Genomic DNA, 40,885 nt, shown 5'->3' with positions numbered 1-40,885 from the left:
GTGGTGGGGGTGCCGAGGACGGCCCAGGGATCGTGCTGGTCGGTGGGGCGGGCGGCACGCCACCCGGGCGCGGTGAAGGCGTCGCCGATGCCGGTGACCCCGCCGGGCAGGGACAACACCTGGGTGGTGTTGGCACCGGCGAGGGTCGGCACGGGCGCTGCGGTGTCCCACCACAACTGTGCGCCGTCCACGGTGGCGAGTTCACCGAGCGCGTCGACGTGGAGCCGATGCCTGGACACCTCTCCCCCGTCCCGGTCCCGCCCGATGACGCCGGTGAGGTAGCCGGTGGGGCCCCAGGCGTATTCGGTCCAGGACCCGCCCGGGTTGATCACCCGCACCCGCCGACCCAACCCGTCATACACGTACTCAGTCCGGGCCCCGTCAGGTTCCGTGACAGTGTCAGGTTCCGTGACAGTTAGGAGCTGCCCTGCGGCGTCGTACTCAAAGGTGCGGGCCCCGGTGGGGGTGGTTTCGCGGAGCAGCCGCCCACCGGCGTCGTACTCCCACCCCACCACCGAACCGGACGCCTCCGAGTCAGTCACGGTGGTGGTGGCGGCGGAGATCATTTGCCCGGCGGTGTCGTACCCGTACCGGGTCACGGCCCCGTTCCGGGCCAGACCGGTAATCCGGCCGCCGTCCTCACGGCCGATCAGGGTCACATCAGCAGCACCCGCAGGGTTGGTGCCGTTGTCGGCGGTGGTGCGGGTGTGCTCTGCAAGGTTCCCGTCCCGATACACCCACTCCTGGGCGTAGTTCCCGGCCGTCGCGGAGGTGATCCGCCCGGAGGGGTCGTGGGTGAAGGCCGCGTCCCCGAGCAACGGGTTGGAGACCTTCACGACCCGGCCCGCGGCGTCGCGGGTATAGCGGGTGGTGGTGCCGGTGGGGTCGGTGAAGCCGGTCCGGCTCCCGTCGGCGTCGTACTCCCATGACAGCGTCCCGTTCCCGGTCCCGTTGGACTTTCGGGTGAGGAGGCCGCGGCGGTCAAAGCACAGTTCGTGCTCCACCGCGTACCCCGCCCCACCGGTGTGGTCCGTGATGACCACCCTGCGGCCGGGAAGGTCACGTTCGATGGCGGCGATCAGGGCACCGTCCACCGACGTGGACGCTTCCCGGCCCGCGGCGTCGTAGCTCCAGGTGGTGGTGTGCCCGTCCGGGTCCGTCTGCGAGAGTTGCCGGCCGGCCGGGTCATACGTGGCGGTGGTGACACGGCCGAGCGGGTCCGTGACACTAGCGACTTGGTCCGTGGCCGTGTAGGTGCGGGTCGTGACCCCACCGGTGGGGTCGGTGATGCGGGTGAGGCGGCCGCGGGTGTCGTACTCGAACCGGGTCCTGCCCCCTACCCCGTTGATGGTCCCGGTCAGTTCCCCGGCGGTGTTGTATTCGAAGCGGCGGGTCCCGTACCAGGAATCCTGGGCGAAGCTCAGCCGCCCGACCTTGTCGTACCCGTACCGGGCCGTCCCCTCCCCCGGGGTATGCCTCGCGGTCAACCGGCCACACGCGTCGTAGGCGAAGGTTTCGATCTCCCCGGTGGGCAGTCTCCTCGCGGTGAGGCGCTGGTCCGGGTCGTAGGACAGTTCCGTGACCGCCCCGACCGGGTCAAAACTGCGGAACGGGCGGCCGCAGTGGTCGTATTCGAACCGGGTCACCGCCCCCGTCGGGGAGGTGATCGAGGTGATCTTCCCCGCAGCGTCGCGGCCCAGGACCGTCAACCCGCCCTCACCATCGACCAACTCGACCGGGTTCCCCGCCGCGTCATAAGAGACCAGCTCCGCGGACCCGTCCGCGGCTTCCGTCTTGGTGGGGCGGCCGTACTCATCAAAACTGTAGGTATTCGTGGCGAACGCGTCGGTCAGGGACGCGGTGCCGCTGGTCCGGTCGGTGACGGCTCCGGTGCGGACACCGGTCGGATCCACGACGGCGGTGAGGGCGCCGACTGTGTCGTACTCCCGCACCCAGTCATGCCCGCCCGGGTCCGTGATCCCCACGAGCCGGGAGAGGTTGTCGTGGGTGAACCCCCACGACGCCCCGTCCGGCAACACCGCCGCGGTGAGGTTCCCGAGCTCATCAACCACCCGCTCGATACTGCGCCCGAGCGGGTCGGTGGTGCGGAACAGTTCCCCGTTGGGGGCGTACTCGAACACCGTCCTTCCCCCGTCAGGGGCAACCATTGCGGTGGTCCGGCCCGCGGTGTCGTGCTCAAAAGCCCACACCGCCCCATCCGGGTCCACCCGACGTGTCAGCACCCCGGCAGCGTCGTAACTGAACCGGGTCTCAGCCCCCGACGGGCTCAACGCCGTGACCGGACGGCCCGCCCGGTCCCGCACAATCCTCGCGGTGTCACCTGCGGCGTTGGACGTTCCGGTCAGGTCCCCGAACTCGTCGTACTCAAAACCGATAGTGACCCCGACCGGGTCCGTGACCTGGGTCAGGAGCCCGTCCCGCCATACCAGCTCGGTCCGGCCACCCAACGGGTCCACCACCACGGACGGGTCCCGGGAGACCTCATCGGCGTACTCATACGTCACGGTCGCACCGGACGCGGTGACCAGGGTGGTGATGCGGTCCTGCTCGTCCCACCCATACGTCAGGTCTGCGCCTTCCGGGGTCACGGTCCGGATCTTCCGGCCGCGGGCGTCGTAACCGTGGACCGTGACAGCACCGTCACGCTCGGTCAAAGACACCAGATTCGAATGCCCGTCATAAGACATGGACTGGCGCCGGTCCTCCGCATCCAACACCCCCACCAGGCGGCCCTTGCCATCGGCGACCCAGGAGTTGGACCGGGACCCGTCCTCATCGGAGACCACAGTGACCCGGCCCGGTAAGTACGCGAACCTCGTCCGCCGCCCATGCTGCGTGACCTGCATGATGACACGGCCGGCCTCGTCATACGTGTTTTCGGCTTCCACCACACCCGCGGCCGAGACCACCGAACCGATCAGGCCCTGCTCGTTCCACCGATACACCCTCGTACCGGTCTCCGTGCCCACACTGGTCAGCCGGCCCTCGGCGTCGTAACCGTACTCAACCCGGCGCCCATCCGATGAACGGACCACCCCGACAACACCGTCAACGTAATCGATCTCCACGAACCGGCCCCGCACATGCACCAACCGGTCAACCACACCCGGCCCACCGCCGTCGACCGCTGCCTCCGCATCCGGCGAAGCCGCTGCTTCGCGGTGGGCGGAGATGGTCCGGCCGGGCCCTGCCCCGGTCCCGAGCCACACCCCGGCAGTGGTGTAAGCCCACCAACCGCCCTGGTTATCGGTCACGACCAACACCTCAGTAACACCTGTAGGGACCGAGGTCAGCTCCGCCAGGAACGGTGTGCCGGCATCTTCGCGGGTGAGCCAGTAGTTCTCCCCGACGGCGCGGGCCCAGCCGGCCCCTTCGCGGGGGAAGTCCACCGCCCGGCCGTCGGCCATCACCCAACGGCAGCCCTCATCGGACATAACCAGGTGCTGGTCCAGGACCGAGGCCCAGCCCGGACCAAACACCCCAACAGTGTCCAGGCCCGAGCCGAGGGAGTTATACATCCTTGTGACCGCCAGGTCCGCGGCCGCCCCGGCGAACCCGAGATCGGTTTCGGGTTCAATGAAGTTCCCCGTGGCCGTGTTCACCGGATCGTTCGCGTACCCGGACGAGGGCATCGCCCCGGCCGCGGTGGGCGGGTCAATGACCAACCCGGTCCGGGTCCCCGAAACCCCGGCCGCGGCCAGTGCCTCGTTCACCGCCGCGTCCGAGAGGGTCGAAACCGCGCCCTCGCTGCCGGCGGCAGCGAACGCGTCCGCGACCACCACAGCCCACGCCGCGTCCGCCTCGTTAGCCGCCAGATACTGCCGGAACGCGGTCACCACACCCGCGGCGTCGATCCGGCCCCACCCGCACCGGTCCGCGAACGAAGACAACTCCGACTCCAAAGACCCCGGCACCGACGCAACACCCTCATCCAGGCCACGCGAACCAGCCGCGAAAGTCCGCAACGACTCCGGACGGGCCGAGGAGACCCCGCCCCCAAACCCGCCACCCGGGCCAGGGGTCTCCCGCGACCCCGACACCGGAGACTCCGAAGGGAACGACGGCGCACTGCCGGGCTCCATATTCGGACGGGCCTCCTCACCCCAAAGGTTGTCACCAAACTGCTCGAGCCAGTTGCGGTTGTTATGCCGCCGCACCCACTCGTTGTTCTCCCGGCGCCGGTCATCCTCTTCCCGCGCCTCGGAAATCATGGTCCCCACATACCCGGCCACCGTCCGTAACGCCGCGGCCAGGGACTCCGCATCCCGGGACGCCGTAGCCGCGTTCGCCGCGAACACCTCCGAGAAATGCCCCCGGAAATCCTCCCCCGCCCCGGTCACCAACGGCGTCCGCGACCCCGAATGCTCCTGGACCCGCGACGCTGCGGACTCAAAAGCACCCTTCACCGACTCGGCAACCCCATACACAAACCGGCCATCATCGGAATCCGGCAACAACGGCATCTCAACGAACTCGGTCACAACCACAGCCCCCCACAGCACAAGAACGCGAACAAAACCAACAACCCACACAAACCCGGCACCACAAGACCACCAGCACCACAACCACAAGAGCCGGTGCAACAACAACACAGCGCAACGGCCGGGCAACCACACCACGCATCAGCGCGGCACGATCACCCGGCCCCCACACTCACACCAAAAAAAGAATCAGGCCCCGCCACCAGCAGAGAAAATATCCTGCGAAATCTTCTGCAACTGACCCCGCAACTGCTCCAACTCCTCCCGCGCCTTATCCAACGCAGCCTTTGTCTCCGGCCACGTCGAACCACGGAACTCAGCAGCCAACGGACCATCCCACACATTCGGATCCGACAACACACGACCCTGCGCATCCAACGCCGAAATCTGATCCGTAAACCCACCAGTAATAATCGACTGCACCTGACCAATTGCAGCCTTGGCTTGCTCAGTAGACAACACACGCGACATAGAACTTTCCTCCCAATAAGAACAATCGCAACACCCAAGCCAAACAAACCCAGGCGACCAGACGCCCCCTAAACTACCAACACCACCCAATAAATCCAACAAACAGAGAAATAACTATTGCTTCGTATTTCCGGCTGTGACCTGCGGGATCCTTGCGAGGCAGGATTAGTCCATTCGTGAGCGCAACCCCGTATGATACTCAAGGCACCGTGAACGAATGAGGGGACGATCCATGCCCAGGCAGGCTAGTTTTAACCAGCACCACCCGGGGCGTCGCATCCCCCCGGGCCGCGCTCTCGGCATCGCCTTGGTCGCCCTGGGATTGATCGCGACGACGTCCTGCACCCAGACTCCCGAGCCGGAGCCAGTAACCAACCCCGTCAAGCTCCTTCAGAGCGTGCGCGTGGGCTTGTCCCCTGCCGCCGGAGTCCAGACGATCGAAGGCACCACCATTTCCGTATCCGCTGCGGGTGACTCGTCCGCGGAAAACACCACGTACGACACCGCCAAGGTAGTGGGCGAACTCCCGGTGCGCGTGAGCCTGCAGTACCGCGCCGGGGAAAAGTCGGGCTCCGACCTCGCTGACCTTAAGGGCCACACCGGGCCGGTGGAGATCAACCTGACTCTCGAGAACCTCACGGTCAAACCCCAGAACATCCAGTACGACGCCGCCGGCCAGGCCCGCTCCGACACCGCTTTGGTAGGCGCCCCGCTGACAATCGCCGCGTCGACCAAACTACCCGGCATCCGGGCGGACGACGTAACACCTGGCTCAGCCGACGGCGTCACAGGTACCAACGGAGTCCTGAGCAGTACCGAAGACGGCGCCACAGTTGTCCAATGGGCCACGGTCCTGGCTCCCCCACGTTCCGGAGCGAGCACGACGCTGCGTCTCGCCGCAGACGTGAAGGACTTCCAGGTTCCCGAATTCGACGTCGCTGTTCAGCCTGGCCTCAATACGGACCTCAGTGCCAACGGAGTGCTCTCCAGCGCCTTCTCGTCCGGGACAGGTTCGGAAATGGAGCTGCAGCGCCGCACAATCTCGCTGGTATCGGACGTCAACACGGTCCTGGCCAAGGCCGGGTCCACCATCACCGAGGTTCGCCGGAACCTGCAGGCAACGTCACAGACCCTCGGCGCCAAGACAGCCGGTGAACTGCGCGATAACTCCCAGGCACTGGCTGCGACCATGTCGGACCTGAAGCAGCAACTGAAGGTTCTGGGCACTGATCTGGAGTCTTCAACCACCGCCACCCAATCCACCACCATGTCCCAGTTGAAGCTGACGGTCTCCGCCGTGGACTCGATGCTGGGCGACACTTCCGCCACACCCCCGGTCGCTCCCATCACTGGTGACGGTTGCACCGCGGAGGTTGCCAAAGCGGCGCCGGCGGCCACCGTGTACTCCAGCGTCCTCACGATGTCCTCACAGCTGGATGCCTACGCGAAAGTCAGCGCAAGCTGCCGGGACACCGTTGCCGGCGCCCTCGAAGCCACAATGGGACCCGAAAACCCGTCCGCTGCCGAATGCGCTGAGCAGGGTTCCATGACCTGCTCTCTTTATGGTTCGGCCGTAACGGTTACCGGAGCGCTTCTGGGTCTGGTGCAAAAGGGCGACGAACTCGTCTCCGGTCTCCAGCCGCAGGTCGTCGAAGGCGCGATCAAAGACCAGTCGACTTCCGCCGTCGCACTTGAAAAAGTGCGCACCGACCTCGGTGCGATGCTTGACGGCTCTGGAACGTCCGAGGATTACAGCAAGGCACTGGCTGCACTGGACACGGCCATCAAGTCCGCCGCCGACTCTGCAGCCGCGACGCGGAAAGCAGCCACTGCAGCTCAGACCAGCGTTGACGCCCTCCGGCAGAAACTGCTCGCAATCGCCACCAATGCCAAGGCAGCCAAGGGCGAACTCGGTCAGGGAACCTGGCTGAACGGCTCCATGCTGCAGCAGAACCAGAAGGTGGCGGACGAGCTGTGCAAGCTCTCCGATGACAGCCTCATCCCCGGCAAGGGCAAGCTGTCCGCGAAGGACGTTGAGCGGCTGCGTTCCTATTTGACGTCAGTGCCGTGCGAACCGACTGATGAGGACGGCAACCCCTCACCTGCGCTGAATCCGCCGCCTGGCTTCAAGGAGCCTTTGGACGTACGGCTTGAAGGCCAGTCAACTGCCTGGGACGAGGTCCTTGCAGCCACCGACACCACCGCTGCCGACCAGGCAATCGGCCAGGCGTTCTCGGCACTGGAGACCACCTTCGACGACGCCGATACCAAACTGGAAGCCATCAAGGCGGCCGCCAAGACGCTCGACGGCGCCGCAACAGGAAACGTCAATGGCACCAAACGGGGACTTGAGGCGCTGGATGCTGCACTCGCTGGCGCGATTGACTCATCCGGCACCGTGACGACCGCACTCGCGAAGTTGAAGGAGCAGCAGGACGGACTTGGCGAAAAGATCAAGGAATCCCTCCGCGACGTTTCCGCCGAAACCGCTGCCGAGGTCTACAAAACCGTAGGCGAACAAGTGCGTCAGGTTGCCGACATCGGCGATGCCAGCTCTGAAGCCGTGACAACAGCCTTCAACCGGTCCATTTCCGGCCTGAAGTCCACCTCGGACGACGTTGTGAAGGACGCCGAGGGTACGGTCAACAAACAGCGCGACGAACTCCTGGGTCAGAGCGGTGACCTCACAGCCGCCCTGTCCAAGAGCACACAGTCCTCGCTGGAGAACATTGCGTCCAGCACGTCCGGCTCCACCCGCGACGTCGAAGGCGCCAGCGCCCTTCTCGCCTCCAGCCTTAACAAAGTGATGCTGGACCTTGGTGACCGCGCGGTCAACGGCTCGGGCTTGCTTGGCTCCATGGCCACCAGCGCGGCTAAAGCGGACACAGCGGACTTCCAACTGGCGTTGGCCACGCAGAACGCTGAAGGCTACGCCAACATCCGATCCCGCGATGTTGCAGGACTTCTCCTGCGCCAGGCCCAGTTCAAGGCCTCGCTCACCGCGGTGGATGAATTGCCGCCGTTCAAACTCGAGGTACCTGCAGGTGCGACGTCACAGACGCTCTACACACTGAAGATCGGCGGCACCGCGTGAACCCCCGCAACCGTCTCTTCGTCCTGATCGCTGCGGGAGCCGCCGTAGTGATTGCTGCTGCTGTGGTCCTGACCATGACCCTGAACCGCCCCACGGGAGCTCCCCGGCCCGATCCTGTGGCCGCAACAGTTCCTGTCGCCCTGAAGGCTGACGGCCTCCCGGCGGACTTTTCGATCGGCGTCGTCATGACGTTCGGCCAGTCCGGGGAGCCCGGTACCGAATACAACCGTGCAGCACAGGGTGCTGTAGTGGCGGCACAGCGTTTCGCCCAAGGCGGGGCGTCAGTCGCCCTCCCAACCCAGAATGACCAAGGCACCGAAGACGGGGCCCGTTCTGCCGTCGGTGCTCTTTCCGAGCAAGGTGTGTCCGGCATCGTCGTGGCAAGCACCGGACCTCAGGCCCTGGCGGCTGCGAAGGCCGCTGAGGAGCGGGGTCTCCCCGTCATCCTGCCCTACGTGGAAGCTTCGGAACCAGCTCAAACCACATGGTCCACGGGGCATACGGCAGCCTCTGTCCAGGCCGCCCTGGGCACCGCTCTTGCCGGCAAGAGCCGCGTGCTGCTGGTCAACGACGGCGGCCAGGTCCCGGCATCCGTCACCCCCGCTGACACACTGACGCTGGATGGCTTCTCCGACGTGTCCGGATTGGCCCAGGAAGCCGCCATCCGTACTGGCGACCAGCTTCGTCCGCCGTCCAAGGATGCGCCGGCTGACGCTGAAGGCACCCGGATTGCCAACCCCGCAGACGCTGTTGTGGTGTCGGCGGCAACCCCGCAGCGCCTGGCGCGGCTGGTCCAAGCCCTCCAGTCACGCGACGTGTCCGTTCCGCTGGTACTTCCCGACGGCGCCACCACGCCCGCGTTCGCGTCCTCGCTTTCGGAGTTGGACGGCACTGCTTCAGGACAGCTGGTCAGCATTGCGCCGGCAAGCGGCGACGCTGTCGCGCTCCAGCAGGACGCCCAAGGTCGGGGAATGTCCGCATTCCTCGCCGGCATTAGGTTGGCCGGCGGAAACCCGGAGATCAAGAACCTGACCGACGATATCCCGTTCTCGGCGGACGCCTGGGCCGCGGACGCACGCAGCCATGACGCCGTGGTGGCCTTGGTCCGGGCAGCTGCCCTCGCCGGGAGCAACGATCCAGCGAAGGTCGGAGCATCGCTTCGCACCATGTCCTTCGGACCCGGGGAGGGCCTCGCGGGACCATCGCTGGACTTCTCGCAATCCCAGGCACTGACCGCTGATGCGATCCCCGTCTTCGCGTCACCTCAGGACCTCGGTCTTCGTCCGGCAGACGAGAACGCGCCACGGCTTGTCTGGGTACCGGCGCCAGCCAGCCCCTAATCAATCTTTCTGTCCCCACGCCTGAGGGGAACAGTTCCACTACAGGAGGAGCGCCCGGTGCGTGTGCTGATCGACCTGGACGATCGTCGTTTCGAATGCGAGGTTGCCCATGCTGCGCCCGCCACCACGTTGTCCGACTTAGTGGAGGCCGCCGGTGGACCCCGTGTTGCCCCTGAAGAACCTGTGTTCGTCAACGAAACAGAGGTTCGTGGCGCCACGCCATTGTCTGAGTTGATCTTGCTGGAAGGCAGCCGCATTTCACGCGCGCCGTGGCCCGCCCCGCACCGCGTCCGTGGTTGGAGCCTCACACTGGCCGGCGGTCAGCGAACGGGTGGTGTGGTGGACGTTCCGCAAGGCCGCGACATGCTCATCGGCAGGTCCCCCCACGCCGATCTAAGCCTCCCGACTGAAAGCGCGTCTTGGGATCACTTCCGCCTTCGCCGCGAAGAGGAGGGTCTCCGCGTGGTGGATGGCGGTTCCACCAACGGCACCTTGGTCAACGGGGAACCTGTGGGCGAGGACGGGGTTTTGGTCACTCAAACGGCCACCATCACGGCGGGTGGCACGGTCCTTCTCCTCCGCCCTGCCTTGGACGAGACCCCCGCTCCCGCGCCAGGCAGCCTGCACAACCTGACCCCGGCAGCCACTGCTCCCTTTAACAGGCCGCCGCGTCCCGGCCGTGCACCGGCCGGAGATCCGCTGGTCCCGCCGAGCCGCAAGGACGTCCCGCCGGCCAACAAGTTCAGTTACATCACAGTGCTGGCGCCGCTGGTCATGGCCGTTGCGATGGTGATGATCCTGAGGGACATGCGCTTCGCGATGTTCGCCATGCTCAGTCCGGTGATGGCGGTGGGCATGTGGTTCGAGCAAAAGCGCCGTCATGCCCGCGGCCTTAAGGAAGAGGCAGAGCGCTTCGATGGAGCGCTCAAGGAGTTTGAGCAACAGATCCGCACGGCGGCCGAGGTGGAGACCGCCCGCCGACACAAGATGGTCCCGGATCCCGCTACGGTTGTCCGCCGTCCGGCGCTTCCGGCGACATCACTGTGGCAGCGCCGTGCGGACTCTGATGACTTCCTGGCCCTGCACGCGGGCACGGGTGACGTGCCCTGGAAACCTGAAGTTGACCGTGCTGCGGGCTCGCGCCCGGACGAGAAAGTCAAGGAAACCCTCACGGCAGCCCGTCTCCTGGCAGCTCCCGTACTGGTGGACCTGACCGACGCCGGGGTGGTAGGCATTGTGGGCTCACGGGAGGGGGCCTTGGCGCTGGCCCGGTCCTTGGTAGCCCAGGCTGCGGTGCATGTTGGTCCAGCAGATCTGACGATCGGCGTTTTCTGCGACGCCGGCCGGGCCGATGAATGGGAATGGGCCTCCTGGCTCCCCCACACACGCCAAACCGGCAGCAGCACGGGCGACCGCTGGATGTCCGCGCATCGTGAGACCAGCCTGGCCATGCTGCGCATGCTGAAGGACTCCGTGGAGGAATTGCCCACCCCAGCGCTCATGGTGGTCCTCGATTCCGACGTACTGACAGAGGGCAGGGACGCCCCTGCACGCGCCTTGCTGGGTATGGGGCGTTCCGTTCCCGGTGGCCACGTCAACCCGCAGCAGCGCCCACCACGCGTGGCGGGCATCGTCATAGCGACGTCAGAGGAACAACTGCCTGCGTCCTGCACCACCATCATCAGGGTTGGGACGGATGCTGCAGCCACCGTTGACCAGCCTGAGGACCTGACCCGTGTGGAGGACGTCATCCTGGCAGGCCTCGACCAGGAAGAGGCCCTGCGCTGCGCCACACGGTTGGCACACTTCGACGATCCTGAGCTCAGCGTTCCCGGGGCCTCCTTGCCCGCTTTGGTGCGGATGCCCGGCCTGCTTGGCTACGAGCGCCCCGACGCGGCCACGATCCGCCGGATGTGGCAGGCCCCCACCGGCGTTTCCACACCTATAGGTACCGGCGAAAACGGGCCACTCACCCTGGACTTGGTCAAGGACGGTCCGCACGGGCTGGTGGGCGGCACCACCGGCTCCGGAAAGTCTGAATTCCTGCGCTCCCTCGTAGCCGGCCTCGCTGCCCGCAACGATCCGACCCGTTTGAACTTCATTCTGGTGGACTTCAAGGGGGGTGCTGCCTTCAAGGCCTGTGAACGCCTGCCGCACACCATCGGAACCATCTCCAACCTGGACGAACAGTTGGCAGACCGCGCCCTGATCGCTTTGGAAGCAGAGATGGAGCGACGCCAGCGGATTTTCGCCGAGGCAGGCGAGGGCATCGACAACCTCAACGCCTATTTGGCAACGAACCCGGCCGAGCCGATGCCACGCTTGCTCCTGGTGGTGGATGAGTTCGCCATGCTGGCCAAGGATTTCCCGGACGTGCTCACAGCCCTCGTCAGCATTGGCGCCGTGGGCCGCACCTTGGGAGTGCACATGATCCTGGCGACGCAGCGCCCGGCAGGTGTGGTGAGCGACGACATTCTCGCCAACACCAACCTGCGCGTGGCGCTGCGCGTCCAGAGCCGCGACGACTCCAACAACGTTATTGGCGTCCCAGCTGCCTCGGCCATCGGCAGGGCCCAGATGGGCCGCGCCTTTGTGAAGCTCGGCCAGGACGACATCACGCCCGTCCAGACCGCGCTGGTCACCGGACAGGCACAGCTCGACGGCGGTCCCGCCGTCGATGTTCGCGACATCCGGCAGTTCGGTGTCCCCGTCCCCGCGCCTGTACTTCCACGGTCCGCGGCAGTGGACGAGAACGATCTGGATCTCCTGATTGACGCCGTCGTCGATGCCAATGCTGAGGCCGGCTACGCCCCTCCGCGGCAGGTCTGGCCGGAGGCGTTGGGCGAGCGGGTGGAGCTGGACGGTTTCTTGGCAGAGGGATCTCCGATGGGTGCGTCCACCCCAGGGCTACCGACAGTGGGCCGCGTCCATGGGTCCACCGTCCTGGTGACCCTGCTGGACGAGCCTGACTTGCAGCGTCAGTCTGCCGCCGGATGGGACATGACCGTGGGCAACTTGATGCTGATGGGCGTGGCGGGCTCAGGTACGAGCACAACCCTGGCATCCATCGCGCTGACGCTTGCGAAGAATTCAGATCCGGCCGACCTGGATCTGATGATTCTGGATATGGGTTCCGGTGACCTTGAGATGCTCAAACGCCTGCCACACACTGTGGCATATGTAGGAACCGGGGCCGGTGCCAAGGAGCAACAAGCACGTTTCCTGCGGCACCTGAATACCGAACTGGAAAGTCGCAGGGCAGCACCGGGCACGCATCGGCGCACTGTGGTCCTGATTGACGGCCTGGCATCACTGCGCGATGAATTCCAGGACTTCGAAGGGCAGCAACTCCTGGGACTGCTGTACCGCGCATACGCCGACGGCCCGGCGCTTGGCCTGTCCTTCGCCGTGACCACCACCCGCGCCAAAGCGGTTCCGTCTGTGATGAATGAAGTAACGCTCCAGAAGTGGCTTTTCCGGCTCGCCGATAACTACGACTACTCCTCGCTGGGCGTGCGGGCCAAGAATGTCCCCGCGGCCCTCCCCGGGCGCTGCGTGGACCCTCGGACCTCCCTGCAAATGCACGTTGCCACACCCGGAATCGGGTTGGAGGCCGCTGTGGATCGCGTCCGGCAGAGCTGGGCAGATGCACCGGCGAAGACTACGGCGATCCGGAGCCTGCCCACCAACGTCACCATGGCGGATCTGGGCGTGAAGCCACAACTGGAGACCGAGCCATGGCATATCCCCGTGGGAATCCGCGAAACAGACCTCTCACCGGCCTTCCTGGAAATCTATGAGGGCGAGCACGCCCTGATTGCCGGGCCGGCCCGTTCCGGTAAGTCCACCGTGCTGTTGGCCCTGGCCGAGGCTGTCCGGGGCGTAGCCACTTCCCGCGGTCCGGCCCAGGTCTGGGGCATCTGCGACCGCCGCTCACCGTTGGCCACCGCTGATCTGGACCGGATAGCGGTAGGGACGGACGAGGTGCCTGCATTGTTGGCCTCGCTGCGGATCGAGCGCGGCCCGGTGTTTCTCTTGATCGATGACGCCGAACGCTTCGAGGATACCGATCAGTCCATTGCGGGGATCGTGGCCTCCGGGCCGCCGGGACTCTGCATTATTGCCTCCGGCCGGGCCGCTGACCTCCGTGGACTGTACAGTCACTGGACCAAGTCCATCCGAAAGTCCCGTCTGGGCGTGGTGCTCCAGCCCGACGTCAATTACGACGGCGAACTGCTGGGTGCCACGCTTCCGCGGAAAGCGCCCGTGGCGCTGACCGCCGGACGCGGATACCTCGGTGTGGGCGGACAGATGTCACTGATCCAGTCCCTGAGCCCCGGGAGCTGAACCGAAGGCAGGCGCATCGCAGTGGTCCGCTGGGGGCCTTGGGGGAAAACAGATCGATAGCTTTGGAGAGTACGGACATGCAATTGGCACAGACGGGGCAGGCGCTCGGAGCGTCTTACCGCTTCGGTGAACGGGTGGGCTCTGGCGCTGTTGGCGAAGTCTGGACCGTCACGTCCACCGATGGCCGCACCCTGGCGGCCAAAGTGCTGCGCCCGGAGCATGCCGATGATCCCTCCTTGGTAGAGCGGTTCGTCCGCGAGCGGTCCGTGCTGCTGGGTCTGCAGGATTCCCACATCGTCACGGTGCGCGACATGGTGGTGGAGGGTGCACGGCTGGCCATCGTCATGGACTACATCGCGGGCGGCTCGCTGCGCGACGTCGTCAAGGTTGAAGGCCCGTTGCCGTCCGAAGACGCCGTGAAAGTTGCCGCCGAAATCTTCGATGCCCTCGCGTTTGCCCACTCACGGGGCGTGACGCACCGCGACATCAAGCCGGACAATGTGCTCCTCGCCCGCCCCTGGTCCGAGTGTGAAAGCGGCGACGTACGCGTGTCCGACTTCGGCATTTCCGACGTCGTGGGCGAGAAAATCCGCCAGACGACAGGCCTGATCGGCACTCCTCAGTACATGCCACCCGAACTCATCAGCCAGGGGCGGTCAGGCCCCGCCGGAGATGTCTATTCCACAGGCGTCCTGCTGTACGAACTCCTTGCCGGGCGCACTCCCTTCGCCGGTCCGGGCACGGACTTCAGCGTGGCTTACCGCCATGTCTCTTCGCGCCCGCCCCGTATTCCGGTGGACGATGCCTTGTGGGGCGTCCTGGATCGGCTGTTGTCCAAAGACCCCGACCAGCGACCCACGGCCGGTGAGGCTGCGTCGACGCTCCGACGCCTGGCGCCCGGGTTTGCGGGCAAGGCCGCTCTTCTCCGGGGGACAGCGCCTGAAGAGTTCGACGACGTCGAACGTCCCGCTACCGTCGTCCGCGGCGCCTTTACCGATGACGAACTTGCAGCCTTCGCAGCGGCCCCACCTGCCGGCGTCGATGCTGTGGCTCCGGACCTGGGGCAGGCCGGCAGCGCTACGATTGCCCGCCCCATGCCGCGCCGTGAAGTCCGCCCACAGGCGGAGGAACGGGCAAAGGAAAAAGACGCGCCCCCGTTCTGGCGGACCCGCAAAGCGCTTCTCCTTGCCGGTGGCGCGGTCTTACTGATCGTGGCCATGGTGGTGGGCTTCGTTCTCCTGTCCCCCGCCGGCCCGCAGGCAGCTCCCACTCCGCCTGGACAACAGTTGTCGGCGCAGTTGCAGGACCCTGCCCTGCCGACCGGGCTCACCATTTCACGAAGCGCCACGTATGAACCTTCCTCCGGTCGGGTCCGTTTAACGGTGTCCTACTCGGCGCAGAAAGCGCCGTTGTCCGGTGAATTCCTTGAGGTCATCCCCGGACTTGCCGATGGCGATGCCTGCCCGGCTGTGACGTGGGATGGTGGCACAGTGAGCCGTAACCAGGCTTCCATCACCGGTTTGGACGTTGCCTGCGGCTGGAAGATGTCCGGTGTGGAGATCCCCGCCGGAGGATCCGTGCAGCTGACCGCCAAGGTGCCGGTGGCGCCCGCGGACCAGGAGGCAATGGATGCCTGGCTCCGCAGGGGGTCGGCCGCGACCACGGCCGCCACGCAGAACCCCGCCGTCAAAGGCACGGCCTACCCGGTACAACGGCTCAAGGGTGTGGAGGTCCGCACGCCTGCCCGCGTTGTCACGCCCAGCCCCCTGAAAATAACGCTGGTTCCGGTGTGGGCGGGCGGTGCCGATGAACTCAATCCGCTCTACGTGAGCCCGGCTTCAGGTAAGCCATCGCAAATGCTCGCGGCGGTGACCGGTGGTGAAAAGGGAGTGCGGTTCGCCGACGGTTGTGGCGGTGCTTTGGCAGTGGACAGCTCAGGACTCACCGTCACCGCTCTGCAGATCACGCCGCAGTGCACGGTCCGGGCCAGCGTGGGAAACTTCACCGAACTCCAGTCCGTTCCCTTCGGCATCACGTCCCGGGAGAACTCGGGCGAGTAGCCCTCCCACCGCCGAGGAGTTAGATCTCAGCACTTCCCAAGGCATGGGATCTAACCCTTCGGCGCAGCCAAGAGTAGATTAATCGCGGAGGCAATCATGGCCGGGACCACTAACACAAGCAAAAGCACCGACTACGCGTTCGTCACCGTGTGGCGCGTGGCCGGCGCACGCGAGGAAGTGGTGAGCGTCCTTGGCAACGCAGCGACGCTCAAGCAATGGTGGCCCTCCGTTTATCTCACGGTCACTAATGTCGCCGACGGCGGACCTGACGGCGTTGGCGCCAGCTTCGACCTCCACACCAAGGGCTGGCTCCCATACACCCTGCGCTGGCGGCTCACCGTTACCGAACCTGTGACCCTCGACGGCTTTGCCCTCACGGCAACAGGGGACCTTAACGGAACGGGCCGCTGGCGGTTCGAGACGGATGGACCTGAAGTCGTCATCACCTACGATTGGCGGGTCAGCGCAGCCAAACCACTGCTCCGTCGGCTGAGCTGGCTTCTCAAACCCGCCTTCTCTGCCAATCACCACTGGGCCATGGCGCGCGGCGAGGAAAGCCTCAAACTGGAGCTCCGCCGTCGACGTTCCATGCCAGGAGCCAGGGTGCCTGAACCGCCGAAACCCACGTTCGTCCGGCGCGCGAGGGGTTAGCTCCCGCCCCTTTGGCTCTTCCAAAGCCCCGAGATCCCGCCCCTCGGCGCAGGTATCCACATAGCCACCCATCCGAGGCCTGTTCGGCGCCGAACTCCCGATAGAATCAAGACGCCGACAATCAAGCAGCCAAAGAGATCAGGGAGGACCACGTGCGCTCATCGCGGACCAGGGCTCCCTTCCATGCGTTGCGGTCGGGCGTCATCTCGCTTGTGGTGGTTCTTCTCGCTGCAGGGGCGCACGTTGCGGGCGGCGGAACGCTGCCCACAGCTCCGGTCCTGCTGGCGCTCGTAGCGCTGACAGCCCTGGTTGCCACGCTGGCTACCCGTTTCAAGTTGAACCTCGTTACCATGGCAGGCCTCCTGGGCGCGGGACAATTGGCACTTCACGAGGCCTTCACCGCGTTGAGCCCCATCACGGCCATCGGTCCGGGGGCAAACCACCACCTCGGCGGCGAAGCCTTGAGCCCCGGGGTGGACATCGCAGCGACGCACACCCATGAGCTCGGGACAGCTTTTGGCGCCATAATGCTGGTGGGCCATGTCCTGGCTACCTTTGCTTCTGCCGTCATTCTGACCAAGGGCGAGGACGCCCTCTGGCAGCTCGCAGCCTGGCTCCGGCCCTTGCTGGCGCTGCCCACCTTGGTGTTCAGGCCCGACGCCGGCGCCTCGCCTGTCGCACCGGGCACGCCCGATGTCTTCATCCCCCGCCCTTGGCGGAACCTCAGGCAAGACAGCCGACGCGGCCCGCCCGCCGTCGTCGTACTTCCTTAGTTCCGCCCGGCACCACGGCGTCGCAACAGCGCGCCGCAAACGCAAAGCCTTTGCATGGTGACAGGCCCCAAACCCGTACCCCCGCGCCGCTTCCGCCGGCGCCCCCGAAAGGCAATCCCATGAACAAGTCCGCCCTCCGTCGCACCCTTTCCGCCACCGCTGTCGCCGGTGGAACTGCCGCCCTGATGATGGCCGGCCTGGCCGGAGCCTCAGCGCATGTTGGGGCAGATCCCAACAAGACTGCTGCAAACTCCTACGCGCTGGTCACCTTCGGCATACCCCACGGTTGCGACACCTTCGGCACCACCAAAGTCGCCATCTCACTGCCCGAGGAATTGAACGACGCCCAGCCGACTGTCAACCCGAACTGGACCGTTGAGAAGGTGACAGAGACCCTCGCCGAACCCAAGAAGCTGGATGACGGCACCACCATCACCAAGAGGACCAGCCAGATCGTGTACACGGCCAAGGCACCGCTGGATCCGCACCTGCGCGATGCACTGGTCCTGTCAGTCAAGCTGCCGGATGCAGCGGGCAAGACCATTTACTTCCCCACTTTGCAGACCTGCGAGCAGGGGCAGACTGACTGGTCCGAGATCGCCAAGGAGGGGCAGGATGAGCACGAGCTCAAGGCCCCGGCACCGTCGGTCACCATCACCGCCGCTGCCGCGGAAGGCGACCACCACGCTGCCACAGCAGTCTCCACCGAGCAGGCCTCCGCGGTCACCGACGACGGCTCGCAGGCACGCAGCTGGGCCGGCCTGATCGCCGGCATCGCTGGCCTGGGTCTGGGCGGTGCGGCCTTCTTCCGCAGCCGCGCGGCCAAGCCCGCAGTGGCCAAGGCTGATTCCTCGAAGTAATTGACGCTGGATTGGCGTCCGGAAGATCACGATCCGGGCGCCAATCCATGCACTTGGCCGTGGCTCAATTGACTCGTGTCACGGCCAACGCAAGGCTGGTGCCCATGTGGACTCAGCGCATTAAAACAGGACTTGTGACGACGACGGCGGCCGCTTCGCTGCTGCTCCTGGCCGGCTGTGGGCCCAGCCCCAGCCCGGCGGGAACAAGTAGTGCCCCGCCCACCACTTCGACTCCGTCGGCCTCGGCGACGCCCAGTTCACCTTCTGCAACGGCTACAACGACGCCATCGTCGTCGGCCACTGCCACGTCAGCAGACTCCACCCTGTGCAAAGCTGCGTCATTGACTGCGGCCACTGACTCCACCGGCGGCGGAGCGGCGGGCAGCATCTACGAAAAGTTGATCTTGACGAACTCCGGGAGCACAAGCTGCATCCTGGAAGGCTTCGCGGGTGTCTCCCTGACCCCCGATGCCAGTGGTGAACCGATCGGCGAACCGGCAACCCGTGAAACCACCACCCCGGTCACCAAGATCGAACTGGCGCCGGGCAAGTCGGCGTGGGCTGAAATCCGTTACACGCAGGCCGGTAACTACGGCGATTGCACCAAGGTCCCAGCGGCCGGCTTCCGTATCTACCCGCCGAACGACACCGCATCGCTGTTCGTCGCCGAGCCGCACGATGCGTGCAGCAACGCCGGCATCAAGCTCCTGACCATCACCGCGTTCCAGGCAGTCTGACCTTGTCCCTACGGCTCCGGCTTATTCTGTCGGGGCCGTGGGGCATGATGGAGGAATGCAGCAGCCGCAGGCGTCGGATGGCGCCATCAGCCGTTTCAGCCAGGCAACCAGGGAATGGTTCCTCGGCGCTTTTTCCGAGCCCACGCCCGCGCAGGACGGGGCCTGGAACGCGATTTCGTCAGGCTCGCATGCACTGGTAGTAGCCCCCACCGGTTCCGGTAAAACCCTCGCGGCTTTCCTGTGGGCCCTGGACCGGCTGCATTCCACGCCGTCAGATGCACTACCGGGGTTGGAATCCGTCCCAGCGAACGGCAAGGGTCGCGCCAGGCGCCCCAAAACGAAAACACGCGTCCTCTATATTTCACCGCTCAAGGCGCTGGGCGTAGACGTCGAACGCAACCTGCGCGCACCTCTGATCGGCATCACGCAGACCGCCAAGCGTTTGGGGCTGCCCGCTCCGCTGGTCACCGTCGGCGTCCGTTCAGGAGATACGACGGCGGCGGATCGCCGCACGCTGTTGACCAACCCTCCGGACATCCTCATCACCACACCGGAGTCCCTGTTCCTGATGCTGACCTCCCGTGCCCGGGAGACGCTCAGCGAAGTGGACACCATCATCATCGACGAAGTGCACGCTGTGGCCGGCACCAAGCGCGGGGCACATCTGGCCGTTTCCTTGGAGCGCCTCGATGCCCTGCTGCCTAAACCTGCTCAGCGCATCGGACTCTCAGCTACCGTCCAACCGCGCGAATTGGTGGCCCAGTTCCTGGCGGGCCAAGCACCAGTGGAGATCGTGGCACCCCCGTCCAAGAAGAACTGGAACCTTACTGTCACAGTTCCTGTAGAGGACATGTCGGACCTGCAGGGGGCGGCCGGAGCGTTCGATTCCGGCCCCGCGTCCGGCCTGCAGCCCCAGGCCTCCATCTGGCCCCACGTGGAGGAACAGATCGTTGACCTGGTCCTGTCCAAGCAATCCACCATTGTCTTCGCCAACTCCCGGCGCCTTTCCGAGCGCCTGACGGCACGGCTCAATGAAATCTACGCCGAACGCCAGTTGATGGCGGTGGGCGGTGGAGATTGGGCTGGCCCCGGGACGAACCCCGGCGTTCCGGCGTCCACCGCCACCCCGGCCCATATGATGGCGCAGGCGGGGAGCACTACCGGCGCAGATCCCGTGCTGGCGCGCGCACACCACGGCTCCGTTTCCAAGGACCAGCGCGCCATGATCGAGGACGACCTCAAATCCGGCAGACTGCGCTGCGTCGTGGCAACCTCGTCACTGGAACTCGGCATCGATATGGGTGCCGTGGACCTGGTCATCCAAGTGGAGTCTCCGCCGTCGGTGGCCAGTGGCCTCCAACGCGTGGGGCGTGCCGGCCACCAGGTGGGCGAGATTTCCGAGGGCGTATTGTTCCCCAAGCACAGGGCTGATCTCCTGCACACCAGTGTCACAGTGGAACGCATGCTGAGCGGGCAGATTGAACGCTTGAGCATCCCCACCAATCCCTTGGACATCCTTGCCCAGCAGACAGTCGCGGCAACCGCGTTGGGAAGTATCGACGTCGAGGACTGGTTCAGCACGGTTCGGCGATCAGCGCCGTTCGCGAGCCTGCCCCGCTCCGCGTTTGAGGCCACGCTGGACCTGTTGGCGGGCAGGTATCCTTCCGACGAATTCGCTGAGCTACGGCCCCGGATCATTTGGGATCGACACGCAGGGACCATCGAGGGCAGGCCCGGCGCCCAACGCTTGGCTGTTACGTCGGGTGGAACCATCCCGGACCGCGGGCTGTTCGGCGTGTACATCATCGGTACGGAAGTTGAGGGATCGTCCTCCCCCGGCGGCACAGACGGAAGTGAACCCACAGCTTCGGCTCGCGCAGCCAAGGGCGGACGCCGCGTTGGCGAGCTCGATGAAGAGATGGTGTACGAGTCCAGGGTGGGCGATGTCTTCGCCCTTGGAGCCACCAGTTGGAAGATCGAGGACATCACCCACGACCGCGTACTGGTCTCCCCTGCCTTTGGCCAGCCCGGCAAACTCCCCTTCTGGAAGGGCGATTCCCTCGGCCGCCCGGTCGACCTCGGACGGGCGCTCGGTGCCTTCATCCGCGAACTCTCCACGGCCGATGAGGCGCCTGCCATGGAGCGCTGCCAGGCCAGCGGATTGGATGCCTTCGCTGCCAGCAACCTCCTCCAGTACCTCAGGGAACAAAAGGACGCTACGGAGATAGTGCCCAGCGACAGAACGCTGGTGGTGGAACGGTTCCACGACGAACTCGGCGACTGGCGCGTAGTCCTGCACAGCCCCTTCGGCATGCCCGTCCACGCACCGTGGGCACTCGCCGTGGGCCAACGGCTCCAGCAGCGGTACGGTCTGGACGGCTCTGCGATGGCAGCTGACGATGGCATCGTCCTGCGCGTGCCCATGATGGAAGACGAGCCTCCCGGCGCGGAGCTGTTCCTGTTCGACCCTGAGGAACTGGAACAGATCGTCACCGCAGAAGTCGGCGGCAGCGCACTGTTCGCCTCACGGTTCCGTGAGTGCGCTGCCCGGGCCTTGCTGTTGCCCCGCCAGAATCCCGCCAAGCGCCAACCGCTGTGGCAACAACGGCAACGCTCAGCCCAATTGCTGGACGTCGCCCGAAAATACCCTTCATTCCCCATCGTGCTGGAAACGGTGCGTGAATGCCTGCAGGATGTTTACGACCTCCCCGCGCTGAAGGACATTGCGGCTTCCGTGGAGCGCCGTGAACTCAGGATCGTGGAGACCACAACACAGCAACCCTCCCCCTTCGCGAAATCGCTGCTCTTCGGCTACGTGGCCCAGTTCCTCTACGAGGGCGACTCCCCTTTGGCGGAACGTCGGGCTGCTGCCCTTGCCTTGGACTCCACGCTCCTCAACGAGCTCCTTGGCCGCGTGGAATTGCGCGAGCTCCTGGACGCGGCAGTCATCGATTCCACGGAAATGGAGTTGCAGCGGCTGGCTCCTGACCGGCGAGTGCGTGGGATGGAGGGCGTCGCAGATCTCCTACGGTTGCTTGGTCCGCTCAGCGTTGAAGAAGTGGCGGAACGGCTTGAAGGAGTGGAACCAGCTGAAGTTGAGGGCGTAGAAGAACTCGAGGAAACGCCGCCGGCCGCGCCACCAGGCACGGTCACCGATGCCGGATCCCACCTCGCTGCCCTGCAGAAAGCCAACCGTGCACTCAAGGTGACCATTGGCGGCGTCGAACGCTTCTCTGCAGTGGAGGATGCCGCGAGACTTCGCGACGCAATCGGCGTTCCCTTGCCTATGGGTGTGCCGCTGGCCTTTATCGAGCCGGTCCATGATCCTTTGGGTGACCTCGTTTCGCGGTATGCCCGCACGCACGGGCCCTTCACTGCATCGGAAGCTGCAGCCCGGCTTGGCCTTGGCGTCGCTGTCGTTAATACTGCGCTGAAACGCCTTGCCGGGGATGGTCGCGTGGTGGAAGGTGAGTTCCGTCCGCACGTTGTCGCCCCCAAGGCCACAGCGGAGGGAGCAGATCCCGAGCTCATGACGTTGGATGCCCCGCCGTCCAGCGAGTGGTGCGATGCCGAGGTCTTGAGGAAGCTCCGGCGTCGTTCCCTTGCTGCACTCCGGGCCGAAGTGGAGCCTGTGGACACAGCCGCCTACGGCCGGTTCCTGCCGGCCTGGCAAAACGTCACCGCGCCCGGCAAGTCCAGAAGCCAGGCGTTGCGTGGATTGGACGGCATCATCACGGCCGTGGACCAACTGTCCGGCGTGCCAATCCCCGCATCAGCCTGGGAGCCCTTGGTACTGGCGAGCCGGGTGGCGGACTACAAACCGGCCATGCTCGACGAACTGATGGCCGCAGGCGAGCTTCTCTGGTCCGGCGCCGGGTCGTTGCCCGGGAACGACGGCTGGATCAGCCTTCATGTGGCCGATTCCGCTGAGCTGACCCTCAACCCGTCCCCGGAGTTCGAACCCGGCGATGCCCAACAGCGGCTTCTGGAACACTTCAGCGCGGGCGGTGGCTATTTCTTCCGGCAACTCACGGAAGTGGCAGGCGGCATGGATTCGGTGTTGAGCGACGACGCCGTGGTTTCTGCCCTGTGGGACCTTGTGTGGGCCGGCCGGGTTACGGGAGACACTTTTGCTCCCGTGCGTGCCATGATCGCCGGCGGCAAGACCGCACATCGGCAGGTGGCCAAGGCACCGAGGGCGCGGGCTCCGCGCCTGAGCAGGTTGGGCCGCTCCCATGGAACAGGCCTCCTGGGCTCTCCCGGACTCACCGGAGGCCGCTACGGTTCGGTCTCAAGTGGTATCGCGCCGGCGCCGCCTTCGGCTGTAGGCCGCTGGTCCGCTTTGCCCGCGCCGGAACTGGACCCCACCATCCATGCCCGCGGCACGGCTGAGCTGCTGCTGGACAGGTACGGCGTGGTGACCCGGGGCTCGGTCATGGCCGAGAACATCATCGGCGGCTTCGGGCTCATGTACAAAGTGCTTGCCCGGTTGGAGGAGGCTGGCCGGTGCCGCCGCGGCTACTTCATCGAGCATTTGGGGGCTGCCCAATTCGCTGTCCCCGCGACGGTGGACAGGCTGAGATCGTTCACGGAGGATGCCCGTATTTCCAAGGCAGAGCCTTCGGCCTTGGCGCTGGCCGCAACAGATCCGGCCAACCCCTACGGCGCCGCCCTGCCTTGGCCTGCCTTGTCAGTTGACGCCGGGTCCGGGCACCGCCCGGGGCGGAAGGCCGGAGCGCTGGTGGTGATGGTCGACGGCGTGTTGGTCCTTTACGTCGAACGCGGCGGCAAGACGCTGCTCACCTTCAGCCAGGACGATGCCGTACTGACACTTGCGGCCCAAGCCTTGGTGGATGTGGTGCGCCGCGGTGCCGTGGACAAGCTCTTCATGGAGAAGGTCAACGGACACGACCTCCTCGAAACCCCTATTGCCGTTGCCCTCGCGGCCGCCGGCGCCTACTCCACTCCGAAGGGACTCCGGATCCGTGCCTGAAGGCGATTCCATTTGGCGCGCCGCCTCGCGTCTGAACGAGGCCTTGGCCGGGCAAACCATTACTGCCTCCGACTTCCGTGTGCCCCGTTTCGCCACCCTGAACCTGGCGGGGTGGACCATGACCGAAGTGGTCCCGCGGGGCAAGCACCTGCTGATGCGCCTCACCGGCCCGGTTGACGGGGAACCCGGCGCCAGCAGGAAACCCCGGGCCCTGACCATCCACTCCCATCTGAAGATGGAGGGCAACTGGATGATCTATCCGCCGGGTGGTCGCTGGACCAAACCGGGCCACACGGCGCGGTGCGTGCTCCGCACGGCCTCGGCGGACGCCGTCGGATTCTCGCTGGGTATCCTGGAAGTGGTCCCCACAGCTGAGGAAGAAAAGATCGTCGGTCACCTGGGTCCGGACCTGCTCGGCCCGGACTGGGACGAAGTGGAAGCACTGCGCAGGCTCCGGGCCGAACCGGACATCACCGTAGGGTTCGCCTTATTGGACCAGCGGAAGCTTGCCGGGATCGGCAACATCTACCGCTGCGAAGCGTGCTTCCTCTCCGGCATCCATCCCGCCTTGCCCCTCGGAGAAGTTCCCGATCTGGCCAAGACGGTCAACGATGCCAAACGCCTCCTCGGCGAAAACCTGGGTCCAGGACGACGGACCACTCTTGGACCGCGCGCGATGAGGCCCGGGTACTGGGTTTACGGCAGGGAACGCCAACCCTGCAGGCGCTGCGGGACCACCGTCCGGCGCGGTCTCTTGGCTGGCCCGGACGGAACTGAGGAACGGGATATCTACTTCTGCCCGCGCTGCCAGCCGGCCCCGTAATCACCCAGCCGCCCAAAGTTTTCCAACGGTCCGCGAACAGTTGCTGGCCGCCGTCGGTCCCTTTACGCCATCCGGCGGTCAAGCGGCGGGAGCGGCCTCCACGGCTTCCGTGGGGGCCGTTGCCTCGGTCTTTTCCGGCACCATGAATTTCGGCAGCAATACCTGCACGATCGGGCCAATGGCGAGGGCATACACAACGGTTCCAACACCAACCGAGCCTCCCAGCAGGAAGCCCACAGCCAGGACCACCACTTCGATGCCGGTGCGGACCAGCCTGACGGACCATCCCGTGCGGCGGACCAGGCCGGTCATCAGGCCATCGCGGGCACCGGGGCCGAGCCTGGCGCCGATGTAGCAGGCCGATGCGATGCCATTGAGGATCACTGCTCCGGCGAGCATGGCGATCTGTCCGCCGAGATGGGAGAACGCCGGGATGAGCCACAGCCCAAGGTCGGCAAAGAGCCCCACCAGGACAGCATTGGCGATGGTTCCGATTCCGGGCATTTGCCGCAACGGAATCCAGAGCAGCAGGACGAGGAAGCTGACCGCGATAACCACGACACCGATGCTGAAGCCGGTCTTCTGGGACACGCCTTGGTGGAACACGTCCCAGGGGTCCAAGCCAAGGCCCGCCCGGATGAACATGGCCAGGGAGATGCCATACATCGCGAGGCCGATCAGGAGTTGTGTGATTCTTCGGGTCATCATGGAGTACATCTTCCAAGAAAACTGGCCTTGTATTCCATAGCCAGTTTGGAATACTGGTCTTATGTCCGGCTCATTGAATCCCACTGCCCTCGCCCGCCTCATGGGCAAATGGAACTCCGGCGCCCTGCCCGCCTACCGCGAGCTGGCCGACGTCGCACGTTTGCTGGTGATGGACGGGCGCATCCCGCTGGACGTCGCACTGCCCAGCGAACGCGCGCTGGCGCAGACACTTGGCCTCAGCCGCACCACCGTTACGGCCGCGTATGCGAGCCTGCGCGAGCAGGGATTCCTCACCGCCGGGCAAGGCAGCCGCGGCCGGACCTGCATCCCGCACCGGACGGTACCAGTCAGCGCGCCCGGGCTCGCGGTTCCGGACGGACTGTTGGACCTTGCCTACGCCTCACTGCCAGCAGCAGGCGAGGTGGTGCATCGGGCGTTCGCTGACGCGCTGACCGAACTTCCCGCACTTCTCCCGGATTTTGGGTACGACGCCGTCGGAGTGCCAGCCCTGCGTGAAGCCATCGCGGAAAAGTACACAGCCGAGGGCGTGCCCACTTCCGCCGGCCAGATCCTGGTCACTTCCGGTGCGCAGCACGCCCTCAACATCGTGCTGCGGACCTTGGCTGCGAAGCAGGACCGCGTCCTGGTGGAGCACCCCACCTACCCCAACGCACTGGACGCCATCCGCTCCGCCGGATGCAAGCCGGTTCCGGTCGCTTTGCCAGCCGGCACCTCACCCGCCTGGGACATCGATGCGATGGTGGCCACCATGAACCAGCAGAGGCCCGCGATGGCCTACCTCGTCCCCGACTTCCACAACCCCACGGGTCGCATCATGTCCGATCTGCAGCGGCGGCGACTCGTGCGCGCGGCCACGTCGTCCGGGACTGTGCTGGTGGTGGATGAGACGCTTCGCGGGTTGAACCTCGACGACGTCCGCACCGCGCCGATGTCGGCCTTCAGTCCCGCCGTGGTGTCTATTGGCTCGCTCAGCAAATCCCACTGGGCAGGTTTGCGGACCGGATGGATCCGCGCTGATGAAGCCCTGATTGCCCGCTTTGTGGCGACGAGGACCGTCATGGACCTCGGCGGGCCTGTGGTTGAGCAGTTGGCCGCCGCCCGGCTGGTCAGATCGTTCGCCGAGCCGTTGGACGCCCGCCTTGAGGAGCTCCGCCACAACCGGGATTCGTTGCTGGGACTGCTTGCGGAGCACCTGCCGGAATGGGAGGCCGAGCGCCCCCGGGGCGGGCTGACCGTCTGGTGCCGCCTCCCCTCTCCATGCAGCACGGCGCTGACCGTTCTGGCACCGGACTTCGGGCTCCGCTTGGCAGCCGGGCCCCGCTTCGGGGCGGGTGGCGCCTTTGAACAGTACCTGCGCGTTCCCTATACCTTGCCGCCGGAGCAGTTGGAGTCCGCCGTCCGCGCGCTTCGCGCCGCCCAGGACAAGCTCGACGCCTCGCCCCACCTCCGCCGGACCCTCAAGTCCGAGCGGACCGACGCCGTCGCGGTCGCTTAATGGGCCGGCCGGCCTGCTGTGCCCATGCGCTGCTTCGCCGTGTTGCTGCCGGGACCGACGGGTACGTGCGAGGTTGCTTTGGCTAATCCGAACAGTGGCATGCCGTTGTACACCACCTCAATGCCAGATGCCGGCACCTGGTAGGTCTCGTGCCACACGCCGACGTCCCCGCTGCCGGCGATCTCCTTCATGAATTTCCGCCATGGACCCAGATGAGGCGAATCGCGGTCCGCAGCAAAGCGCCTCAGATGCTCGGGGCTTTCCCAGTAGCTAAGCAGGATGGTGGTCCGCCCAAACCACTGCTCGCTTCCCAGCAGGCCAGCCTCCGGGTTGGCAGCCAGGTGCCGCATCATGGTGGGCATGGCGGACGCGACCTTCGCTACGCGGCCCGTCTTCCACCACTTGTTGGCCCGCATCCCAATGAGGAAGACGGTCACGGTCCCGCGCCCAATGTCCGCAGTGAAGCGGCCGGGGAAAATCTCCTGTGCCATGTGAATCCTTCAGTCGGGGAACCGCGAAGTTCCTGAAGCCGGGTTTCGTAACATCGTTATGAAACAATGTTATGAAACACTTGAAGGCATGGCAAGACCCATCGTTCATGATCAGCACGTCCAGCAGAGGCTTCTGGCGGTTACCGCCGAACTCGTGGACCGTGAGGGGCCCGCCCGCGTGACCCTCAGGGATGTGGCCGCCGCGGCAGACACGTCCACATCCGCGATCTACTCGCTCTTCGGCGGTAAGGCGCAACTGTTGACGGCCGCCGTCGACGACGGTTTCCGATCCTTCGGCGAATCCCAACGTCACGCCGCCAAGGACGGGCTGCTGGGGCTTGGCCGGGCCTACCGCGCGTGGGCGCTGGAGCACCCGGCCCTCTACCGCCTCATGTTCGGCGGCGCGATGGCCGCCTACGTCGAATGCAGTCCGACGCCGGAGGTCGCCTCCGACTCGATGCTCCCCCTGGTGGACGCAGTCATCGCGGCGCAGTCAGGAGGGAAGGTCCGGGCCCAGAACCCCGCCGTGGTGGCGATGGCCATCTGGGGACAAGTCCACGGACTGGTCAGCCTCGAGCTGGCACAAATGAACGATCCCGCGACGGACTGGGCCGGAATCTACGAGGCGGCATTGGAATCCGTAGCCCGGGCCTGGGCGCCGTAGGCCCCGACGAACCTACCCGTACACCCTCTCCAGGAATCCGCCCCAGGCCTTGGCCGTGAGTTCGGAATCGCCCGAGCCACTGAACTCGTGCACCGTCATGCCCACCGGGGCGCCGAAGGCATTGCGCCCAAAGAACCGGTAGAGAGTATCCCCGGTCCGCAGCCCAAGGAAGTTCTCGTTGGAGAAGTCGACCTCCCCGCTGAGCTGCCCCACGCCGTCGACGTCCGCCTCGAAAGTAGAACCAGCAGCGACACCCTCCACGCCCAAGGCCCGCTTCAGCTGCACGAAACCCTCAGGCGTCTGCGAGGAGCCGGGAGCCTGGATGTCCGTGAACACCACCGGTTTGCCGTCGAAGTGTTGCAAGTACTGGCCCAGGGTGTGCAGGTAGAACTCGGTGTGCTTGCTTGCGCCGTCATACTGTTCATCCCAGTTGTCAGCGAAGATCCCGCTGTGGACGTAATGCAGCTTGGCGCGGCCGCCCTCCAAAGGCTCGAGGACGTGTTCCAGCTGGTTGAACCACCCGTCCGGACCGTCCATGCGGGACACCAGGTGGCGCGGGTATTCCTCGACCGTTTTCACGTCCGGCCACTGATCCGTGGGGAACATCCACGCCGGAGTGTCCTTGGTGACCGCCTGCCACACCCGCTCGGGAGTGCCTGGCAGTTCGACGTCCGCTTCGATTTCGAATTTCCGGTTATCAGTCATTGCTTTGGTCCTTTTCTGCTGCTTGCTCCGAGGAGTCTTGGTCCGTTGAAGGGGTCTTAAGTGCGGGGTGAAGTACGACGACGAGCCGGTGCTTGCGCGCCCCGCCCGCCACCGCGGCAGCACCGCCGCCGTGGTACTTATCCACGAGTTGGGTCACCGCCACGCCGAGCTCTTCCGCGAACGCTGCGCGTTCCGCGGCAGAGCGGAAGGTGATCTCCCCGTCGATCGCGAAACTGGCCAGCTTCTTCTTAGCCACGGCAGCACCGGCGATGAGCTTGCCCATCTCCTGCACGGTTCGCGAGGCAAGGGAGAGAAGCCAGAAAGCGGAGAAGCGATCGGCGAAACGACGAGGATCCGGCGCCACAGATGCCAGGGCGGCCGGGGAGATCAGGTACGACGCCGCCGTCGCACGCAGTACGCGCTCGGTAACGTTGCCTTTCCTGCGCTCTTCCACCAGCTCCACCAAGCCATGACGTTCCAGGGCCTTGAGGTGGTAGTTCACCTTCTGCCGCGGCAACCCGACCCTGGCGGCCAACTGCGTGGCGGACGCCGGCTCGGACAGCTCCCGCAGGAAGCGCGTGCGGATCGGGTCCAGCGACGCTTCCGCCGCGGCCGGGTCCTCGATCACTTCGATGTCCAACATGCCTCCAGTATGCTTACCGACAACTTTTATTGTCAAGAACTTTTTTCTCGTCGGTACTGTCGTTGCGACGCCCCGTTGCGAGGCCCCGCAACGAGGCCCCGGTAGAATTGTCCGGTGATGCAATCCCCCCTCCCCGTGCGCGACGGCGTGAACGCGACCCGCCTCCGCCTGCCGGACGAGGGCCCGTGGACCACCGCAATGGACTACATGATGCACCGCTGGGGACACATCGACCCCCAAGGCATCGAGGATCGTTTCGACGCCGGCGAGATCGTGGGCGAGGGCGGAGTACCCCTTGATCGCAGCACCAAACTGGAGGACCACACCTTCATTTGGTACTACCGGACCCTCCCACCGGAGACGCGCCTGCCCGTCGAGATCAACATCCTGCACCAGGACGAGCACATCCTGGTGGTGGACAAGCCGCACTTCCTCCCCACCACCCCCGGCGGCACGTACATCCAGGAATCCGCGCTGGTCCGGCTGCGGAACCTGCTGGACCTCCCGGACCTCATCCCCATGCACCGCCTGGACCGCATGACCGCCGGACTGCTGCTGCTCTCCACCAACCCGGAGACGCGCGGCAAATACCAGGTTCTCTTCGAGAAACGCCAGGTCCACAAGGAATACGAGTGTGTGTCCGCCGCGACGCCCGCCGCAGGCTATCCCGCCGTCGAGTTCCCGGCCGTGGTCCGCAACCGCATGACCAAGTCCCGCAGTTACCTGCTGGCCGAAGTGATCGACGGCGAACCCAACGCGGAAACGCGCATCGAACAAACAACAACGTTCGACGCCGGCACTCACCAGCGCGCGCTGTACCGGCTGGAACCCCACACTGGAAAAACCCATCAACTTCGCGTGCATATGGCCTCGTTGGGGCTGGGAATCATCAACGATGCCTTCTACCCGGACCTGCTGGACAAGGCGCCGGATGACTACAGCAAACCGCTCCAACTCCTGGCCCGCGGCATCCGGTTTGTGGATCCCATCAGCAAGCAACCGGTGGAATACCGCAGCCGGTTGAAGCTCAGCGAAGCCTGCACCTAAAAATCTTTGGGAGCCGCGACCCGCCCATTTCGCGCGTCCCAGGGCAGGACTACCATGAAGATCCTGGGGTAGTTTCCGGGAGCGTGTGATGGACAATTCGGTGGAGTTTCCGGGCGACGGGACCGCTTCGGTCTTCGCCTACTCTGCTGCCGCGGTGGGCATAACCGGCGTCGCGACCCTCGCTGCCATGTACGCCGTGGAAGTGCCCAGGGGTGGCCCGTTCGTTTTCGGCACCATCAACGATGCTGCTGGCGCCGTCTTCAACGTGCTGGTCATTCCCGTGATCCTCCAGGTCCACAAACGCCTTCCTAAAACATCATGGACTGAACCCCTGAAATGGGTCACCGTGGCAGCCTGCGGAGCCGGCGCCACGAGTTCGGCATTGTTGGTGCTCAAGGTCCTGGCATTCGAGCCATCCACTGCAGTGTCCGTTGCTGCGATCACGATGCAGGCCGTGTGGTTCCTCGCAGCAAACAACAAGCTGCGCACTGTGGAGGGCTACCCGCTCGGGCTGGCCCAGCTAGGCCGGTTCATTGGCGGTGCGCTGGTCATCGGGCTGCCCGTTGCGGGCCTCGGTTTCGTGATTCCCGGGCCCGAGTGGGTGCGATTTGCCGTGATGGGCCTTGGCATCATCGGAGGGGCATCCGCTTGGATCGCCTGGCCCTATTGGTACTTCAAGGCAGGCAAATTCCTGGGTCACCGGCGCACGGTCAACGTGCCCGGCAGCACGACTGCGGCAGCCTGAGCGGCCAGCCCCTGGGTCACTGAGGCCTTCATTGTGGTGGGGAACCAAAAGCAGACCGGAAGACCGCCGTCGTATCCTCCGAGAACAAAACGAACTCCACCAACGTCAGAGAACTGCCGGACGCGCCACCGGCCGAAGACGACGACGAAAACGACCTCACGGCGTCGAAGGCTACGTCGGCCACCTGACGGGCGTCCCATCCATAGACTCCGGCGCTGATCGCGGGGAAGGCGACGGTCCGGGCTCCCAACCTGGCCGCCACCTTCAGGCTTTCGTGGAAGCACGAGGCGAGCAGCGCAGGATCCGTCTGCCCGGCGTGCCGGTTGGGACCTACCGTATGCACCACCCACCGAGCGGGGAGCTGGAAGCCCGGGGTCGCGACGGCGGCGCCCACCGGCAATCCATCCGGCACTTCGGTGCGCCTCAGCTCGCGGCATGCCTCAAGGAGTTCCGGGCCAGCGGCCCTGTGGATGGCACCGTCCACTCCCCCTCCACCGAGCAATGACGAGTTGGCGGCGTTGACGATCGCCTCCACCGTGCGCGTGGTGATGTCACCGTGCAGAATTTCGATTCGCATGGCGCCAGTCTCGCGCCGGAGCGGCAGGAGCGGCAAGTGCGGTACCTTGTGCCCATGGACATCACCGCCCCGGAGACGTGGGGATCCGCAATCTACCTGTGGATCGTTCCCATTGTGCTGGGCGACGCCATCTTCCCACCCATCCCCTCCGAAATGGTGGTGATCACCGGCGGTGCCCTCGCCGCCGACGGCCACGCCAACTTCTGGCTGATCTTCTTCCTCGCGGCTTTCGCTTCCTGGCTGGGCGACGTACTGGTTTTTCTCTTGTTCAAGCGGCGCATCAGCCATGTCCTGGACCGCTGGTCATGGGGCCGCCGGGTTCACCGAGGCATTCACGAGGCAATTGCCAAAGCCGGCCGTTCCTCAACATACGGCGCGATCATCGGCGCACGCTTCATCCCCGGCGGCAGGCTGGCAACATCTTCTGCGGCGGGCATCGCCAACGTATCCGCACGCGGGTTCAGCCTTTGTGCGGGTCTGGGCGCGATTCTATGGGCGGTCTGGCAAGTCGGCTTGGGCTATTTCACCGGCTCCGCCACCAAGCTCCCCTTTTGGGCCAGCTCACTGATCGGCGTGGGTGTCGGCCTGGTGATCGGTGTGGTGGTTGGCTTGATCGTCACGCGGCGGCGTGGCAGCCGCTCACCCGTGGATGAACCGTACGACGCCGACAAGCCCGGCGACGTGCCACAGCCCGAGTAGCTTCCCTGGTTTAGACCGGAGCCCAGCGCCCGCGGTTGCGACGCAACACGTACAAGCTCCCTGTGATGGCTACACGTTCGACGGCGTCCCGCATCATGGCTGCCGACATCCGGGCTTCGTCGTTCTCACCTGAATAGTCGCGGTCGCCCACCGTGAACCGGAGGCTGATCTGGGGGACGCCGCCCACGATGTCCAGCTGGTTGGATTCGACGTGGTGGCGGGTTTCCAACGCCTCCACGGCTGCAGCCATCACCGATTCGGGTGCGTTGCCCGGTTTGAGGCCAGTGATCTTTAACTTGGTCTGGAACGACGGCATCCCACCACCCTAGCGCCCGTTCTGCGCAGCCCTAAAGCCAATCCCTCTCTCGCCTCCTGCACCCGTGGCCGGATCCCTCTCTCACCACCTGCACCCGTGGCCGGATCCCTCTCTCACCACCTGCACCCGTGGCCGGATCCCTCTCTCACCGGATGAGAGAGGGATCCGTAAAACCCTGCGTGACGTGAGAGAGCGTTCGCTAGCCGGTGTTGCGGAGGCCAGCGGCTACACCGTTGACCGTGATGAGCATGGCCCGCTGGAGCCGCTCGTCGATCTCGGCCCCGGATACGGATTCTTCCCGCACGCGGCGGAGAAGCTCGACCTGAAGGTAGCTGATCGGGTCCAGGTATTGGTCGCGGATTTCCAAGGAACGCTTCAGCGTGGGCTGGGCGTCGAGGAGTTCGATCTCTCCCGTGAGCCGTTCAATTTCGGCTACGGTGAGCTCGTACTCGTCGCGGATCATGTGGAACAGCCGGTGCAATTCCTGCGGAACAAGCGAGGAAACGTAGTGTCCGGCAATCTCCATGTCAGTCTTTGCCAGCGTCATTTCCACGTTGGAGATGACTGAGCGGAAGAAGTGCCAGCGGTCCATCATTTCAAGGAGCTGATCCGTGTTGCCTGCCTCGCGGGCAGCCTTTAGTCCGGAGCCCACGCCGAACCAGCCCGGAACGATCTGCCGGGACTGCGTCCAGCCGAAGACCCACGGGATAGCGCGGAGACCCCCAAGGCCCGCACCGGAATCGGGACGCTTGGACGGGCGAGAGCCGATGTTCAACGACCCCAGCTGCTCCACCGGCGTGGAGGCAAGGAAGTAGGCCGGCAGTTCGGGGTCATCGATCAGTGCGCGGTAGCGGTCGAACGCGGCGTCGGAGATGGTCTCCATGACGTTGGCGTAGCGCTCGCGCTCATCATCGGACGTGCGCGGAGTCCGGTGCAATGCCGAGCCCTGCATGACCGCGGCCAAGGACAGCTCGAGGTTTTCGCGCGCAAGCTCGGGCAGGGAGTACTTGTCCGAGATAACCTCGCCCTGTTCGGTGAACTTGATTTCGCCCTCGAGCACACCATTCGGCTGCGCCATGATGGCGTCGTACGTCGGTCCGCCACCGCGGCCCACAGAGCCACCACGGCCGTGGAAGAGGCGGACGCGGACCCCGTGCTTGGCGGCTACGTCGCGCAGCTTGCGCTGGGTTTTGTGGATTTCCCACTGGCTGGTCATCACTCCGGATTCCTTGTTGGAATCCGAGTAACCCAGCATGACCTCCTGGACGTCGCCGCGGAGCCGGACAAGTTCCCTGTAGGACGGATCAGAGAGCAACTGGTCCACGATCTCCGCCGAGGCGCGGAGTTCCTCCACCGTTTCAAGCAACGGGGCGAAACCGATCTTGGCGCGTGGCTTGCCGCCGAAGAGGTCAATCAAGCCGGCCTCGCGGGCCAGGACCGCTGCTGCCAGGACATCGTCAGCACCACGGGTCATGGAGATGATGTAGGTCTCCACAACGTCCGGACCATAAGTATGCAGCGCCTGACGGATGCTCCGGAAGACGTCGTATGTGCCGTCTGCTGTGCCATCAAGCTTGATCGGGTGCCCTGAGAGGGGGCGGTGTGAGGCCAGTTCTGCGCCGAGGAACGTGAAGCGCTCCTCACGGCTGAGCTCGCTGTATGGCTTCTCCGTGCCGAGCCGGTCCACGAGCTGGCCAACAGCATCGTGGTGGTAATCGGCGTGCTCGCGGATGTCCAGCGTTGCCAGATGCAGGCCAAAAGCGGCGATTGCCCGGCGAACGCGGGCCAAGGCTCCGTCTGCCACCAGAGCTGCCGAGTGGTTGCGCAACGAGTCTTCGAGCAGCCCGAACTCTGCCAGCAATTCGGAAGTGGTGGCGTAGTCGCGACCCGGCTCGTGATAGGTCGAGGCAGAAACGCGGCGTCCGGTATTGATGAGCTTGGCCTTGATGCACGTCAGCTTGAGCCTGTAGGGCTCCTGCGCATTCAGTTCAAGGATGCGCTTGTCCAGGCCCGGAAGGTTCTTCAGGTCCTCGGTGATGGAATCCAGCAACACCTGGTCGGCCCCAAAAAGTGCCGTGGAGTTGGAGAGGACCGAGATGAGCTCATCGATCAACGCAATGCTGATGCGCACGGCGTTCTGGTTCTGCAGCTGCAGGATTTCGCGGGTGACGGCGGCGGTGACGTTGGGGTTGCCATCACGGTCACCACCAATCCACGAACCGAACCGCAAGGGTGCGGCGGCGGCCGGCAGAGTGACACCGTGCTCGGCCAGAAGTTCCGAAAGGTCCGTCAGCATTTCAGGCATGGCATCGGTCAGGATGCTGTTCAGGTAGTAGATGGCGTTTCGGGCCTCATCCACGGGCGTGGGGCGGACCTGGCGCAGTTCATCTGTCTGCCACATCTGGTCGATGATTTCGGCCAGCTGCCGGTCCTGGCGACGCCGGGCAGACGTCCCTTCGGCGGTGGGCTCGGCGAGGACGTCTGAGAGCTTACGGACTTTGTCCAGCACGGAACGGCGTGAAGCCTCGGTGGGGTGCGCTGTAAATATGGGGCGTACGTCGAGCTCATTGATCACATCCTGCAGGACCTGTGGGCCTGCCTGGCCGGCAATCTCGGAAACTGCCTTAGCCAGCCAGCCATCCTTTTCCTGGCGGGTGCGGAGCCCACGGACACGATGAACCTGTTCCGCCGCATTGGTGAGGTGGAAGTAGAACGCAAAGGCCCGCACCAAGTCCGTCGCCTGGTCCAGCGGCAGGGAGGCGAGCAGTTCGCGTACCTGGGCAACGACGTCGTGCGCACTCCACGGACCAGTCGCGTCCGCGCCGCCACGAGCGGCCTCCTTGGACTCCTTGGTCAGCAGGCGGACCTGCTCCACGAGTTCAAGTAGTTCCGGGCCGTGCTGGCGAACCAGCGATTCACCCAGCAGGGTGGAAACGCGTCGCACATCAGCGCGCAGTTCGGCAGCGAGATCGGTGTCTTGATGGGCAGTGTGAACCATGGATGCATACCTTCAGGATCTGGTTTGGCCCGTACACTGCGCTGGATACTGTGAGCCGGATTACTAATGTTTCCTACGGGATCTTACCCGTACCGAACTCGCCCTATGGAATGCGTCTCAGATTTTGACTTCACTTTTTTGGGTGGGCGGCCCGGGCAGGACCATTCTTCCGCTCATCAGCTCATCATGTGCCGGGCCAGGGCCCGCGGTGAGATTCTCGTGCCTGCGCTGTCGCATCTCTTCGATCGCAGCGGCCGCCTCCACCCTGGTAGGTGCACCGGTCGCGGGCTCAACCATGGACAAGACACTTCCCAGCGTGCCCGTTGCACCTTTCGGTGAAACCCCCCGCTGAACGAGGCATGTGCCGGCCCAAATGGAGCCAAGAATCAAGGCAGAACTGACCACTATTGCAACCACTGCATCCATCCCCATGCGGTCAGGGTACTCCCCACGAAAGCCGTAGCCCAGCGTGATCAGTTCGAAAGGAGGCCCTGAGAGCACCGCATCAGGACGTTGTCCAAGAGCTGCGGGACGAAAGCACTGTACGCGCTGAACCGTGCCTCGATCTCCAACACCACTGGCCGGCCGTCCCGCATGCGCCTGACATCCACGGCCAAGGCCCCGGTCAGACCCAAGGCGGCAGCCGCGGACGCTGCCAAGCGGGCGACATCCGGCTCTGCGTTCGTCTCCACCTTCCGGACTCTGGCGAAACCCCCTGGCCATGCTGCTGGGGGTGGTTCTTTCTCCAAACCCACGAGCAGATCATCGGGATCAGCGAGCAATCCGCAGCGATGGACCACGACAGCATATTCGGTGCCTGGGGCGACGCGCTGCACAAGCCACGTATCATCCAAGCCAGCCCAGATTCCCTCCGCGCGGGCGCCGCCGTCGGACGTTCTTTCCAGAAGCCGGACATTGCGTCCGTCGAGGGAAACACGGGGCTTCACCACCAACGGGCCGCCCAATTTGTCCATGGCATCCTGCACGGATCCGAAGGCGCTCGGTAGGCCGAATCCGGGAACCCCGACTCCGGCGCTGCCAAGGCAGGTCATGGTGAGGTACCTGTCATTTGCCGTCCGGACTGATGCCGGATCAGCGATGAGGACTTCAACTCCCGGCGCGAAATCGTTGCGTGCCTCGGACATCAGCACCAGTTCTTCGCTGATGGTGGGAATGAGGATTTCAATGCCGTAATTCGCCACCAGCCCCCGCAGTTCCCATAGATATCCCGGGGCTTGGGGCGGCGAAACAACGGCCGCGGCGTCAACCCCACTGGGGCGGGCACGCTGTGCGTCCGCTCCAAGCACCCAATGCCCTCTGGACTTGAGCTGGCGGGCCAGCGATGACCCGGCAGGGCCGCAAATGCCCGTCACCAGCACGCGTGCCATCAGAAGGTGCCTTTGGCAGTGGCGGGGATCCAAGGATGCACCGTAGCGGTGCCTGTCGGCGAGTTCATTTTTCCCCTTGATGGATGGTTCGTATCACCCGCTTTCGGGCCCAACTGATGGATGAGTGCTCTCACCCGGAACTTCATGACGCAGTCCGGTTCGGGGAATCGACATCAGAAGTTGTAAGAAAAATCGTTGGAAGCGATCCCGGGACCGCTCAGGGTGTAGGTCAGAACCTGGTCGTCGCGACTGCGCTTGTGACCAGCCTCGATGTGGAAGTGAAGGTCATCACGCTGTACTGACTCAGTGGTGCAACTAAGCACGCTGCTGCTTTCCATGGCGCAGGTCCATCCGTCCGGGGCTCGAACCGAGTCCTCCACGAGCCAGGCATTCTGACTCACTGAGAACACAGCCTTGCCGCTGCTCAAGGGTCGGGTGCCGGCGACCTTGAAGTCGATTTCCAAAGGTGTACCACTGGAGCGGCCGTCCCGGTCCCGCCGCACCGAGCCGGAAATATCCGTCGGGGCGGGCGTCGACGGAACAGCCGTGGGCGTGGGGGCTGCAGTAGTAACCGGCGAAGGAAGGGGATCAGGGGTTTGCGCCGGCCCCTGGGAAGGCTCCGGCAACGGCGTGGGGGGTGCAGCCGCGACCGGTGGCGGCGTAGCCGGTGCCTCGGCCGGCGGACTCGATGGTGTCGGGGTCGGCGTCGGCGTCAAGGTCCCGGGGTTCTGTGGCAATTGCGTGGCGACGGTCTCCACGGCCCGCTGGTCCATATAGGCGTCGGGAGTCAGTTGGTCCACTATGCCCACGGCGCCCAGGACCAGGCCAACCCCCGCCGCTGCGATGATGGCCATAACGGCTGGCTGCGCCAAGGTAGGGACCACCAAGGCAGCCTTCACTGGCACTACTCCGCCCAGGACTCCGAGCCCGGCACCTTTGCCGGCCCAAGCTGCGAGAGGTATGCCTGTCACCAAAGGGAGCACCACTGCCCTCATGCTTCCCTGAACGTCCTTTAGTTCAGAGAGCGCGGCGGTGCACTTGGAGCAGCCGTGGAGGTGATTACGGACTTTGCGCTCCGCTGCACTGGAGAGACCGCCCCGAAGGAAGGTGCCGAGTTTGGATACGTACTCGACGCATCCGCTATCGGGTTGGTTCGCAATGTGGCTCTGAAGGTATTCGCGTCGTAAACCCTCGCGTGCGCGAAGAGCAAGGGCTGAAACTGCATTGGCGGACAGCCCCAAAATGGGTGCCACAACCGCCGGCTTCATCCGCTCCACGTCCAGATACCAGAGCACCGCCTGCCAACGTTCCGGCAATGCCCTGAACGCTTTGGCTACCGCATGGGATTCGAAAGCGTTGACGGCTGCATCCGAATCGGTCAAAGTTTGGTCCAGAACAGAATCGTCCCCGCTTGGCAGGACCTTGCCCGCCTTTCGATTCCGCTGGTGGGACAACCTTGTCACCGTGGACAGCAGGTACGCCCGAAAGAACGTGTCCGGCCCTTTCCCCGCCACGAGGCTTTGCAACACGGACTGAAAAGCCTCAGCCACAACATCCTCGACGTCGCTGGGGTTGTCCACGTTCCGTCTTGCCACCGTGGAGGCAATGGAGACGTGGCGCTCATAGAGTCCATTGAAGGCGGACACCTCTCCGCCGCGGACCAACTCAATGAGGTGACCGTCGCTTTCGACGTCCACGCCCACGTTGCTGCCCGATTGTGACCTGTGTGCCATCTAAGGCACCCCCAAACCGTAAATAATCCTGCCCATATATAGGAGTGGTGGCAGGAGGCAAGTCGTGACGCGGTTTATACAAGGTCTTTAGCAATGAATCTCGGTGCTGTTTCGTCACGAAACGGCTTTCGCCCGCACTGTTCGGATATGACATCGTTCCGGACAAAATCATTCGCAGAGTGCACGTTCTCGCGGCACCTTTTGCTGCGTAGATGGCAGACCACCAGCTACCAGACAGGTTGGCGATTCCGTGCGGATTGGTTCCTGCCCGAAGTCCGTACCGTCGTAACTTCGCTCGCCACGAACGCACTGGTTCCAGCTCCCACGGCCAAATCACTGGGTGCCGCCCGTGCGAGGAACGGGGTCAGCATCAGTGAAACCATGACTGACTTCCGGGCCCTGTTCGCGGCGGCAGAACAGACCCTCGACGTCGATGCGCTTCAATCGTTGGCGGAGGGTTGGGCCGAAGTTGCCGACAACGCGCCTCCCATCTCGTGTACCGATGTCTACACAGGACTGGCAACCCAAGCCCACTTCCAGCGACGGATCCACGAGGTCTCAGCGTTGGGATCCGGCCCGGGATGCCCGGCTGCGCACGTCATGGCCATCATCTCCGTCGCACGGCCCCGGGACAGCCGGAGCCATCGCTGGACACTGCTTGCCCGGCTCGGGGAAGAGGTCACCGGGCATCTGCATGGGACCGGAGCCATGGCCATGTATCAAAACTCCGCCGTGCACGTTCTCTTCCCTTTCAGCGAAAGCAATCTCTGCCGGCTGTCGGAGTGCAGGGCTGCCTTGGAAGCTCTGGGCGATGGCGCACTGAGCCCTGCGCACATGAAGTTTTATCCCCTGACCTCGATCGCACCGGCCACCACGGCAGCGGCGCAGGACTCTGCCTTCGAATCGAAATAGGCGGTCGCCTTTTCACGCCGTCACGAACCAACTGGCCCGAACACTCATCCTGTGACGGAACATTCCACCACGGATTCTAAGGACCACCCTGCTCATGAAAAATCAGATCCATCTAAAAACCGTGTCATTGGTGGCCGCGCTTTTAGCGGCTGTCATGGCCGTTCTGGGGCTCAGCATGTCGGCACTTCCAGCCCACGCTGCAGAGCTGGCGGACGCGGAAATCACCCTAAGTACGGAATCAGTTGTTTCCAGTCAATGGGACCAAGTAGATCTGACATGCGCATGGTCCGTGCCGGACAACTCGCAGCCCGGTGACACCTTCAGCATCCAGCTCCCGTCGGAGCTGCGATGGTTCGGTGCCTCTTCCTTCGATCTGGATAACTCGGCGGGCGACACCGTTGCCACGGCCGTGGCCAACGACGCCGGCCTGGTTGTCTTTACCCTCACGGATTTTGTCGGCACACATCCCCTTGACGTGGGGGGAACCTGTTCCTTCACCACCCAGTACTCGGCGAAACCGGCGAACGGTGAAACTCAAGAGTTGACGTTCACCGTGGGCTCCAGCGTGGTCCGCGTACCCGTGGTTATTGAGCCCTGCCCTTCGGACTGCGTCCCGGGAATGCCGACATCCGTGGGTAAGTCCATGTGGTGGTCGGACCCTGGCCAGACGGAACTTGAATCAGTCTTCTCTATGCCTCCCATGTCCTCTGAGACGAACGATGTTGTGATTACCGATACTCCGGCGAGCGGCATGGAAATCGACTGCAGCCGGGTGACGCCCCGGGTCGGCCAAAATATGGGAAATGCCGGCAACATTGTCACTCCCTATGACGATGACGAGTACCCGGCGAGCATCGAATGCAGCCCCCATGAACTGACGGTCACCTGGACGGGACTTCCCGAAGGCGAGCACGTGGAACTCTTCGTCGTAACGAAGGTGACCGATGCGTCCTTGGCTTCCTACGAAAACAACGGAACGGTCATCATTTCGGGCCAGGAAACTCCGGTCGTGGCGCAAACCCGTCGAAGCAGCGGAAGTGGAACGGGCGATGGTACCGCCACGCCGACCCCCACACCCAGCCCCACCACAAC

28 protein-coding genes are annotated in these 40,885 nt (G+C 64.8%); 17 read left to right on the top strand and 11 right to left on the bottom strand.

The genetic code is table 11. The features are described from left to right. Both LN996_RS15625 and LN996_RS15620 read right to left on the bottom strand, forming a co-directional pair. The coding region (locus tag LN996_RS15625) for a DUF6531 domain-containing protein (protein WP_231341278.1) at positions 1 to 4,502 on the bottom strand (4,502 nt) is incomplete at its 3' end. 189 nt (positions 4,503 to 4,691) lie between these two features. Continuing rightward, a complete protein-coding gene (locus LN996_RS15620) occupies positions 4,692 to 4,973 on the bottom strand; it encodes a pyrophosphorylase (RefSeq protein WP_144653423.1) in 282 nt (93 codons plus the stop codon). 232 nt (positions 4,974 to 5,205) lie between these two features. Here LN996_RS15620 and LN996_RS15615 point away from each other — a divergent pair, with 232 nt between their 5' ends. The 10 genes from LN996_RS15615 to LN996_RS15570 all read left to right on the top strand — a co-directional run bounded on the left by LN996_RS15615 (position 5,206) and on the right by LN996_RS15570 (position 24,651). Beyond that, entirely contained in the window at positions 5,206 to 8,067 is a 2,862-nt protein-coding gene (locus LN996_RS15615; protein WP_231341277.1) for a hypothetical protein, read from the top strand. Next, the gene (locus tag LN996_RS15610) at positions 8,064 to 9,407 is read left to right on the top strand and encodes a hypothetical protein (protein ID WP_231341276.1); all 1,344 of its coding nucleotides are present in this window, start codon (positions 8,064 to 8,066) and stop codon (positions 9,405 to 9,407) included. Before LN996_RS15615 ends, LN996_RS15610 begins: the two co-directional genes overlap by 4 nt. 57 nt (positions 9,408 to 9,464) lie before the next feature. After that, positions 9,465 to 13,754 (top strand): FtsK/SpoIIIE domain-containing protein, encoded by a 4,290-nt coding sequence (locus LN996_RS15605; protein WP_231341275.1) that lies wholly within the window; start codon positions 9,465 to 9,467, stop codon positions 13,752 to 13,754. Between the two features lie 77 nt (positions 13,755 to 13,831). Then, positions 13,832 to 15,814 carry a serine/threonine-protein kinase gene (locus tag LN996_RS15600; RefSeq protein WP_231341274.1) on the top strand — a complete coding sequence of 661 codons (1,983 nt, stop codon included), beginning with the start codon at positions 13,832 to 13,834 and terminating at the stop codon, positions 15,812 to 15,814. A 96-nt stretch (positions 15,815 to 15,910) separates the two neighbouring features. Then, a complete protein-coding gene (locus LN996_RS15595) occupies positions 15,911 to 16,465 on the top strand; it encodes an SRPBCC family protein (protein WP_231341273.1) in 555 nt (184 codons plus the stop codon). A 152-nt stretch (positions 16,466 to 16,617) separates the two neighbouring features. Continuing rightward, positions 16,618 to 17,238: a hypothetical protein gene (locus tag LN996_RS15590; RefSeq protein ID WP_231341272.1), complete on the top strand. Its 621-nt coding sequence runs from the start codon at positions 16,618 to 16,620 to the stop codon at positions 17,236 to 17,238. Between the two features lie 119 nt (positions 17,239 to 17,357). Further along, positions 17,358 to 18,098: a YcnI family protein gene (locus tag LN996_RS15585; protein WP_231341271.1), complete on the top strand. Its 741-nt coding sequence runs from the start codon at positions 17,358 to 17,360 to the stop codon at positions 18,096 to 18,098. A 104-nt stretch (positions 18,099 to 18,202) separates the two neighbouring features. Further along, on the top strand, positions 18,203 to 18,835 hold the full coding sequence (locus tag LN996_RS15580) for a DUF4232 domain-containing protein (RefSeq protein ID WP_231341280.1): 633 nt from the start codon (positions 18,203 to 18,205) through the stop codon (positions 18,833 to 18,835). A gap of 55 nt (positions 18,836 to 18,890) precedes the next feature. Further along, positions 18,891 to 23,828 carry an ATP-dependent helicase gene (locus tag LN996_RS15575; protein ID WP_231341270.1) on the top strand — a complete coding sequence of 1,646 codons (4,938 nt, stop codon included), beginning with the start codon at positions 18,891 to 18,893 and terminating at the stop codon, positions 23,826 to 23,828. Then, positions 23,821 to 24,651 (top strand): DNA-formamidopyrimidine glycosylase family protein, encoded by an 831-nt coding sequence (locus tag LN996_RS15570; RefSeq protein ID WP_231341269.1) that lies wholly within the window; start codon positions 23,821 to 23,823, stop codon positions 24,649 to 24,651. Before LN996_RS15575 ends, LN996_RS15570 begins: the two co-directional genes overlap by 8 nt. A 78-nt stretch (positions 24,652 to 24,729) precedes the next feature. Here the strand turns inward: LN996_RS15570 and LN996_RS15565 are convergent, their stop codons facing one another. Then, positions 24,730 to 25,359: a YitT family protein gene (locus LN996_RS15565; protein ID WP_231341268.1), complete on the bottom strand. Its 630-nt coding sequence runs from the start codon at positions 25,357 to 25,359 to the stop codon at positions 24,730 to 24,732. Positions 25,360 to 25,420: 61 nt separating this feature from the next. On the opposite strand from LN996_RS15565, the gene LN996_RS15560 reads away from it, so the two are divergent. Next, positions 25,421 to 26,875, top strand: a complete 1,455-nt coding sequence (locus LN996_RS15560; protein WP_231341267.1) for a PLP-dependent aminotransferase family protein — start codon at positions 25,421 to 25,423, stop codon at positions 26,873 to 26,875. Here the strand turns inward: LN996_RS15560 and LN996_RS15555 are convergent. Further along, a complete protein-coding gene (locus tag LN996_RS15555; RefSeq protein ID WP_231341266.1) occupies positions 26,872 to 27,366 on the bottom strand; it encodes a DUF4188 domain-containing protein in 495 nt (164 codons plus the stop codon). The two genes, LN996_RS15560 and LN996_RS15555, sit on opposite strands and share 4 nt — an antisense overlap. An 88-nt stretch (positions 27,367 to 27,454) precedes the next feature. On the opposite strand from LN996_RS15555, the gene LN996_RS15550 reads away from it, so the two are divergent. Then, entirely contained in the window at positions 27,455 to 28,030 is a 576-nt protein-coding gene (locus LN996_RS15550) for a TetR-like C-terminal domain-containing protein (protein ID WP_231341265.1), read from the top strand. A 12-nt stretch (positions 28,031 to 28,042) separates the two neighbouring features. Here LN996_RS15550 and LN996_RS15545 read toward each other — a convergent pair whose 3' ends face one another. After that, positions 28,043 to 28,735, bottom strand: coding sequence for an SRPBCC domain-containing protein (locus LN996_RS15545; RefSeq protein ID WP_231341264.1), 693 nt, complete (start codon positions 28,733 to 28,735; stop codon positions 28,043 to 28,045). Then, positions 28,728 to 29,378 (bottom strand): helix-turn-helix domain-containing protein, encoded by a 651-nt coding sequence (locus tag LN996_RS15540; protein WP_231341263.1) that lies wholly within the window; start codon positions 29,376 to 29,378, stop codon positions 28,728 to 28,730. The genes LN996_RS15545 and LN996_RS15540 overlap by 8 nt, the downstream gene beginning before the upstream one ends. 117 nt (positions 29,379 to 29,495) lie before the next feature. Here LN996_RS15540 and LN996_RS15535 point away from each other — a divergent pair, with 117 nt between their 5' ends. Together LN996_RS15535 and LN996_RS15530 are read left to right on the top strand one after the other, a co-directional pair. After that, positions 29,496 to 30,425 carry an RluA family pseudouridine synthase gene (locus LN996_RS15535; RefSeq protein WP_231341279.1) on the top strand — a complete coding sequence of 310 codons (930 nt, stop codon included), beginning with the start codon at positions 29,496 to 29,498 and terminating at the stop codon, positions 30,423 to 30,425. A gap of 88 nt (positions 30,426 to 30,513) precedes the next feature. Then, the gene (locus LN996_RS15530) at positions 30,514 to 31,170 is read left to right on the top strand and encodes a hypothetical protein (protein ID WP_231341262.1); all 657 of its coding nucleotides are present in this window, start codon (positions 30,514 to 30,516) and stop codon (positions 31,168 to 31,170) included. A 28-nt stretch (positions 31,171 to 31,198) separates the two neighbouring features. Here LN996_RS15530 and LN996_RS15525 read toward each other — a convergent pair whose 3' ends face one another. Further along, positions 31,199 to 31,747 (bottom strand): O-acetyl-ADP-ribose deacetylase, encoded by a 549-nt coding sequence (locus LN996_RS15525; protein WP_231341261.1) that lies wholly within the window; start codon positions 31,745 to 31,747, stop codon positions 31,199 to 31,201. 54 nt (positions 31,748 to 31,801) lie between these two features. Between LN996_RS15525 and LN996_RS15520 the strand changes: the two genes are divergently transcribed. Next, positions 31,802 to 32,446, top strand: coding sequence for a DedA family protein (locus LN996_RS15520; RefSeq protein WP_231341260.1), 645 nt, complete (start codon positions 31,802 to 31,804; stop codon positions 32,444 to 32,446). Between the two features lie 10 nt (positions 32,447 to 32,456). Here LN996_RS15520 and LN996_RS15515 read toward each other — a convergent pair whose 3' ends face one another. The 4 genes from LN996_RS15515 to LN996_RS15500 form a co-directional block, all read right to left on the bottom strand. Next, positions 32,457 to 32,762, bottom strand: coding sequence for a hypothetical protein (locus LN996_RS15515; RefSeq protein ID WP_231341259.1), 306 nt, complete (start codon positions 32,760 to 32,762; stop codon positions 32,457 to 32,459). 199 nt (positions 32,763 to 32,961) lie between these two features. After that, positions 32,962 to 35,760, bottom strand: a complete 2,799-nt coding sequence (ppc, locus tag LN996_RS15510) for a phosphoenolpyruvate carboxylase (RefSeq protein WP_231341258.1) — start codon at positions 35,758 to 35,760, stop codon at positions 32,962 to 32,964. Positions 35,761 to 36,233: 473 nt separating this feature from the next. Then, a complete protein-coding gene (locus LN996_RS15505; protein ID WP_231341257.1) occupies positions 36,234 to 37,148 on the bottom strand; it encodes an ATP-grasp domain-containing protein in 915 nt (304 codons plus the stop codon). Positions 37,149 to 37,321: 173 nt separating this feature from the next. Beyond that, the gene (locus LN996_RS15500; RefSeq protein ID WP_231341256.1) at positions 37,322 to 38,881 is read right to left on the bottom strand and encodes a sigma-70 family RNA polymerase sigma factor; all 1,560 of its coding nucleotides are present in this window, start codon (positions 38,879 to 38,881) and stop codon (positions 37,322 to 37,324) included. Positions 38,882 to 39,028: 147 nt separating this feature from the next. Between LN996_RS15500 and LN996_RS15495 the strand changes: the two genes are divergently transcribed. Continuing rightward, a complete protein-coding gene (locus tag LN996_RS15495; protein WP_231341255.1) occupies positions 39,029 to 39,793 on the top strand; it encodes a hypothetical protein in 765 nt (254 codons plus the stop codon). Positions 39,794 to 39,887: 94 nt separating this feature from the next. After that, positions 39,888 to 40,885 (top strand): Ig-like domain-containing protein (locus LN996_RS15490; RefSeq protein ID WP_231341254.1); only part of this gene is annotated, 998 nt, incomplete at its 3' end.

This window comes from Arthrobacter sp. AK01, assembly GCF_021109375.1.
Lineage (GTDB): Bacteria > Actinomycetota > Actinomycetes > Actinomycetales > Micrococcaceae > Arthrobacter.
The sequence above is the reverse complement of the archived record's forward strand: the minus strand, read 5'-3'. Positions and strand labels throughout refer to the sequence as shown.

What these genes read in the sequence shown, in the direction of transcription:
- LN996_RS15620 (WP_144653423.1), bottom strand. Translation starts at nt 4,973, where the DNA reads ATGTCGCGTGTGTTGTCTACTGAGCAAGCCAAGGCTGCAATTGGTCAG.
- LN996_RS15615 (WP_231341277.1), top strand. Translation starts at nt 5,206, where the DNA reads ATGCCCAGGCAGGCTAGTTTTAACCAGCACCACCCGGGGCGTCGCATC.
- LN996_RS15600 (WP_231341274.1), top strand. Translation starts at nt 13,832, where the DNA reads ATGCAATTGGCACAGACGGGGCAGGCGCTCGGAGCGTCTTACCGCTTC.
- LN996_RS15595 (WP_231341273.1), top strand. Translation starts at nt 15,911, where the DNA reads ATGGCCGGGACCACTAACACAAGCAAAAGCACCGACTACGCGTTCGTC.
- LN996_RS15585 (WP_231341271.1), top strand. Translation starts at nt 17,358, where the DNA reads ATGAACAAGTCCGCCCTCCGTCGCACCCTTTCCGCCACCGCTGTCGCC.
- LN996_RS15580 (WP_231341280.1), top strand. Translation starts at nt 18,203, where the DNA reads ATGTGGACTCAGCGCATTAAAACAGGACTTGTGACGACGACGGCGGCC.
- LN996_RS15575 (WP_231341270.1), top strand. Translation starts at nt 18,891, where the DNA reads ATGCAGCAGCCGCAGGCGTCGGATGGCGCCATCAGCCGTTTCAGCCAG.
- LN996_RS15565 (WP_231341268.1), bottom strand. Translation starts at nt 25,359, where the DNA reads ATGATGACCCGAAGAATCACACAACTCCTGATCGGCCTCGCGATGTAT.
- LN996_RS15560 (WP_231341267.1), top strand. Translation starts at nt 25,421, where the DNA reads ATGTCCGGCTCATTGAATCCCACTGCCCTCGCCCGCCTCATGGGCAAA.
- LN996_RS15555 (WP_231341266.1), bottom strand. Translation starts at nt 27,366, where the DNA reads ATGGCACAGGAGATTTTCCCCGGCCGCTTCACTGCGGACATTGGGCGC.
- LN996_RS15550 (WP_231341265.1), top strand. Translation starts at nt 27,455, where the DNA reads ATGGCAAGACCCATCGTTCATGATCAGCACGTCCAGCAGAGGCTTCTG.
- LN996_RS15545 (WP_231341264.1), bottom strand. Translation starts at nt 28,735, where the DNA reads ATGACTGATAACCGGAAATTCGAAATCGAAGCGGACGTCGAACTGCCA.
- LN996_RS15540 (WP_231341263.1), bottom strand. Translation starts at nt 29,378, where the DNA reads ATGTTGGACATCGAAGTGATCGAGGACCCGGCCGCGGCGGAAGCGTCG.
- LN996_RS15535 (WP_231341279.1), top strand. Translation starts at nt 29,496, where the DNA reads ATGCAATCCCCCCTCCCCGTGCGCGACGGCGTGAACGCGACCCGCCTC.
- LN996_RS15530 (WP_231341262.1), top strand. Translation starts at nt 30,514, where the DNA reads ATGGACAATTCGGTGGAGTTTCCGGGCGACGGGACCGCTTCGGTCTTC.
- LN996_RS15525 (WP_231341261.1), bottom strand. Translation starts at nt 31,747, where the DNA reads ATGCGAATCGAAATTCTGCACGGTGACATCACCACGCGCACGGTGGAG.
- LN996_RS15520 (WP_231341260.1), top strand. Translation starts at nt 31,802, where the DNA reads ATGGACATCACCGCCCCGGAGACGTGGGGATCCGCAATCTACCTGTGG.
- LN996_RS15515 (WP_231341259.1), bottom strand. Translation starts at nt 32,762, where the DNA reads ATGCCGTCGTTCCAGACCAAGTTAAAGATCACTGGCCTCAAACCGGGC.
- ppc (WP_231341258.1), bottom strand. Translation starts at nt 35,760, where the DNA reads ATGGTTCACACTGCCCATCAAGACACCGATCTCGCTGCCGAACTGCGC.
- LN996_RS15505 (WP_231341257.1), bottom strand. Translation starts at nt 37,148, where the DNA reads ATGGCACGCGTGCTGGTGACGGGCATTTGCGGCCCTGCCGGGTCATCG.
- LN996_RS15500 (WP_231341256.1), bottom strand. Translation starts at nt 38,881, where the DNA reads ATGGCACACAGGTCACAATCGGGCAGCAACGTGGGCGTGGACGTCGAA.
- LN996_RS15495 (WP_231341255.1), top strand. Translation starts at nt 39,029, where the DNA reads ATGACATCGTTCCGGACAAAATCATTCGCAGAGTGCACGTTCTCGCGG.